Source organism: Brevibacterium antiquum, from assembly GCF_016107655.1.
Taxonomy (GTDB): Bacteria; Actinomycetota; Actinomycetes; order Actinomycetales; family Brevibacteriaceae; genus Brevibacterium; species Brevibacterium antiquum.
This window is the reverse complement of record NZ_JABASX010000003.1, coordinates 230,687-288,357: the sequence shown is the minus strand read 5'-3', so window position 1 is coordinate 288,357 and position 57,671 is coordinate 230,687. Positions and strand designations below refer to the sequence as shown.

General features: G+C 62.4%; 51 protein-coding genes and 4 tRNA genes (1 of these 55 cut by a window edge). 46 read left to right on the top strand and 9 right to left on the bottom strand.

The annotated features are described in order from the left end of the window. Positions 1-18: 18 nt before the first annotated feature. From rpsT to JFC13_RS06790, 3 genes are all read right to left on the bottom strand, one after another. Entirely contained in the window at positions 19-279 is a 261-nt protein-coding gene (rpsT, locus tag JFC13_RS06800) for a 30S ribosomal protein S20 (protein ID WP_101618535.1), read from the bottom strand. Between the two features lie 207 nt (positions 280-486). Further along, a complete protein-coding gene (locus JFC13_RS06795; protein WP_198396330.1) occupies positions 487-1,065 on the bottom strand; it encodes a type II toxin-antitoxin system PemK/MazF family toxin in 579 nt (192 codons plus the stop codon). 11 nt (positions 1,066-1,076) lie between these two features. Further along, a complete protein-coding gene (locus tag JFC13_RS06790; RefSeq protein ID WP_198396329.1) occupies positions 1,077-1,844 on the bottom strand; it encodes an endonuclease/exonuclease/phosphatase family protein in 768 nt (255 codons plus the stop codon). Positions 1,845-2,017: 173 nt separating this feature from the next. Between JFC13_RS06790 and lepA the strand changes: the two genes are divergently transcribed. Together lepA and hemW are read left to right on the top strand one after the other, a co-directional pair. Further along, positions 2,018-3,889: a translation elongation factor 4 gene (gene lepA, locus JFC13_RS06785; protein ID WP_232488278.1), complete on the top strand. Its 1,872-nt coding sequence runs from the start codon at positions 2,018-2,020 to the stop codon at positions 3,887-3,889. Further along, a complete protein-coding gene (gene hemW, locus JFC13_RS06780; RefSeq protein ID WP_198396328.1) occupies positions 3,890-5,122 on the top strand; it encodes a radical SAM family heme chaperone HemW in 1,233 nt (410 codons plus the stop codon). It abuts the gene before it with no gap. Positions 5,123-5,299: 177 nt separating this feature from the next. Here the strand turns inward: hemW and JFC13_RS06775 are convergent, their stop codons facing one another. After that, a complete protein-coding gene (locus JFC13_RS06775; RefSeq protein ID WP_198396327.1) occupies positions 5,300-6,160 on the bottom strand; it encodes a DUF4870 domain-containing protein in 861 nt (286 codons plus the stop codon). A gap of 130 nt (positions 6,161-6,290) precedes the next feature. Continuing rightward, on the bottom strand, positions 6,291-7,154 hold the full coding sequence (locus JFC13_RS06770; protein WP_198396326.1) for a DUF3097 domain-containing protein: 864 nt from the start codon (positions 7,152-7,154) through the stop codon (positions 6,291-6,293). A 141-nt stretch (positions 7,155-7,295) separates the two neighbouring features. Between JFC13_RS06770 and hrcA the strand changes: the two genes are divergently transcribed. From hrcA to zapE, 8 genes are all read left to right on the top strand, one after another. Further along, positions 7,296-8,366 (top strand): heat-inducible transcriptional repressor HrcA, encoded by a 1,071-nt coding sequence (gene hrcA, locus JFC13_RS06765; RefSeq protein ID WP_198396325.1) that lies wholly within the window; start codon positions 7,296-7,298, stop codon positions 8,364-8,366. 121 nt (positions 8,367-8,487) lie between these two features. Further along, positions 8,488-9,603, top strand: coding sequence for a molecular chaperone DnaJ (gene dnaJ / locus JFC13_RS06760; protein WP_198396324.1), 1,116 nt, complete (start codon positions 8,488-8,490; stop codon positions 9,601-9,603). Then, positions 9,600-10,382, top strand: coding sequence for a 16S rRNA (uracil(1498)-N(3))-methyltransferase (locus tag JFC13_RS06755; RefSeq protein ID WP_198396323.1), 783 nt, complete (start codon positions 9,600-9,602; stop codon positions 10,380-10,382). Before dnaJ ends, JFC13_RS06755 begins: the two co-directional genes overlap by 4 nt. A gap of 28 nt (positions 10,383-10,410) precedes the next feature. Further along, on the top strand, positions 10,411-11,463 hold the full coding sequence (locus JFC13_RS06750; RefSeq protein ID WP_198396322.1) for a PhoH family protein: 1,053 nt from the start codon (positions 10,411-10,413) through the stop codon (positions 11,461-11,463). Then, positions 11,460-11,948 carry an rRNA maturation RNase YbeY gene (ybeY, locus tag JFC13_RS06745; RefSeq protein ID WP_198396321.1) on the top strand — a complete coding sequence of 163 codons (489 nt, stop codon included), beginning with the start codon at positions 11,460-11,462 and terminating at the stop codon, positions 11,946-11,948. Before JFC13_RS06750 ends, ybeY begins: the two co-directional genes overlap by 4 nt. 3 nt (positions 11,949-11,951) lie before the next feature. Next, on the top strand, positions 11,952-13,205 hold the full coding sequence (locus JFC13_RS06740; RefSeq protein WP_198396320.1) for a hemolysin family protein: 1,254 nt from the start codon (positions 11,952-11,954) through the stop codon (positions 13,203-13,205). Between the two features lies 1 nt (position 13,206). Further along, positions 13,207-14,142 (top strand): GTPase Era, encoded by a 936-nt coding sequence (gene era / locus JFC13_RS06735; RefSeq protein ID WP_198396319.1) that lies wholly within the window; start codon positions 13,207-13,209, stop codon positions 14,140-14,142. Between the two features lie 127 nt (positions 14,143-14,269). Then, entirely contained in the window at positions 14,270-15,280 is a 1,011-nt protein-coding gene (gene zapE, locus JFC13_RS06730) for a cell division protein ZapE (RefSeq protein WP_198396318.1), read from the top strand. A 90-nt stretch (positions 15,281-15,370) separates the two neighbouring features. Here zapE and JFC13_RS06725 read toward each other — a convergent pair whose 3' ends face one another. Continuing rightward, a complete protein-coding gene (locus JFC13_RS06725; protein WP_235351493.1) occupies positions 15,371-15,847 on the bottom strand; it encodes a TIGR02611 family protein in 477 nt (158 codons plus the stop codon). Between the two features lie 136 nt (positions 15,848-15,983). Here JFC13_RS06725 and JFC13_RS06720 point away from each other — a divergent pair. The 18 genes from JFC13_RS06720 to JFC13_RS06635 all read left to right on the top strand — a co-directional run bounded on the left by JFC13_RS06720 (position 15,984) and on the right by JFC13_RS06635 (position 35,580). Next, positions 15,984-16,056, top strand: a tRNA-Gly gene (locus JFC13_RS06720). A 26-nt stretch (positions 16,057-16,082) separates the two neighbouring features. Next, a tRNA-Cys gene (locus JFC13_RS06715) sits at positions 16,083-16,153 on the top strand. Positions 16,154-16,187: 34 nt separating this feature from the next. Then, positions 16,188-16,259, top strand: a tRNA-Val gene (locus JFC13_RS06710). Between the two features lie 36 nt (positions 16,260-16,295). Next, positions 16,296-16,367: transfer RNA gene (locus JFC13_RS06705), tRNA-Val, on the top strand. A gap of 184 nt (positions 16,368-16,551) precedes the next feature. After that, a complete protein-coding gene (locus tag JFC13_RS06700) occupies positions 16,552-17,904 on the top strand; it encodes a DUF4190 domain-containing protein (RefSeq protein WP_232488277.1) in 1,353 nt (450 codons plus the stop codon). A gap of 185 nt (positions 17,905-18,089) precedes the next feature. Beyond that, positions 18,090-20,096 carry a threonine--tRNA ligase gene (gene thrS / locus JFC13_RS06695; protein WP_198396316.1) on the top strand — a complete coding sequence of 669 codons (2,007 nt, stop codon included), beginning with the start codon at positions 18,090-18,092 and terminating at the stop codon, positions 20,094-20,096. After that, a complete protein-coding gene (locus JFC13_RS06690; protein ID WP_198396315.1) occupies positions 20,093-20,692 on the top strand; it encodes an HIT family protein in 600 nt (199 codons plus the stop codon). Before thrS ends, JFC13_RS06690 begins: the two co-directional genes overlap by 4 nt. Then, positions 20,689-22,710 (top strand): alpha/beta hydrolase family protein, encoded by a 2,022-nt coding sequence (locus JFC13_RS06685; RefSeq protein WP_198396314.1) that lies wholly within the window; start codon positions 20,689-20,691, stop codon positions 22,708-22,710. Before JFC13_RS06690 ends, JFC13_RS06685 begins: the two co-directional genes overlap by 4 nt. 224 nt (positions 22,711-22,934) lie before the next feature. Next, positions 22,935-23,414, top strand: coding sequence for an NUDIX hydrolase (locus tag JFC13_RS06680; protein ID WP_232488276.1), 480 nt, complete (start codon positions 22,935-22,937; stop codon positions 23,412-23,414). A 149-nt stretch (positions 23,415-23,563) separates the two neighbouring features. Then, the gene (locus tag JFC13_RS06675; protein ID WP_198396313.1) at positions 23,564-24,316 is read left to right on the top strand and encodes a YebC/PmpR family DNA-binding transcriptional regulator; all 753 of its coding nucleotides are present in this window, start codon (positions 23,564-23,566) and stop codon (positions 24,314-24,316) included. A 21-nt stretch (positions 24,317-24,337) separates the two neighbouring features. After that, a complete protein-coding gene (gene ruvC / locus JFC13_RS06670) occupies positions 24,338-24,934 on the top strand; it encodes a crossover junction endodeoxyribonuclease RuvC (protein ID WP_198396312.1) in 597 nt (198 codons plus the stop codon). Between the two features lie 271 nt (positions 24,935-25,205). After that, positions 25,206-27,332, top strand: coding sequence for an HNH endonuclease signature motif containing protein (locus tag JFC13_RS06665; protein ID WP_232488275.1), 2,127 nt, complete (start codon positions 25,206-25,208; stop codon positions 27,330-27,332). A gap of 131 nt (positions 27,333-27,463) precedes the next feature. Next, the gene (ruvA, locus tag JFC13_RS06660; protein ID WP_235351498.1) at positions 27,464-28,060 is read left to right on the top strand and encodes a Holliday junction branch migration protein RuvA; all 597 of its coding nucleotides are present in this window, start codon (positions 27,464-27,466) and stop codon (positions 28,058-28,060) included. A 56-nt stretch (positions 28,061-28,116) separates the two neighbouring features. After that, entirely contained in the window at positions 28,117-29,160 is a 1,044-nt protein-coding gene (gene ruvB / locus JFC13_RS06655; RefSeq protein ID WP_198396481.1) for a Holliday junction branch migration DNA helicase RuvB, read from the top strand. Positions 29,161-29,241: 81 nt separating this feature from the next. Continuing rightward, positions 29,242-29,850 (top strand): preprotein translocase subunit YajC, encoded by a 609-nt coding sequence (locus JFC13_RS06650; protein ID WP_332839354.1) that lies wholly within the window; start codon positions 29,242-29,244, stop codon positions 29,848-29,850. A 33-nt stretch (positions 29,851-29,883) separates the two neighbouring features. Further along, positions 29,884-32,253, top strand: coding sequence for a protein translocase subunit SecD (gene secD / locus JFC13_RS06645; RefSeq protein ID WP_332839353.1), 2,370 nt, complete (start codon positions 29,884-29,886; stop codon positions 32,251-32,253). Next, entirely contained in the window at positions 32,250-33,266 is a 1,017-nt protein-coding gene (secF, locus tag JFC13_RS06640) for a protein translocase subunit SecF (protein ID WP_198396310.1), read from the top strand. Before secD ends, secF begins: the two co-directional genes overlap by 4 nt. Before the next feature lie 16 nt (positions 33,267-33,282). Beyond that, a complete protein-coding gene (locus JFC13_RS06635; RefSeq protein ID WP_198396309.1) occupies positions 33,283-35,580 on the top strand; it encodes a RelA/SpoT family protein in 2,298 nt (765 codons plus the stop codon). 48 nt (positions 35,581-35,628) lie between these two features. Here JFC13_RS06635 and JFC13_RS06630 read toward each other — a convergent pair whose 3' ends face one another. Next, positions 35,629-36,189 carry a hypothetical protein gene (locus tag JFC13_RS06630; protein WP_232488273.1) on the bottom strand — a complete coding sequence of 187 codons (561 nt, stop codon included), beginning with the start codon at positions 36,187-36,189 and terminating at the stop codon, positions 35,629-35,631. A 96-nt stretch (positions 36,190-36,285) separates the two neighbouring features. Next, positions 36,286-37,638 (bottom strand): DUF349 domain-containing protein, encoded by a 1,353-nt coding sequence (locus tag JFC13_RS06625; protein ID WP_198396308.1) that lies wholly within the window; start codon positions 37,636-37,638, stop codon positions 36,286-36,288. 119 nt (positions 37,639-37,757) lie between these two features. On the opposite strand from JFC13_RS06625, the gene JFC13_RS06620 reads away from it, so the two are divergent. Together JFC13_RS06620 and hisS are read left to right on the top strand one after the other, a co-directional pair. Then, positions 37,758-38,402 carry an MBL fold metallo-hydrolase gene (locus JFC13_RS06620; protein WP_198396307.1) on the top strand — a complete coding sequence of 215 codons (645 nt, stop codon included), beginning with the start codon at positions 37,758-37,760 and terminating at the stop codon, positions 38,400-38,402. 109 nt (positions 38,403-38,511) lie between these two features. Further along, complete coding sequence (hisS, locus tag JFC13_RS06615; protein WP_198396306.1) at positions 38,512-39,846, top strand: histidine--tRNA ligase; 1,335 nt, start codon at positions 38,512-38,514, stop codon at positions 39,844-39,846. A 54-nt stretch (positions 39,847-39,900) separates the two neighbouring features. Here the strand turns inward: hisS and JFC13_RS06610 are convergent, their stop codons facing one another. Continuing rightward, positions 39,901-40,275, bottom strand: coding sequence for an ArsR/SmtB family transcription factor (locus tag JFC13_RS06610; protein WP_198396477.1), 375 nt, complete (start codon positions 40,273-40,275; stop codon positions 39,901-39,903). Between the two features lie 119 nt (positions 40,276-40,394). Between JFC13_RS06610 and aspS the strand changes: the two genes are divergently transcribed. The 16 genes from aspS to JFC13_RS06530 form a co-directional block, all read left to right on the top strand. Further along, a complete protein-coding gene (aspS, locus tag JFC13_RS06605; RefSeq protein ID WP_198396305.1) occupies positions 40,395-42,179 on the top strand; it encodes an aspartate--tRNA ligase in 1,785 nt (594 codons plus the stop codon). Next, entirely contained in the window at positions 42,179-43,696 is a 1,518-nt protein-coding gene (locus JFC13_RS06600) for a replication-associated recombination protein A (protein WP_198396304.1), read from the top strand. The genes aspS and JFC13_RS06600 overlap by 1 nt, the downstream gene beginning before the upstream one ends. Before the next feature lie 138 nt (positions 43,697-43,834). After that, entirely contained in the window at positions 43,835-45,448 is a 1,614-nt protein-coding gene (locus JFC13_RS19825; RefSeq protein WP_332839352.1) for a cation:proton antiporter family protein, read from the top strand. A 198-nt stretch (positions 45,449-45,646) separates the two neighbouring features. Then, positions 45,647-46,288: a 30S ribosomal protein S4 gene (rpsD, locus tag JFC13_RS06590; RefSeq protein ID WP_143921804.1), complete on the top strand. Its 642-nt coding sequence runs from the start codon at positions 45,647-45,649 to the stop codon at positions 46,286-46,288. Between the two features lie 175 nt (positions 46,289-46,463). Continuing rightward, entirely contained in the window at positions 46,464-49,118 is a 2,655-nt protein-coding gene (gene alaS / locus JFC13_RS06585; protein WP_198396303.1) for an alanine--tRNA ligase, read from the top strand. Continuing rightward, a complete protein-coding gene (gene ruvX, locus JFC13_RS06580; protein WP_198396302.1) occupies positions 49,115-49,591 on the top strand; it encodes a Holliday junction resolvase RuvX in 477 nt (158 codons plus the stop codon). The genes alaS and ruvX overlap by 4 nt, the downstream gene beginning before the upstream one ends. Then, entirely contained in the window at positions 49,588-50,730 is a 1,143-nt protein-coding gene (gene mltG, locus JFC13_RS06575) for an endolytic transglycosylase MltG (RefSeq protein WP_198396301.1), read from the top strand. The genes ruvX and mltG overlap by 4 nt, the downstream gene beginning before the upstream one ends. Next, the gene (locus JFC13_RS06570; RefSeq protein WP_198396300.1) at positions 50,727-51,707 is read left to right on the top strand and encodes a shikimate dehydrogenase; all 981 of its coding nucleotides are present in this window, start codon (positions 50,727-50,729) and stop codon (positions 51,705-51,707) included. Before mltG ends, JFC13_RS06570 begins: the two co-directional genes overlap by 4 nt. A gap of 27 nt (positions 51,708-51,734) precedes the next feature. Next, positions 51,735-52,523, top strand: a complete 789-nt coding sequence (locus tag JFC13_RS06565; protein WP_198396299.1) for an A24 family peptidase — start codon at positions 51,735-51,737, stop codon at positions 52,521-52,523. Between the two features lie 10 nt (positions 52,524-52,533). Then, a complete protein-coding gene (aroC, locus tag JFC13_RS06560; protein ID WP_198396298.1) occupies positions 52,534-53,739 on the top strand; it encodes a chorismate synthase in 1,206 nt (401 codons plus the stop codon). Beyond that, positions 53,736-54,359, top strand: a complete 624-nt coding sequence (locus tag JFC13_RS06555) for a shikimate kinase (protein ID WP_198396297.1) — start codon at positions 53,736-53,738, stop codon at positions 54,357-54,359. Before aroC ends, JFC13_RS06555 begins: the two co-directional genes overlap by 4 nt. An 80-nt stretch (positions 54,360-54,439) precedes the next feature. Beyond that, a complete protein-coding gene (gene aroB, locus JFC13_RS06550; RefSeq protein ID WP_198396296.1) occupies positions 54,440-55,555 on the top strand; it encodes a 3-dehydroquinate synthase in 1,116 nt (371 codons plus the stop codon). Between the two features lie 115 nt (positions 55,556-55,670). Then, entirely contained in the window at positions 55,671-56,231 is a 561-nt protein-coding gene (efp, locus tag JFC13_RS06545; protein WP_143921795.1) for an elongation factor P, read from the top strand. Then, complete coding sequence (nusB, locus tag JFC13_RS06540) at positions 56,232-56,639, top strand: transcription antitermination factor NusB (protein ID WP_198396295.1); 408 nt, start codon at positions 56,232-56,234, stop codon at positions 56,637-56,639. Between the two features lie 110 nt (positions 56,640-56,749). Next, entirely contained in the window at positions 56,750-57,301 is a 552-nt protein-coding gene (gene pyrR / locus JFC13_RS06535; protein WP_198396294.1) for a bifunctional pyr operon transcriptional regulator/uracil phosphoribosyltransferase PyrR, read from the top strand. Continuing rightward, a protein-coding gene (locus JFC13_RS06530) for an aspartate carbamoyltransferase catalytic subunit (RefSeq protein WP_198396293.1) crosses the window boundary here: on the top strand, positions 57,298-57,671 show its start. Its footprint extends 607 nt past the window's final position; only the first 374 of its 981 coding nucleotides appear in the window; the start codon lies at positions 57,298-57,300; its stop codon lies off the right edge, out of view. The genes pyrR and JFC13_RS06530 overlap by 4 nt, the downstream gene beginning before the upstream one ends.

Here is a 57,671-nt window from a genome sequence, read left to right as displayed (position 1 = left end):
ATAGCCTCAGTGATCGACTCAGAGAGCGTTGATCTGCGTGGCCATGCGCGACTTGCGGTTCGCAGCGTTGTTCTTGTGCAGAACACCCTTCGAAACAGCCTTGTCGAGCTTACGGGCGGCAACAGCATAAGCCTGCTGTGCTTCGTCCTTGTTGCCGGCAGCAATGTTCTCGCGGACGACGCGGACATGTGACCGAACCTCGGACCGCACAGCCTTGTTGCGCTGGCGAGCCTTCTCGTTGGTTTCAATCCGCTTGATCTGTGACTTGATATTAGCCAATTTCAACACTCTTTCGTGTTAGTGGAACATGGTCGTGAGGGCACATCTGACCGACATACTCATCTCCGCGGGGAAACACATCGATGATATCGAGCCTGATGGCATCTTCACCCGACCTCAGCGAGACACACGCCTTTGATGAAGATACTCTCTCAACGATACAGGCTGATCCCGTCAGGTTGAAATTGTCGGTGCCCTGATTTCGGCTCAGCCGGCGTTGACGTTCTTCGCGACCTGTTCGAAGATCTCGCGAGGCATGATCGAGCCTTCGCGGCGGATGGTCTCCGGATCGAGGCGGATCACTCGGTCGAGTCGGATCTCGGAGGGCCTGCCCTGAGAATCCCAATCCCCGCTGCCGATGTTCATCCACCGGGCGTGGCGGTCTTCGCGGACCTCGCCGACTACGCCTGGGATGTGATCCTTGCTGGTGAGCATGAGTGAAAGCACCCAGCGACCGTCCTTGCCGATGACGAGGGAGGGACGGTCCTTGCCCTGGGAGTGGTCCTCTTCGAAGGGAACCCAGCCCCACACGACCTCTCCGGGATCGGCATCGCCGTCGAGGTCGGGGGCATAGGAGACATTGACCGCGCCGCGGTAGTCACCCGGATATTCACCGTCCTTCGCCGAGGCGGATCCCGACGACCGTCCATCGCTCTGAGAGGGACCGCTCGGGCGGGAGCCCGAATCCTGCGAGCCTGCCTTATTCCTCTGTGAATCTTTGTAGTATTTGAAGCCTTCTTTGACGCCGATCCTGACGACGCGACTGACCAGTGATTTCCAACTCATGTGCACTGATCCTAATCGACGTAGCGCAGAACCGCTTCGACCGGGAAATGGTCGGACGGGTACTCACCGTCGAGGTTGTATGTATTGATCCGCGTGGAGACTGTTCGCAGTCGCGGTGTCGTCAGGATCCAATCGATGCGAGGGTCGCCGTCCTGAGGGCCCCGGTAACGGTGGAATGTTCCGATGTCCTCACCTGGAACAATCGCAGCGGTGTCTGCGAGTCCCAGCTCAGTGCAGAAATAGTCGTAGACGGGGGAACCGGTGGCGACGTTGAAGTCTCCTGTGACCACGGACGGACCGGTCGCCTCGGCGAGATGGCCGGCCATGATCTTCCCTGATTCCAGACGAGCTTCCTCAGACTTGTGATCGAAGTGAGTGTTGAGCAGGCGCAGCGACTGCCCGGCGATACGATCCCGAAAGTCGACGACTGTCAGCGTCCGGGCGTGGGAGACACCCCAGGATTCGGACGCGACCGTCTCCGGCTGTTCGGACAGCCAGCTGATATCGACGGTATCGACGTCGAATCGCGATGAGTCGTAGATGACCGCGGTGAACTCACCCGAATTGCCGCCCGAATGCCCCTCACCCAACCAGATGTACTCATCGGGAAGCAGGCTGATGAGTGTCTCGAGCTGATCGAGCTCACCCTCCTGTGTGCCGATGATATGAGGGTGAGCCTGGGTGATGAGCTCGGCGGCGATGGGCAGGCGCTTGGCCACGGGATGGCCGTCCATCGCCGGATACCTGAGGTTGAAGCTCATGATCGAGAAATCGCTCATCGCTCAATCTTCGCCGATCGCCGCCGAAAGTGCAGGATCGGCACAGGGATTCTCAGCGAGTTCGAGCCGGTGACAAGAAGTTCTGCCCGCATGCGCCGGGGTGAGGAGGATTCCAGTCTGGTGCGCAACCCATGGAACAATGGAAGTTCTGGTCTGTCGAAGGAAGGGCGTTCATGTCACCTCAGGTGAAGCCGCAAGCACTCGAACGGATTTCGCCGTCCGCTACATCACCCGAGTTGATCCGCAATTTCTGCATCATTGCTCATATCGACCATGGAAAATCGACCCTGGCCGACAGGATGCTCCAGGTCACAGGGGCGGTTCAGCCGCGCGATATGCGAGCTCAGTACCTCGACCGGATGGACATCGAACGCGAACGCGGAATCACGATCAAGTCCCAGGCCGTGCGCATGGCCTGGGAGAACGAGGGCACTCCCTTCGCTCTCAACATGATCGACACTCCGGGTCACGTCGACTTCAGCTATGAGGTCTCCAGATCCCTGGCCGCCTGTGAAGGTGCGCTCCTTCTCGTCGATGCGGCACAGGGCATCGAAGCCCAGACTCTGGCCAACCTCTACATGGCCATGGAGAACGATCTCGCGATCATTCCCGTCCTCAACAAGATCGACCTCCCCGCCGCACAGCCCGAGAAGTACGCGGAAGAGCTGGCCAACCTCATCGGCTGCGAACCCGAAGACTGCCTGCTGGTGTCGGGCAAGACCGGCGAAGGCGTCGACGCGGTCCTCGATCGCATCATCTCGGACATTCCTGCCCCTGTCGGCGACGCCGATGCGCCGGCGCGAGCCATGATCTTCGACTCCGTCTACGACACGTACCGAGGCGTCGTGACCTACGTGCGCCTCATTGACGGTTCGCTGCATCCGCGCGAGAAGCTGACGATGATGTCGACAGGCAGCACCCACGAACTCCTCGAGATCGGCGTCTCCTCACCGGAGCCGAAGGCCACGAAGGGCCTGGGCGTCGGCGAGGTCGGATATCTCATCACCGGCGTCAAAGACGTGCGCCTGTCCAAGGTTGGCGACACGGTCACACTGAACTCTGCACCGGCCACGAAGGCGCTCGAGGGCTACAAGGAACCTAAGCCCATGGTGTACTCCGGGCTGTTTCCGATCGATGGATCGGATTACCCGGTCCTGCGCGATGCCCTTGACAAGCTCAAACTCAACGATGCCTCGCTGGCCTACGAGCCAGAGACCTCGACTGCGCTGGGCTTCGGCTTCCGCTGCGGGTTCCTCGGACTGCTCCACCTCGAAGTCCTGCGCGATCGCCTCGAACGCGAATACGACCTCGATCTCATCTCCACCGCACCCAGCGTGATCTACGACGTCACGATGGAAGACGGATCGGAGATGGAGGTCACGAACCCGAGCGAGTATCCGACGGGCAAGATCAAAGAGGTCCGCGAACCCATGGTCCGCGCCACCATCCTCACCCCGAGCGACTACATCGGTGCGGTGATGGAACTGTGCCAGACGCGTCGCGGCAGTCTTCAGGGAATGGACTATCTGTCCTCGGACCGGGTCGAGATCCGTTACCGACTGCCCCTGGCCGAGATCGTCTTCGACTTCTTCGACCAGCTGAAGTCGAAGACCAAGGGCTACGCGACCCTCGACTACTCCGATGACGGCGAAGACGCAGCGGACCTGGTCAAGGTCGACATCCTGCTCCACGGCGATCAGGTCGACGCCTTCTCCGCGATCGTCCACCGCGACAACTCCTACTCCTACGGTGTGCTCATGGCCGGCAAGCTGCGCAAGCTGATCCCGCGCCAGCAGTTCGAAGTGCCGATCCAGGCTGCCATCGGTTCGCGCATCATCGCTCGTGAGACCATCCGCGCCATCCGCAAGGATGTGCTGAGCAAGTGCTACGGCGGCGACATCAGCCGTAAGCGCAAGCTGCTGGAGAAGCAGAAGGAAGGCAAGAAGCGGATGAAGGTCGTCGGCAATGTCGAGGTCCCTCAGGAGGCCTTCATCGCCGCCCTGTCCTCGGACGATCCGGAGCCCAAGAAGGAACCCAAGAAGTAAGTGCCCGCACAACCGACTGGTGAGACTCCACCGCTTGACGGTTCGCTGCCGGCCTCGGCCGGGGTCGGCGCGGCCTCTCGCGGGCTGAGCCTGTACGTTCACGTCCCTTACTGTCGGGTCCGCTGCGGCTACTGCGACTTCAACACCTACACCGCAGAGGATCTGGGGCCCGGCGCCTCCCGCGACGACTACCGCAGCAATCTTGCCCGCGAGCTTGATCTGTCGACTCGTGTCCTCGCCGAGGCGGGGGCCGCCGACCGTGCGGTGACGACGATCTTCTTCGGTGGAGGTACCCCGACGATGTTGGCCGCCGAGGTGCTGGCCGGGGTGATGGATGATATTCGCGACCGCTTCCGGTTGGCACCGGATGTCGAGGTCACGACCGAAGCGAACCCCGACACATTGGACCCGAGCTACATTGCGACCCTGGCTGCCGCCGGGTTCACGAGGATCTCCTTGGGTATGCAGTCGGCTGTGCCCCATGTGCTCGCGACCCTGGACCGCACACACGACCCAGAGAAGATCCCAGATGTGGCGAGATGGATCAAAGAAGCCGGCCTGGAGCTGAGCCTCGACCTCATCTACGGCACACCGGGGGAGTCCATCGACGATTGGCGCAGGTCACTTCAGGTGGCCCTGAGCAACGACGTCGATCACGTCTCCGCCTATTCGCTCATCGTCGAACCCGGCACGAAGATGGGAGCCATGGTTCGCCGAGGTGAACTGCCGATGCCCGACGACGATGACCTGGCCGACAAATACGAGATCGCCGACGCCGCCATGGAGGCGGCTGGTCTGCACTGGTACGAGGTCAGCAACTGGTCGACGTCTGCGGAGACCCGCTGCGACCACAACATGGCCTACTGGCGCAATGCCGATTGGTGGGGCTTCGGACCCGGAGCCCATTCGCACATCGGCGGCGTGCGGTTCTGGAACGCCAAACATCCCCGGGCCTGGTCCGACCGGCTGCTCGCAGGTGAGTCGCCTGCCATCGGACGTGAGGTGCTGGAAGCATCGACCCAGGAGATCGAACGGATCATGCTCGCGGCTCGCATCGACTCGGAGCTGCCTCTGGACTCACTGGGGACAGGCAGTGACAGGGCGATCAGGGGATTCGTCAAGCAGGGACTTCTCGATGGTGACGCCGTGGAGGAAGGCCGCTTCGAACCTACGCTGCAGGGCCGGCTGATGGCTGACTACATGGTTCGCATCCTCACGGACTACGTGAGCTGAGCCGGAGCTGACTCCTCCGGAGCTCGCTCGACCGGTCAATCTCGCCAGCCGCTGCAGGGAAGTGACCCGCGAGATTCAATGTGAATGGCAGATGATCCTGGTACCGATGGGGTATCAAGAGCCTCTGTGCAATCAGGTGGCGATCTGATCAGATCAGTTCGGTTCAGATCAGTTCGGTCACTTGATCCAGTTCGGCGTCAGAGGAATCTTGTATCCCTCACCGCGGTTGGCTGCGACGCCGGCAATGATTTCGATGATGATCATGTAGATAGTGACCACCGGAAGTAGGAGAAGCAGGATCAGTCCGATGCCGATGATCGACAGCAGACCACCGACAATGCCGATTCCGAAGCAGGTGATGACACCGACGATGAGCAGGTTGAGTGACTGCGCACCGTGATGACGGATGAATGGCGACTTGTCCTTGTTGATGAGGAAGAGGATCAGCGTGACGATCCAGCCGACGCCTATGACGTAGGTGGCCGCATGGGCTAAATGCGACCACAGTGCAGTCGATCGTTCCGTCTGGTCGGCAGTCCAGAATCCGACCGAACCTGACCCATAAGCGGCGTCGGGAAGCGGGGCCCCCATCGGTATCGTGGCGGCATGTGACGTGGCTGAGGCCATCCCGGGGCCGAATGCCGCACCGCCATAGCTCTGAGCACCATAAGGTTGCTGCTGCGAACCATAAGGTTGCTGGGCGCTGTAGGGCTGCTGCGAACCATACGGTTGCTGGGTGAAGGGTTGCTGACCGCCGTACGGCTGCTGCTGCGAACCATAAGGTTGCTGGACGTAGGACTGGTTCGGCTGACCATCGAAATTCTGACCCTGCTGGGATCCGTACTGCTGCGATCCGTCTGGCGTTGGGTTTGGCTGCTGGGAGCCAAAAGCCTGCTGGCTCTGATCCGGCTGCTGTGAAGCCGGGTTCTGATTCTGCTGGGCATAGGGTTGCTGGGGTCCGGAGGCCTGAGAATAGTTCGGCGGCATAGGACGAGATTCGTCAGGGCCGTAGTTCGGCTGCTGGGCATTGTCAGACATGCGGGATCCTTTCAGAGCTTCGTGGCCTTCACCCTATCGTCAAACGTGTGGTCGCCGGATGGGGGTTTGCCTCAAAGCTGTACCAAGTTGATCACATCTCATCCTGCTCTTGACGAGATGCGATCGAGCTTCAGCCGACGGTGACGAAGTCGATGAGCTCTTCGACTCGGCCAGAGAGCGTGGGCTCGACATCGGCTATGGTGCTGACCTTGCCCAGGATGCGCACCCAGCCCCGTGCCACATCCCTGTGGTCGGCGTGCGGCCAACCGATACGTCTTAGGATTCCCGTCTTCCAATCCTCACCACGGGGGACCACCGGCCATTCCCTGATGCCGACGACATGAGGTTTGACCGCCTGCCAGATGTCGACATAGGGATGACCGATGATGTGGACGACGTCGCGGTAGCGGGGATCGGCACGCACCGCCTCGGCGATCTTGGATTCCTTGGTGCCGGACACGAGGTGGTCGGCGAGGACTCCGACGCGGTGATCCTTGTCAGGACCGAACGCCGCGAGCTTGTCGGCGACATCGTCGAGTCCACCCAGCGGTTCGACGACGACTCCCTCGATGCGCAGATCGTCGCCCCAGATCTTCTCGACGAGCTCGGCATCGTGTTTTCCTTCGACCCAGATGCGGGAACCGCGAGCCACCCGGGCGCGAGCATTGCCGACCGCACGTGAGCCCGAAGCCGTGCGACCGGGAGCCGACTTCTTCTTGGCCGGCAGTTTGATGTCGACGGGTTTGCCCTCAAGCAGGAAGCCAGGACCCAGGGGGAATGCGCGGACCTTGCCTGCACGGTCCTCAAGATTGACGACGATTCCGGCGGTGGTCTTCTCAGCGCCGACGACGGCGCCGACGTATCCGCTCATCGCGTCTTCGAGGACCATTCCGAGACCCAGCTCAACAGGTGTGGACTTCTTGGGCCGGTGCGAGGAAGGTGAGGAGCCAGCCAGCACATCGGGTCCGTAGCGATCAAAGGTATTCACGGTCAACCACCCTAATCAAGGACGTGATGCGATGGGTGCAGACCCGCTGGGGCAGGCCGGAAAGTGAATTCGGAATGCAAGAGGCGTAGAATTGGCACTCACAGCAGATGAGTGCCAAATGCGGTGCCGGACGAAGGAAGGGGACGAATGAACGACAGCAGGCGAGCACAGGTTCTGCGAGCGATCGTCGAAGACTTCGTCGCCACCAATGAACCCGTCGGGTCGAAGGCCATCGTTCAGCGCCACACGCTCGGTGTCTCTCCGGCCACGATCCGCAATGACATGGCCCACCTGGAGCAGGAGGGCTACATTGCGCAGCCTCATACCTCCGCCGGTCGAATTCCGACGGATCTCGGATATCGGATGTTCGTTGATCGCATCGACGACTTCAAACCGCTCACACACGCTGAGCGGCGTGCGATCTTCCAGCTCATCGATGGCAACGGGGACCTCGACGACATGCTCGACCGCACGGTGCGGGTCCTCTCGGGTCTGACCCACCAAGTGGCGCTGATCCAGTACCCGACCGTCTCACGTGCCACGATCAAGCACATCGAGGTAGTGGGCCTGGGCCCCAACCGCATCCTCGTCGTCCTCATCACCGATGCAGGGCAGGTCGAGCAGAAGATCGTGATCACGCCGGGCGTCGTTGACGATGAGTCGCTGCGCGGAATCCGCGATGAGGTCAACGCCGAATTCTCCGGCCAGAAGCTGTCGCGAGTCGTGAGCACGGCCACACCTCGTGCTTCGGTTCAGAACGATGACGGCACCCAGGCAGAACCTGTCGTGGGAGCCGGCGCTGTCGGAACGGACGTAGCCGCAGCACTGGCACAGGTCCGCTCCGCCGTCACTGATCTCGTCATTGCCACGCGTGAAGAGCGCATCATCATGGCAGGCACAGCAAACCTGGCTCGCTCCGGTAGGGAGTTCGGTGAGAAGATGGCACCGATCCTCGAAGCTTTCGAAGAGCAGGTCGTACTGCTCAAGCTGCTGACGTCGATGGCTGAGGACCAAGAGGAGATCAGCGTTCGGATCGGTCGTGAGAATACTCACGAGTCGTTCAGCTCGACATCCCTCGTGGCCGCCGAATATGGTCATGACGCGGGGTCCACCGCGCGATTGGCAGTGCTCGGGCCGACCCGGATGGATTATCCTACGACGATCACAGCTGTCCGGGCCGTGGCGAAATACGTCTCCTCTGTCCTCGACCAGGGTTAGATGCACCGACACCAGAGCACACAGCACAGCGCGAACAAGCAGCACAGCGTGACCAAGCACCACACTGCGAACAGGCACGATAACGCGAACAACGCACACCACCAGGGAGAGAGAAGTTTCTGTGGCCGATCACTATGAAACACTCGGAGTGTCCAAAGACGCTTCGGCGGCTGAAATCAAATCGTCGTACCGAAAGCTGGCCCGGAAGTATCACCCCGATGTGAACCCCGGACACGAGGACGAATTCAAAGCCATTTCCCTCGCCTACGATGTCCTCTCCGATTCGGAGAAGCGCCGGAACTACGACATGGGCGGCGGCGAGAACGGACAGGGCTTCCCAGCCGGAGGCGGCTTCGGCGGCTTCGGCGACATCTTCGAGACCTTCTTCGGCGGGGGAGCCGGCTCGGCCGGCGGTCCGATGCCGCGCACACAGCGCGGCAAGGACGCACTCGTCGGAGTCAACATCGATCTCGAGACCGCCGCGTTCGGCGGCAACATCGACCTCGATGTCACCACTGCCGTCGTCTGCGACACATGTTCAGGTGCCGGAACCCAGCAGGGCACATCCGTTGAGACATGCTCCCTGTGCCACGGTGCCGGCAGCGTTCAGCGCATGACCCGGACGCTCCTGGGCCAGATGGTGACGAACCAGACGTGCAACTCCTGCCACGGCTTCGGCACCGTCATCCCCAACCCCTGCCTCAACTGCCAGGGTGACGGTCGCGTTCGCAAGCAGCGGACCATGAAGATCCGCATCCCCGCCGGAGTCTCCGACGGAACTCGCATCCAGCTCTCATCGCAGGGCGAAGTGGGACCCGGCGGCGGTCCTGCCGGTGACCTCTTCGTCGAGGTCATGGTCGCCCGCCACGAAGTCTTCCAGCGCGACGGTGACAACCTGCGCGCCTCCGTCTCCGTGCCGATGACCGCAGCCGCTCTGGGCGCTTCGATCCCCTTCGACACCTTCGACGGCTCGCAAGAACTCTCGATCGAAGCCGGCATCCAGTCGGGCACCGTCATCAAGCTTCCAGGACTCGGTGCCACCCGGCTGCGTTCGGAGACCCGAGGCGACCTGCTCGTCACGGTCGACGTGCTGACGCCGGACAAGCTTGACGATGAGCAGAAGGATCTGCTGTCACAGCTGGCGACTCTGCGCGAGGAAGAGACCCCACGCGCTCAGATCACCACCCAGAACCGCGGCATGTTCTCCCGCATGCGCGAGAAGTTCGCCGGTCGGTGAGTCTTCCCGTCTTCTTCTCGACCCAGGTCGCCGAGGCGGCCGCCGGCCAGGTGCTCACCTTCGGTGAGGACGTGGCCGGGCACGCGGTCCGAGTCCGCAGACTCGGGCCCGGGGACGAGCTCGAAGTCGTCGACGGATCCGGCACCCGCGTATGCGGAACGGTCTCGGCCGCCTCGGCGAACGAACTGGGGCTGCACGTCGCCTCGGTGACTCACACCGACGAGGACCAGCCACGGTTGGTCCTCGTGCAGGCTCTGGCCAAGGGCGACCGCGATCTGCAGGCGATCGAAGCCGCCACAGAGATCGGAGTCGACGAGGTGGTCCCCTGGGCCGCCGAGCGCTCGATCGCCGACTGGCCCGCGAAGAAGCGCGACAAGCTCGCAGCCAAGTGGGACAACGTTCTGCGGGCGGCATCCCTGCAGGCCAGACGCTCCCGCTTCCCTCTGCGCCACGAACTTGTCCGCGGCACCGGCCTGGCATCGATTCTGACCGAGAGCGACACCGTCTACGTCCTCCACGAAGCCGCCGAGCAGAAACTGTCGCAGGCTCTGAGAGATGCCGGACCAGCGAATACCTCAGCCGTCGAAGAAGCCTCGGGCACAGATTCTGGACGCATCGTCCTCGTCGTCGGTCCTGAAGGCGGGATCAGCGACGCTGAGCTCGATGCACTCGCAGCCATCGGTGCGAAAGCCGTGCTCCTGGGACCCACGGTTCTGCGGTCGTCCTCGGCCGGAGCGGCCGGACTCGTCATGGCTCAGAATTCATTGGGCCGTTGGTGACGAAGGCGACTACGATGGAAGCACACAATTGCAGTACTCCCACAAGTACGAACAGTCACGAAGGATCATTCTGGACACCTCCACTCAGCCCACGAACTCTGTGAACAACACACCTGCCGAAGAAGCTGCATCGGACACAGTGCGTCTCGTGATTCCCGACTCCATCGATCTGGTCGAGTTCTTCGGGCCGGGGGAGTCGAACCTGCGGAAGCTCGAGCGAGTATTCCCCGAGCTTGACCTGCACGTGCGCGCCAACCAGGTCCAGGCCAGCGGCGAACCGACGCGCGTGGCAGCCTTCGTCTCCGTGATCGGGGAGCTCAAAAAGCTGCACGGTTCCGGCCACCGCATCAACGAGGAGACGATCGACCGGGTGGCGTCGTTCTCCTCGGAGGGCAAGGCCGCCTCGGCGGTGATGGGAACGAACATCCTGTCTACCCGCGGAAAGTCCATCCGTCCCAAGACGATGGGCCAGCACGATTATGTCAATGCGATCCGCAACCACACGATCACCTTCGGCATCGGTCCAGCAGGTACGGGCAAGACGTACCTGGCGATGGCCATGGCCATCAACGCCCTGCAGCACAAAGAAGTCTCACGCATCATCCTCACCCGCCCAGCGGTTGAGGCGGGGGAGAGCCTGGGTTATCTGCCGGGAACGCTGAACGAGAAGATCGACCCCTACGTGCGGCCCCTCTACGACGCTCTGCACGACATGGTTGATCCCGAGTCGATTCCGCTGCTCATCGAAACGGGGACCATCGAGGTCGCACCGTTGGCATACATGCGCGGCCGAACCCTCAACGATGCGTTCATCATCCTCGATGAAGCGCAGAACACGACCGGCGAGCAGATGAAGATGTTCCTCACCCGGCTGGGCTTCGGCGCGCGGATGGTCGTCACCGGAGACGTCTCCCAGATCGACCTGCCCGGCAAGACCCGCAGCGGTCTCAACCTTGTCCAGGACATTCTGACCGGAATCGACGACATGGAATTCTGCCACCTTGGCAGCAAGGATGTCGTCCGCCATCAGCTGGTGACGAAGATCGTCGACGCCTATGACCTGTGGGGAAGCACCGAGTGAATACCGAGATCTCAAACGAGACAGACGAAGCTATCGACCTCGACGAGGTCGTGGCTCTGACCGAATACCTGGGTCAGGCTCTGCACATGCACGCCGGCGCGGAACTCGCAGTCACGATGGTCGATGCGAAGGCGATGGAGGAACTCCACATCACCTGGATGGACCTCGACGGTCCCACCGATGTGATGTCGTTCCCGATGGACCAGCTCACACAGGGACAGGCCGGAGCTCCCACCGAGGGCCAGATGGGCGACATCATCATCTGCCCCGAGGTGGCCGCCGCCCAGGCTTCGTCCTCGGGACATTCGACCATGGACGAGGTGCTCCTGCTGACCGTCCACGGGTTCCTGCACCTGCTCGGATACGACCACGGCGAGCCTGAGGAGAAGGAAGAGATGTTCGCCCTGCAGCGGCATCTGCTGCTCACCTTCTTCGCCGCCCGCTACGATGGTCGCACCGACATCCCTTCCCCCACCGAGGTCTGAGCCGTGCTCTGGCTGTTCCTCGGTGCCGCACTGTGTCTGGTCGTTTCGGCGACTCTGTCTGCTGTCGATGCCGCTCTGCTCAGCGTGTCCCATCAGGCGATCCAGGATGCGAAGGACGAAGGCAAGAAGGCCGCGTTTCGGGCTGAGAAGATCATCATCGATCTGCCCACCAACATCAACGTCATCATCTTCGTCCGAAACTTCATGGAGGCATTGGCCACGGTCTTCATTGCTCTGGCCTATAACTCGATCTACTCCGTGGGACCGCTCATGGTCGTGCTCACAGTGCTCACCGCCTCGATCGCTGTCTTCGTCGTTGCCGGCGTGTCCCCACGGACCATCGGTCGACGCCGTTCTCTGGCCGTCTGCCTCAACCTCAGCTGGGTCGTGGGCGCAGCGCTGGTCGTGCTCAAGCCGCTGACGAAGATCCTCGTCCTCCTCGGCAACCTGCTGACGCCGGACCGCGTGTACAAGGACGGCCCGTTCGTCACCTCCGACCAGCTGCGCGACCTCGTGGAGCGTGCCAGCGAGTCCGACATCATCGAAGACGGCGAACGGGAGATGATCCAATCCGTCTTCAACCTTTCGGACACCTCGGCGAATGAGGTCATGGTTCCGCGCACCGACCTCGTGACGGTCAACTCCGGCACACCGCTGACCAAGGTCATGAACCTCTTCCTCCGCTCGGGATTCTCACGGATCCCCGTCAGCGGAGAGGATCTCGACGACATTCGCGGCGTTGCCTACCTCAAGGATGTCGCCCGACGACTCCACCTCCACCCGGAGGACGCAGAGCGATCGGTCGACATTCTGGCACGGGGAGTTCTGTTCGTCCCTGAGACCAAACCTGCCGATGAACTGCTGGAGCAGATGCAGCTCGATTCGACGCATCTGGCGATCCTCGTCGATGAATACGGCGGCACCGCCGGACTCGTCACCATCGAAGACATCGTGGAGGAGATCGTCGGCGAGATCGAAGACGAATACGACACCAGTGATGATGAACTCGTCGAGGTCGACGACGGGTCATTCGTCATCAGCACCCGCATGTCGATCTCCGATTTCGCCGATTACTTCGATGTGAAGATCGACGAGGACGACGTCAACAGCGTCGGCGGTCTGCTCACGAAGCTCATCGGCCGCGTTCCCATCGACGGCTCGCAAGCAGCGATCGAAGGTCTCAACATCGAAGCCATGGAGGGGCAGGGCCGCCGCCACCGCATCACCCACGTCAGGGTCACGAAGGAAGAGAACTGAAATGGAATTTCGTACGGATTACCCCGAGAACTACCGGGCCGGCTTCGCCTGCTTCGTGGGCCGACCGAACACCGGTAAGTCAACGCTGACGAACGCGCTGGTGGGGGAGAAGGTCGCGATCACCTCGGCGAAGCCCCAGACCACCCGGCACACGATCCGCGGCATCGTCCACAAAGACGATCACCAGTTGATCCTCGTCGACACCCCGGGGCTCCACAAGCCGCGGACCCTGCTGGGCAGCCGCCTCAACGATCTTGTGGCTTCGACACTGAGCGAAGTCGACGTCATCGGCTTCTGCCTGCCCGCTGACGAACCCATCGGGCCCGGGGACAAATACATCGCGTCCCAACTGGAGCTCCTCGACGGCCGCACCCCGATCGTGGCTCTGGTGACGAAGACCGACAAGGTCTCCCAGGAGAAGGTCGCCGAGGCTCTGCTGGCCGTGGGCGCCCTCGCCGACTTCGCCGACGTGGTCCCGGTCTCGGCTGTCGACGGGTTCCAGATCGACACGGTCGATTCCGTACTGACCGGTCACCTGCCGGTCTCACCGCCGCTCTACCCCGAGGGTGAGCTGACGGATGAGCCGGAGGAGATGATGATCGCCGAGCTCGTCCGTGAGGCTGCGCTCGAAGGCGTCCGCGACGAGCTTCCGCACTCTCTGGCCGCTCAGGTTGAGGAGATGTACCCCCGCGAGGGACGCAGCGAGGACAACCCGCTGTGGAACGTCCACGTCAACCTCTACGTCGAACGCTCCAGCCAGAAGGCGATCATCATCGGCAAGGGCGGCAGCCGACTCAAGGCGATCGGAAGCGAATCCAGGCGCGGAATCGAAGCACTGCTCGGGACCAAGGTGTATCTCGACCTGCATGTGAAGATCGCCAAGGACTGGCAGAGAGACCCGAAGCAGCTGGGGCGCTTGGGCTTCGACTTCAGCTGAGACGACTTCTGCTGAAACGACCTCGGCGGAGACGACCTCAGCGGGGAGTGCTCGCACGCAGGCTGAGAGCACTCTCACGTCAGAGGCAGTTGATCGACCACGCGTGGCCTGCAATAGACTAGGCCGAGTGAATGCCGAGCAGACTCTGGTCGCACTGAGCGACCGTTCCCCCCAAGTCGCACCCGACGAACTGATTGCGGGCCTCGTCCCGCCACCGCAGTTCCACGACGTGTCCTTCGCCAGCTACCGCACCGATGACTCGGAGCCCTCGCAGGCCCAGGCACGCAACAAACTTGAGGAGTTCGTGGCATCGTCGACGTCCAAGGGCTTTCTGGGCAAGCTGTTCTCCAAGGGCAAGGACGGACCGAAGGGCGTCTACCTCGACGGCGGCTACGGCGTGGGCAAGACACACCTGCTGGCTTCGGCCTGGCATGCGAATGAGAAGCCTGCGACCTTCGGCACCTTCGTCGAATACACGAACCTCGTCGGCGCGCTCGGATTCATCCGTGCCCGTGACGATCTCTCACAGATGAAGCTCGTCTGCGTCGACGAGTTCGAACTCGACGATCCCGGCGACACGGTGCTCATGTCACGCCTCATGCGCGAACTCACTGACGCCGGCGTGAAGATCATCGCCACCTCGAACACACTGCCCGGATCCTTGGGGGAGGGCCGCTTCGCCGCACAGGACTTCATCCGTGAGATCCAGGCGCTGGCCGACCAATTCGACATCTACCGCATCGAAGGCAAGGACTACCGTCACCGTGGGCTGAGCGAGCCGGCCGATCCGGTTCCTGCCGAGAACCTCGATGCCGCGACCTCCGAGTTGGCCGGCACAGTCGCCCGCGACGACTTCCCGACACTTCTGCGCCATCTCTCCACCGTTCATCCTTCCAAGTACGGTCGCATGGTCGATGGGCTGGACGCGGCCGTGTGGGAAGACGTGACGACGATCGACAACGAGGGTGTCGCGCTGCGCTTCGTTGCCCTCGTCGACAGGCTCTATGACCGCAACGTCAAGATCATCAACTCGGGACAGGCGTTGAACAAGGTCTTCACCGAAGAGTCATTGGCCGGAGGGTACCGGAAGAAGTACATGCGCTGCCTTTCGCGCCTGACAGCGCTCTCCTCGCAGTAATCTGCTCTCCTGGCAGTATCAGGCCTTCCTCGCAGTAACAGGCGTTGGCTCTACTGACAGCAGCAGGCCCTGTGGGCAGGCGCGTCAGCGCTACTGCAGCTCGAGGTATTTGAGGACCTCGAGTTCGGGCACCCAGTCGGGGAGTCCGATGATCCTGAACGCGGCCCAGACGATGACGGCAACGAATACCGCTGTGACCGCAGCGAGCGTCCAGCGCACCCAGACCGGCTGCGCCATGACCCAGTGCGTCCATTTCTCCACATTGAGGCGGACGAAGCGCAGAATCCGCTGCGCCCAACGGAACTCGCTGGAGATGACGAACAGTCCGATGATGACGATGAGCCACCCCGGGCCCGGAAACGGCACGAGCACCAGACCGATGAGCACGATGAGGCTGCCCACTCCGCCGACGATGGTCCGATAGAGCCGTGCCGTGTGCGGGTTGGCCATGACGGTTCTGCGCCAGCGCAGGAAGCTCAGACGCGTTTTGCGCCAGGGGCGCACGCCTTGTTTGTGATGGCGTGACAGCCACCCTGTGGGGCGCTTGTCCTGGGGATCGTCGTTCACTCTTCCAATATAAGTCGATGAGTCTGAAAGCTCGATTTGCGTGTGTGACCACGATCACTCGGATCTGATTTTGCATGGACCGCCACCTGCGTATAGAGTTGTATCTCGTTGCCAGGGAAACCGGGCAGCGAGAAATGCGGATGTGGCTCAGCTGGTAGAGCATCACCTTGCCAAGGTGAGGGTCGCGGGTTCGAATCCCGTCATCCGCTCGAAGGCGTCATGGCACTGCCTTGATGGTGGCGTGGCCGAGAGGCGAGGCAGCGGCCTGCAAAGCCGTATACACGGGTTCGAATCCCGTCGCCACCTCGGATTCGTCCAACGGTTCGCTGTTGGTGAGTCGGCGCGATTGGCGCAGCGGTAGCGCGCTTCCTTCACACGGAAGAGGTCACTGGTTCGATCCCAGTATCGCGCACGGGGACCTTGTGTTCCGGTGCAACAAATGAATAAGGCGCGATTGGCGCAGCGGTAGCGCGCTTCCCTGACACGGAAGAGGTCACTGGTTCGATCCCAGTATCGCGCACAGAAGAAGCCCCGAGTGACTCACTCGGGGCTTCGTGCATTCATCATCCGCGTCTTCAGCGCGATGAGCTCGGCCCCGATGTGTCGGGCGTGTGTCAGGACTGCCACGTGAATGCCATGGGGAAAGCGATACATTAACTAGTACGCTAGTGACGGTAACCATCGACGAAGACTTCGGAGCACTCATGTCTACTCCTCAGAACCCGTACGAACCGAATAACGGTTCTGGAAATCAGAACCCGAACGGTCAGGGCCCCGACAACCAGCCGCCCAACGCTCCTGGTTATTCGGGTGATCAGAACAACGGCGAGCAGCCACCGCAGTACGGTTCGCAGCCACCGCAGTACGGTTCGCAGAGCAACGGACAGCAGGCACCACAATACGGCTCGCAGAACGATCCGAATCAGCAGCCCCAGTACGGCTCGCAACCCCAGTACGGGTCGCAGCCCCAGTACGGCCAGCCGAACAACACGGGTGCTCCAAGCTACGATCAGAGCCAGGGCGGCTACGACCCCAACGCTCAGGGTTACAACCCCAATGCGCAGGGTTACAACCAGGATCCCTACAGCCAGGATCCCTACAGCCAGAACCAGGGCGGCTACGGTCAGGGCTACGACCCCAACGTGCAGGGCTATGACGCGAACCAGTACGGCCAGCAGCCCGCTTACGTCGGTGCGGACGGTTCTTCTGACCAGTTCATCCCAGCCAACCCCAATGCGAGCTACGGTTCGTATTCGGCAGGTTCGGGGAACAACAAGTCGAAGAACATCTGGGGAATCCTCGCGTTGGTCGGTGGTATTGCCGGCATCGTCCTGTCCATCTTCTTCGGCATCGGATTCATCTTCGGCGTTGCCGGCGTGATCTTCGCCTTCGTCGGTCTGTCCGCGATCAAGAAGGGGTTGGCCAACAACAAGGGCATGACCATCACCGGCATGATCCTCAGCTTCGTCGCCATCCTCTTCTCGATCATCTCGGTCATCGTCACCTTGATCTTCGGCGGTATGTTCCTCACCGCTGTAGGCGAGGCCGCTGACGAGCAGTCCTCATCCGCAGCTCCGGTTCAGGGCCCCTCTGGTCCTGCCCAGGACCCCAGCCAGGGCGCAGGCTCGTCTGACGGCAGTGAAGCGGCGGCTCCTCCGGTCGAGAGCGGCGGCGTCGAGGTCGGCACCGACGTGACGGCTGCAGTCGCCGTGAAATCGGGTACTGCGTCCGAGTATGCCGCAGGTGCCGAAAGCAGCAATGGCGAGATCGCGATCGTGACCGTGACCGCCAAGAACAGTGGAAGCTCCGACGTTGATCTTTCGCTTGCACGGTTCACCGCCGACAATGGTGCGGGCAAGGAATATGAGGATGTGTTCGACGCCTCCAAATACAAGGGCGCCTACCCCTTCTCTGACCCAATCCCGGCTGGAGGCGAAGAGACCGTCGAACTCGCATTCGCAGTTCCGTCGGCCGAGGTCGACAAGGTCCACCTGAAGCTCTCCATGAGCGAAGATCTGGGCAAGGGCAAGGACTTCGAGTTCAGCAAGGCCGCGTGATACGGCTCGGGACGACGCTCCGATCCCGACTGACGTAGGCGCGAACCGCGCGGACATCGAAAACTGCATATGATTCACCAGTTGGGTGGCGGTCTCATGACTGCCACCCAACTGATTTCGCACCGCCGATTTGGTATTAGACTCGAGTGGCGAGACACCCTAGAACAGACGAACGGAGAAGATCAGTGGCAGACAGCATTGACTGCGCGGGAGAGACCATTCCTTGGAAACAGGGACTGACCGGCACGGAGATCTTCTCCACGGACCGCACGGTCGTTGCAATGTGGCTCGACGGGCAGCCTGTCGACCTCAGCCGCGAACTTTCCGCTGGTGACAAGGTCGCTCCGATTGCCATCGATTCCCCCGCAGGTCTCGACATCCTGCGCCACTCGGCCGCACACGTCACCGCCCAGGCCGTCCAGGACCTGTTCCCAGACGCGAAGCTCGGCATCGGGCCCTACATCACAGACGGCTACTACTTCGACTTCGATGTCGCAGAGCCCTTCACCCCGGAAGATCTCAAGGCGATCCAGAAGAAGGCCGCCCAGATCGTGAAGTCCGGTCAGACCTTCAATCGTGTCGTCGTCGACGAGTCGGAAGCACGCGAGCGCATGGCGAATGAGCCCTACAAACTCGAACTCATCTCTGACAAGGGCGCAGGCTCCGACGACTCGGCCTCCGTCGAGGTCGGCGCAGGTGAACTCACCGTCTACGAGAACCGTGACCGCAAGGGCGAAATCGTGTGGCAGGATCTCTGCCGCGGACCGCACCTGCCCACTACCAAACTGATCGGCAACGGGTTCGCGGTCACCCGCTCCTCGGCGGCCTATTGGCGCGGAGACCAGGCCAATGCGAGCCTGCAGCGCGTCTACGGCACCGCCTGGGCCTCGAAGGAGGATCTCAAGGCCCACCAGGATCGCCTCGCCGAGGCAGAACGGCGTGACCACCGCAAGCTCGGTGCCGAACTCGACCTGTTCTCGTTCCCCGAGGAGCTCGGCTCCGGTCTGCCCGTCTTCCATTCCAAGGGCGGAGTCATCAAGCGCGAGATGGAGGACTACGTCCGCGCCCGCCACATCGAAGAGGGCTTCGAATACGTCGGCACCCCGCACATCTCGAAGGAAGCCCTCTACTACACCTCCGGGCACCTGCCGTACTACGGCGAGAACATGTTCCCGCCGATCTCCGTCGACGAGGTCCGCGACGAATCCGGGGAGATCGTCAAGGAGGGCACCCCCTACCGTCTCAAGGCGATGAACTGCCCGATGCACAACCTCATCTTCCGTTCGCGTGGACGCTCCTATCGCGAGCTTCCCCTGCGTCTCTTCGAATTCGGCACGGTGTACCGTGACGAGGCCTCCGGCGTCGTCCACGGCCTCACCCGTGTGCGCGCACTGACACAGGACGATTCGCACTCCTATGTGGCTCAGGAGGACGCAGCGAAGGAGATCCGTCACCTGCTCGAATTCGTCCTCAGCCTGCTGCGTGATTTCGGACTCGACGACTTCTACCTCGAACTCTCCACACGCGACGAAGACGGGAAGAAGAAGGACAAGTTCATCGGTTCGGATGAGCAGTGGGCAGAAGCCACTCAGGTCCTCGAGGAGGTTGCACGGGAGACCGGGCTCGAGCTGGTCCCCGATCCCGGCGGAGCCGCGTTCTACGGTCCGAAGGTCTCCGTCCAGGCCCGCGATGCCATCGGCCGGACCTGGCAGATGTCGACCGTGCAGCTCGACTTCAACCAGCCGGAGCGCTTCGGCCTGGAATACCAGGCCGCCGACGGCACCCGCAAGCAGCCGGTGATGATCCACTCGGCGAAGTTCGGGTCCATCGAACGGTTCATGGGTGTGCTCATCGAACACTATGCGGGCGCGTTCCCCGTCTGGCTGGCACCGGTCCAGGTCACTTGCATCCCCGTGGCCGAGGAGTTCAACGACTACCTCGCCGAGGTGGCCGCACAGCTGCGGGCAGCCGGTGTTCGCGTCGAGATCGATGACAGCGACGATCGGTTCCCGAAGAAGATCCGCAACGCCTCGAAGTCGAAGGTGCCCTTCGTGCTCATCGCCGGTGGGGAGGATCGCGACGCGAACGCCGTGTCGTTCCGTTTCCGCAACGGTGAGCAGGACAACGGCGTATCCGTCGCCGAGGCGGTCACCCGGATCGTCGAATCCATCGAAACCAAGGCCCAGGTATGACAGAGGACCCACACAACCGCCTCGGCGAGGGCAGGCCCGATCCTTGTGAAGGCATACCCGAACCCGAGGCGGCTGCGGGCTTCCCGGGGGAGCCCGATGGCTTCCAGCGGCTGTGGACTCCGCACCGGATGGTCTACATCGGAGGACAGGACAAACCCAAGCACTCCGGAGTCTCCGAGTGCCCGTTCTGCAGCGCACCGACGAAGTCCGATGAACAGGGCCTGATCGTGGCCCGCGGCGACGAAGTGTACGCAGTGCTGAATCTGTACCCGTACAACCCGGGCCACCTCCTCATCTGCCCTTATCGTCACGTCGCGGACTACACGGAGCTGACCGAGTCGGAGACGGCGGAACTCGCCCGATTCTCGCAGAAGGCCATGACTGTGATTCGCGCCGTATCATCCCCGGACGGCTTCAACCTGGGAATGAACCAAGGCCCCGTGGCAGGTGCCGGAATCGCCGCACACCTCCACCAGCACATTGTGCCCAGATGGGGCGGGGACTCGAACTTCCTGCCCGTCGTGGCACAGACCAAGGCTCTGCCGCAGGTGCACGCCGACGTGCAGGCAGCGCTGTCAAAGGAATGGAACAGATGAACCCCGAAGATCTCGACTCTCTCGCCGAGTACTCATCCCCACTGCTGCGCGGCAGCGAAGCCGTCATCACGATCACCCGCCCCGACCTTGAGTCGAACAGCTACCTCTCGCAGCTCTTCGCTCTGTCGGGGGAGACCTCGAGACGGCTGACCCACAACTGGCGAGACTTCGCCCCCGAAGTTCGCAGCACTTGGTCCGGATATCTGAGTGCGGCCAAGAAGGAATCAGCCCAGCTGTTCGTCGGCTCCAGCCTCGAGACGGCACATCGGATCACGGACAACCACCTCGGCGTCTCCGAGTTCGCGCTCGACGATGAGGGCGCACGGGCACTCTACGTCGCGCGGGTGGCTGAACCTGGACGCTACGGCCAGGACGACGACATCCCCGCCGGCGAGGAAGCGCCACGGCGAATCACCTCGGCGGCCTACCTGAGCAATGGGCTGGGCTACACGAACGACCGTCCGGCGCGGGCCTTTCTGGTTGATCTCGTCGAGCCGGGACTGGGGAAGTCCGGCATCGCCGGCGGCGCCGAAGTCCCGTTGTCCACACTCCTGGAGTCCCCGGAGTCAGATCTCCACGATCCGCAGTTCTCACCGAGCGGCACCCGAGCCAGCGTGGTTTCCTCGGTGGCACCCGACCATGGCGAGCCCGACCTGCGAACGACGGTGTGGCTGCTTGGTGGAGACCATCCGGAGCCGCTGACGCTGCCGCGGATGAGTGTGAACCTGCACCGTTGGATCGACGATGAGACTGTGCTGCTCGTCGGCAACGAGCTGACCCGAGACGAACTCGACTTCGTCGGGCAGATGCCCGGGCTCTTCGTCCACGATCTGACCACCGGCTCGACACGACGCCTGACCGACCCGGAGACCGTCTCGGTCGCGTCAACGCGGCCACAGGTCGTCGATACCGCCGGAAACGCCTCAGATGCGGCCAAGGCTTCTGTCATCGCTGTCGTGGACACGGACGGAGCCTCACGGATCATCTCGATCGATGTGGATGCCGAGAAGCGGACGCTGGACGAACTGGATTTCCTCACGGATGACACAGCAGTGGTCAACGGCTTCGACGTTGACGGAGACAGTCTCGTCTGGACAGGGGAGACGCCCACGAACCCTGCTGTTCTCAACCGTGTGCGACTCTCCAGGTCCGGCGGAACATCCGCTGGCGACGGCGAGGCCCTCAGAGCACATCCTGCGCCCGCGAATTCCGTCCTCCCGCAGGTTCTTCGAGTCGACGGTGAGGGCGGGGCCATCACAGGGTGGCTGGCGAAGCCCAGCGGACCAGGCCCATTCCCCGTCATTCTCAACATCCACGGTGGACCGTTCGCGCAGTACACCCACGGGTGGTTCGACGAAACCCAGGTGCTCACCTCGGCAGGCTTTGCCGTGGTCTACGCGAACCCGCGCGGCTCCGGCGGACGCACCCGCGCATGGGGGACAGCTGTGCAGGGGAACATGGCGGCCCCGGCGATGGCAGACGTCCTTGCGGTCCTTGACCTCGCGTTGGCCGAGCATGCAGAACTCGACTCCACCCGCCTCGGCGTCCAGGGCGGTTCCTACGGCGGCTATCTCACCGCGATGATCACCGCTGCCGATCATCGCTTCCAGGCAGCCATCGTCGAACGCGGCTACCTGGACCCCGAGAGCTTCGTCGGCACCTCCGACATCGGACGGTTCTTCACCGAGGAGTACACCACCCGTGATCGGGAGGCCATTGCACGGCAGTCGCCTTTGGCGCACGCCTCGCAGGTGCGCACGCCCAGCCTGGTGATGCATTCGGAACTCGACTTCCGCTGTCCGCTCGAACAGGCTCAGCAGTACTATGCCGCGCTGCAACGGGCCGGTGTGGACACCGAAATGCTCATCTTCCCCGGAGAGAACCACGAACTCTCACGTTCGGGCCAGCCCCGCCACCGTCGGCAGCGCTTCGAAGCGATGCTCGACTGGTGGGACCAGCATCTGGGCGGAGCCGTCGATGCGGATCTCGACGGCCAGACCGCCTCGGCGATCAACTGAGCCGATGATCAACTCGACCGCCTCTGAGGCGATGCCCCAACCCCTCTTGCACCCGGCCAGAACACGTCCCAAGTCGGTGATTTCTCACATTGAACGTCACCAGCTTGGTCGTCTGGCCACTACCCGATATCGTTCTGTCGGTTACGATTGCGGTCTTGCCGGTTGCTTGCCGCTTCACTATTCTGCACACACTGCGTCCGTCCATCGTCAACTCCTGGAGAACCATGAAACCTCGTAAAGCCTCACGGGTCGTATTACTCAATGAGCGCGACGAGGTTCTCCTGATTCGAGCTCAGGACCTGCTCACGCCCACCCACCAGTGGTGGATGACCTGCGGCGGCGGTTCCGAACTCGGGGAGTCCGCGGCTCAGACAGCGGCCCGCGAACTCGCTGAGGAGACCGGGATCGAATGTGAACCCGGTGAGCTCATCGGACCCTTGGCGACCCGCGACGGAGTCTTCAAATTCACCGAACGGTCGCTGCATCAGCATGAGACCTACTTCGCATTCCGCACGAGCGAGGACATCGAACTCGAAGACGCTGTCTGGACGGACGTCGAGAAGCGCAGTCTGCTCGAATTCCGGTGGTGGTCGCGCGAAGAGCTGATGACTACGGCGGAGACGATCTACCCGAAGAATCTTCTCAGCCTCATGGATCTCGTCACGGCGGGCTCTGTGCCCGAGGTTCCCCTCGTCATCGACTGAGTGGGCCATCGTCTTCGGCTGAGTGGCCGCTCGTCGTCAGCTGAGGGAACGTACCGCATGAGCGGGGAGCTGCTACGTGCGGCACAGCGCACATAACGGTGTGCTGAGCGTATAGACTCTAGGGGCTGTATCTATAGGAAGGAACACCAGTGTCAGGTCATTCCAAGTGGGCAACGACTAAGCACAAAAAAGCTGCCATCGACTCCAAGAGAGCCAAGCTCTTTGCCAAGCTGATCAAGAACATCGAGGTTGCTGCTCGCAACGGTGGGCCTGATCTCGAAGGCAACCCGACGCTGTTCGACGCGGTTCAGAAGGCGAAGAAGAACTCGGTTCCTGCCGACAACATCACCCGCGCGGTCAAGCGCGGCGGTGGTCTCGACGGCTCTGCCGTGAACTACGAGAACATTCTGTACGAAGGATACGCCGCCGGCGGTGTCGCCCTCCTCATCGAATGCCTGACCGACAACCGCAACCGTGCGGCCTCCGAAGTCCGCGTGGCAGTCACGCGCAACGGCGGCACCATGGCAGACCCAGGATCGGTCACCTACAACTTCGACCGCAAGGGCGTCATCATCGTTCCTGCTGAGGGCACCGACGAGGACTCGATCGTCCTGGCCACCCTCGACGCCGGCGCCGAAGAGGTCAAGGACGAAGGCGAGAACTTCGAGATCATCTGCGAGGCCACCGACCTCGTCGCTGTGCGCACAGCGCTTGTCGATGCAGGAATCGACTATGACTCGGCCGAGGCATCCTTCGTGCCCGGGATCGAAGTCAGCTTGGACGCGGACACCGCCAGCAAGGTCTTCAACCTCATCGATGCGCTCGAAGACAGTGACGAAGTTCAGAACGTCTATTCCAATGCTGATGTCAGCGACGAGGTTCTTGCCGAACTTGATTCCTGATGAGACCGGATATGGTTACTGATGAGAATCCTCGGCGTTGATCCTGGTCTGACCCGGTGCGGGCTGGGTGTCATCGACACCCTGCCCGCCCGTAAGGCCACTATGGTTTCCGTCGATGTGCTGCGCACGCCGTCCGCGGACTCCGTGGATCTGCGTCTGGGCGCCCTCGCCGAGGCATTCGACAGCTGGTTGGACACGTACCGTCCCGATGTCGTGGCCATTGAGCGTGTGTTTGCCCGCAATGATGTCTCCACGATTATGGGAACTGCCCAGGTGTCAGGCCTGACTATGGGCCTTGCCGCCAGGCGCGGACTGCCCGTTGCGATGCACACGCCCTCCGAGGTCAAAGCCGCCATCACCGGGTCCGGACGGGCTGATAAGAAGCAAGTCACGAACATGGTGACCCGGATACTTCAACTTGATGCGCCCCCGAAACCCGCCGATGCCGCGGATGCTCTCGCGATCGCGATCTGCCACTCATGGCGTGGAGCTCTCAGCGGGCAATCGACTCCTGGAGCGAACAAGGACCTGAACGAGCGCAAGAGCGCCGGACGTCAGGGCACGGGCCTGACGAAAGCTCAGGAGCAGTGGGCCAAGGCCCTTCGCAAAGCGAAGTAGCTGCGTAGCGAAGTGGCGTGACGGCTCAGCAGCGTTGCAGCGGTTGTGAGTGTCGCTGTCGGTCTGTTTGGCAGCCACTGAAGTCCGGTCGCTTCGCAGTTGTCATCGTTCCTTGGCCGCGTCCGGAAGTCTGCGAAACACAAGAGAGCAGAATCGAAGTGATGCTAAATATTCGGAAGGTAATCGAATATGCATCTATGAAATAACGGTTAGAGCGTATATAATCAGAATATACACGCAACACTGTTGTTGACGAATGGATGCTCAGACGATGACTCTCACTCCCGACCGGATGCCAGGAAAGAGCGGTAAGCGCTCACCTGGCACTGCCGCGAGTGAGTCGGCAAGAGGCCCGCAGGCATCTGGCGCGATTGCAGGGGAGTCCGCTGCAGGCCAGGATGGATCGTTGCCGGTGCCGGAGCCGGCAACGTTTCGTGAGCAGCTCGAGGCCGCCGGAATGGATCTGACGGGCAATCCTTTGGCAGAGAAGCTCGATTCGATTGCGGCAGTTCCAGCGACGCCCATTGAAAACCACGACGGTGACGATTCTGACCGGCACGGTGACGAGGGCGCCCATTGTGATGAGCAGGTTCTTCTCGGTGATTCCGAAGCAGATGCTCGGATGTCTGGGGCTCTCGTCGACGCGGAGCCATCCAACTCCGATGCTGGAACGCATAGTGATGGCGGTGGCACCGACCAGCCCTCGACCGCGGACGACGGTGATTCGACTGTCGTCGTGCCGCATCCACTTCTGTCGGATCTCGAATGGCGCGACCTCGACCGACTTGCCCCTGAGCTGACCCGCAGCATCGGTGAACTCAGCGTCCTCAAAGACGAACTGGCGAGATTCGAACGCCCCCTTGGACCTGATCACGCTATGACGGTCGTCAACGGGATCGAAACCGCCACTCGCATTCTCGAAGCGATGTCTGCTGTTGCTCTGTCAGTCTATGAAAGGTGCGGGACGCCTACCGACTACGGGGCGAAGACGACGAAGGCGCTGGTCCAGAACCGGTTGAACCTGACCGGCTATGAGGCCAACCGACGTGCCGAGCTTGCCAAGAACCTTGGCGGCCGCGTCTACATGACGGGACAGGCCAGAGAGCCCGTCAACCCGATCGTTGCCGAGGCTTTGCACTCGGGAGTGCTCTCGGCTGGTCAGGCCACGGCGATCAATGACTGTCTCTCCAAGCTGCCGATTTGGGTTTCCTCCACTGTTCGCGACAAAGTCGAAGCGGACCTCGTGGAGAAGGCACCACGTGTCCGAGTCGCAGACTTGAAAACGATCTTCGGTTCGATTCTGGACCGGATTGATCCCGACGGAGAAGAACCGAAGCTTCCACGGGATCGCTCGCGCTGTTACGTGAATGTGCGAGCCCGGGATGACGGCGACTGGGATCTCAGAGGCCTCCTGGACTCAGTCTCAGGAGGAATCCTCAACGGACTGCTGGCCTCGCGTATTCTGCCGGGTGGCAACTCGGAAAACGCGCAGAGCGCAAAGGGTTCGACGGAAACTCTGCAAACTCATGATGGCACCCGCACCACAGGTGGCACGCACTCGACTGTGAAAGACGAAGAGCCTGCCGAGCCTGAGTTCGACATCTTTCGAGCGGTTCTGGCCGGGGATGTCTCGGACGCGCCGTTGCCCCATGATCTGTCAGAGGACCGCCCTAATCTGCCAGAGGACCGCCCGGACTGGATTGACGATACAGGCGCTTCCGATTCGGCCGCTTCTGGGTTCTCGAGCTTCGGTGTCAGTGAAGACGGAACGCTGGTCGACACGAGTGCGAGTCAAGGAACAGTGCGCAATCGAATCTACGAACGATTCGCAACAATGATCTCCCGCGTCGAGATGGAGCGAATAGGACGCGGTTCACCATTCGCCTTGGTCGTCACCGCGAAGGCCGAAGACATCGCGACCGGAAAGGGACGCTCGATCACAGGGTGCGAAGCCGAATTTCCGATATCAACGGCGGCCAGCGAAGGTTTGAACGGATCAGTCTTCTTCCACCTCATGTCGGACAAAGCCAAAACGATGGAAATCGCCACCGAGGCTCGGTATGCCACGAACAGACAGGTGGCAGTTCTCGCAGCCAGAGACCAAGGCTGCACATTCCCCGGATGTGATGCACCGCCTGGATGGTGCGATGCGCACCACATTGTGCCGTGGGCTGACGAGGGCAGGACCGACATCAACAATCTCACGTTGGCATGCGGACTGCATCACCACCTGATCGACAAATCGGACTGGTATGCCCGAATGCTTCACGACGGTCGACCTGCATGGATCCCGCCACCGAGCATTGATGTCGAACGGCGCCCGATCCTGCACTCCAGGTTCGTCGCACAGGAGATCATCGACGGGCTGTCCGACGGGACAGAAATTCCACCGCAATGATGCGCTGGTGATGTCTTCCGGGCTGTCCGCAACTGGCCGGAGCCTTGGTATCGTCGGTATGTCGAGTCAGGTACTCGGAGACTAACTGATAGCCTGGATTCGTACATGTGTTCCCACTCGAAAGGCAGGCCGTGATCAGTTTCCTCAGCGGTACGGTCCATCGCATCGCAGCTGACCACCTCGTCATTCTCACCTATGGTGTCGGACGCAGAGTCAACGTCACGCCGGATACCCTTTCAAGCACACGGCATGGTGCAGATATCGAACTCGTGACCACCCTGGTTGTGCGTGAAGACTCCATGACTCTCTTCGGCTTCGGAACAGAAGACGAGAACCACACGTTCGAAGTGCTGCTGTCGATCTCCGGAATCGGTCCCCGCCTGGCCATGGCGATCCTGTCGGTGATGGGACCGGGCGAACTGGCAGCCGCGATCTCGAATCAGGACGCCAACGCGCTGACTCGCGTACCAGGAATCGGCAAAAAAGGCGCCTCCCGAATCATCCTCGAACTCGAGAACAAACTGCCGAAGCTCTCCGCATCGGAGCCAGGGCCACAACTGTCGTTCGGCGGTGCGAATCAGCAGGTCGTTGACGCCCTGGTCGGTCTTGGCTGGAAAGAAGCACAGGCCGCAGACGTCGTGCAGGAAGTGGTCAATGATCTCGGCCAGAATGCGGGCACCTCGGCGCTTCTGAAGGCCTCACTCAAGGTTCTGGGTGCAAGGAAGTGACCAGCTCCTACGACAGTGGTGAGACCTCCTACGACGGTGGAACCAGCTCCTACGAAATGGAATTCGGTGATCAGGAGCTGACCGGCGCAGAAGAGGAGCGTTTGGTCTCGGGGCGCGCGGAGACCGCCGAACGCGATGCGGAAGCAGCGCTTCGTCCCAAAGGACTGCAGGACTTCATCGGCCAACCTCAGGTCCGTGAACAGCTGTCCCTCGTGCTCGATGCTGCGAAAGCACGGAACAGGGCCCCCGACCACGTGCTGCTCTCGGGGCCTCCCGGCCTGGGGAAGACGACGCTGGCGATGATCATCGCGCATGAGATGCAGACGAGTCTGCGCGTCACCTCCGGGCCGGCAGTTCAGCATGCAGGAGATCTCGCGGCGATCCTCTCATCCTTGGAGGAAGGCGAAGTCCTCTTCATCGACGAAATCCATCGGATGGCTCGCGCCGCAGAAGAGATGCTCTATGTCGCGATGGAAGACTTCCGTGTCGATGTCATCGTCGGCAAAGGCCCCGGCGCCACAGCGATTCCGCTCGACCTGCCCCAGTTCACGATGGTCGGGGCTACGACTCGTTCCGGTCTGCTGCCCGCACCTCTGCGCGATCGGTTCGGATTCACCGGACTCCTGGACTTCTACTCAAGCGATGATCTCCTGACCGTGCTGAAGCGGTCAGCCCACATGCTCGGAATCGAAGCAGACCTTGCAGGTCTGAAGGAGATCTCAACCCGGTCTCGCGGCACTCCTCGAGTTGCCAACCGCCTCCTGCGAAGAGTCAGAGACTGGGCGCAAGTACGCGGAACCGGCATCATCGATGAGGCCGCAGCGCTCACAGCACTCAAGGTCTACGAAGTCGACGAACTCGGACTGGATCGTCTTGACCGTTCGGTGCTGCAGGTTCTGTGCAGACGTTTCGCCGGGGGGCCGGTCGGCCTTGGAACCATCGCTGTTTCGGTCGGAGAAGAGGCCGACACCGTTGAAACCGTATCGGAACCCTACCTTGTGCGAGAAGGACTCATCAGCCGCACTCCGCGCGGTCGAGTTGCGACGTCAGCAGCGTGGAAGCACCTTGGGATGCAGATCCCAGCAAACTATGAGTTCTGATCCCGGCAATTGAGTTCGCCTTGAGTACTGAGTACGAACTAAGGTAGTGGACTGGTTCGTTCTTATGAAAGGTAGATACCTGTGGATTTATTGATCCCTCTCGCGCTTGCAGCGTTGCTTATTTTTTTCCTATTCAATTCTCGGCGTAAGCAGAAGGCGCGTGCAGAGCAGATCAAGACGGGACTCGTCCCCGGGGCTACCGTGATGACGACGTTCGGCGTCTTCGGCACGGTCCTGTCCATCGACGATGAAAACAACCAGGTCACCCTCGAGTCGGGCCCCGGCACCGTACTGCGCGTTCACCGTCAGGCAATCGGTCAGATCAATAACCCTGAAACCGAAGGTGCTGCCACCGGCGGTGCTGTTGCAGGATCTGCCGACGTTGCCGAAGACGCTGAGAGCACGGATACCCCGGCGATCACCGACGCAGAACTCGACGCTATGAATGAGCGTAAGCGGGCCGAGAACACCGATAAGGATGCGGACCTTCCAGCAGACGACGTGGTTGACTCCGACACCGGACTGAACACGGATGCTGATCAGCCCAAGGCCGACGATGCAGACTCCGTCATCGGCGACGATGCTCCCGGGTCTGAGCGTGCCGACGACGTCGTGGATGGTTCCGGTGACACCGATGCTGGCACATCAGGCACCGATTCTTCCGATCCTGAGAACAACAAGAAGAACTGACTTCGCTCACTGCACTCAATCGAAAGCTGAAACGTGTCCGATATTGAAGAAAAGCCACGTCCTGGTTTGCGCTTCGTGTGGCTGTCGATCATCGCTGCACTGCTCCTCGGCATCATTGCCGGCGGTGTCGTATGGTCAGATGCCACGACCACCCCGAAGCTCGCACTCGACCTCGAGGGCGGAACCTCGATCATCCTGGAGCCCCAGGTTTCAGAGGACACGGACATCAGCAAGGAGCAGCTTGACCAAGCTGTGTCGATCATTCGACAGCGTGTAGACTCGACCGGTGTCTCTGAAGCCGAGATCACGACCCAAGGCGATCGCAACATCATTGTGAACCTGCCGGGCAACCCGGACGAGGAGACACGCAACCTGGTCCGTTCTTCCGCGCAGCTCGTCTTCCGTCGAGTCGCACTCGTCGGTGATCCTCGTTCCCAGGAGGATATCCAGAAGGAACAGGAGAAGAGCGGCGGGGGAGAGCAGCAGGACCCCTCCGAAGGACTCACCGACGAGGAGAAGAAGCGGCTCGAAGATCTCACCGGTGCCGGTGCACAGGCGGATGCCGGTGCACAGGGCGACGGCAGCGGCCAGGGCGGCGCTGGAGCACAGGGCCAGGACAGCGGGGATGCGCCTGCAGGTGGCGGCGAAGTTGCCAAGACCGGTGGCGGCGATGTTGCCAAGGCCGGCGGCGGCGATGTCGCCAACGCCGGTGGCAACGTTCCCGGACCGGCAGGCAAGGACGCTGAGAAATCCGGAGACAAGAGCGGCCAAAAGGCGACCGAAGCGAGCGGGTCCGGCAAGGGCGACGACACGAAGGTCACTGATTCGACGCCGCGACCGCTCTTCGACCCTGAGAAGGACGTCGACAAGTGGCAGACCGAGTCCATCATCAAGAAGTACTCGGAGCTCGACTGCACCGATCCGAAGAATCGGACCGGTGGACAGCAGCAGCCCGCCGATGAACCGGTTGTCGCCTGTGGCAAGGATGGAGAGGCCAAGTACATTCTGGGCCCCGTTGAACTCTCGGGCGAACACCTCGCGGATGCCAACTTCGGCTACGCTGCGGGCGCCAACGGAGTGCAGACCAACCAGCCTGCGGTGAACCTCAAGTTCGACAGCGTCGGGCGTGAGATCTTCAAGCAGATCACCTCGGACATCACCGGTAAGCAGCAGCCGTACAACCAGTTCGCCATCGCTCTTGACGGGAACGTGCTTTCGGCCCCGACATCGAACGCAGCGATCACTGACGGCAACGCCGAGATCTCGGGCAATTTCACTCTTGACGAGGCACAGACCCTGGCCGACCAGCTCAAGAACGGCTCCCTGCCGTTGAGCTTCCAGGTCCAGAGCGAGGACCAGATTTCGCCGACATTGGGGTCCAACTACCTCAACATCGGCCTTCTCACCGGCCTCGTCGGACTCATCCTCGTCGTCATCTATTCGCTCCTGCAGTACCGAGTGCTCGGCCTCGTCACGGTCTCGAGTCTTGTTGTCGCCGGCGTGCTGACTTATCTCCTGCTACTTCTGGCTTCGTGGAGATACGGTTATCGACTGTCTCTGGCAGGTGTCGCCGGTATCATCATCGGCATCGGCATGGCGGCGGACTCGTTCATCGTCTACTTCGAACGAGTCAGAGACGAATTGCGCAGCGGCAGAAATCTGCTCTCGGCGGTCGAAGTCGGTTGGGATCGTGCCAAACGCACCATCTGGGCGTCCAAGGCAGTGAATATGCTCGCCGCGGTCATCCTCTACATCCTGGCTGTCGGGTCCGTGCGCGGGTTCGCCTTCACCCTGGGCCTGACGGTGATCATCGACGTTCTCATCGTCTTCCTGTTCACGCACCCCATGTTGGAAGTGCTCGCACGCACCAAGTTCTTCGGTCAGGGCCATCCGATGTCCGGTATGGATCCGAGGCTGTTGGGTGTCAAGCCCGCTGCCTACCGTGGCGCTCTGAACCTCAGCATCGACGACGACGAGAAGTCGCCGGAGGCACGCAGACGGGAGAAGGCTCGAAACCGGAAGGCAGGAATGTCCTCCGACGCCGAGGCGGATTCGGTCGAGGAGTCGACTCTCGAGTCGACATCCTCGTCGTCTGAATCCTCGTCTGCATCGTCGAGGTCGAAGTCCGGTACCGGATCCGAATCATCCAGCCAGTCTCGTGGCACGACGACGACCAAACGGTCGAAGAAGTCTCGGTCCACCGATTCTGAGGAGGTATCTGATTCCGACGAAGGCTCTGACTCCACAGGGCCAGCCGATGAAACCACCGAGAAGAAGGCGAAGAAGAAGACCACGTCTGCGACGAACTCGGCACGAACTGGTGGCACGATCGCAGAGCGGAAGGCGGCTGCGAAGAAGGCCGCCGAAGATTCTGCCGACAATGGCAAGGAGGCAGACAAGTGAAACGGTTCTTTGCCTGGGGCAACCGGCTCCACAACGGTGAGTCATCAATTCCCTTCGTCGGGAAGGCCAAACTCTGGCTGCTGATCACCGGCGCTCTGGTTCTACTGTCATTGCTCGTCCCATTGATCGCAGGATTCAACTTCGGTATTGCCTTCAAGGGCGGATCGCAGTTCCAGGTCGACCACGTCTCGGACACCGCGCCGGCCAAGGGCGAAGACATCGTCGCTGGGGTCGTGGACAAATCCGAACCACGTCTGACTCCTACGAGCGATACAGCTGTGAAGATCGAGACGAACCAGCTCAGCGATGACGAGATGCAGGACGTCCGTGACGCTCTTGTGAGCGGATACGACGTCAAGGCAGAAGACGTCACATCTACGTTTGTCGGCCCCGAGTGGGGCCAGGATGTGACAGAGAAGATGATCCGCGCTCTTGTCATCTTCGTCGGCATCGCAATGATCGTCATGGCGCTGTACTTCCGGACGTGGAAGATGTCTCTGGCCGCAATCGTCGGGCTGTTTGTCGTCATGATCATCACGACGGGCATCTATTCCGCGACAGGATTCGAAATCACTCCGGAGGCTGTGATCGGATTCCTGACGGTCTTGAGCTTTTCGCTCTACGACACTGTGGTGGTCTTCGATAAGATCAGAGAGAATACGACTCGGTTCAAGGATAAACGCAATCTGAAATTCTCCGAGCTGGTCAACCTCGGCGTCAATCAGACAACGGTTCGTTCGATCAATACCTCTGTCGTGTCGGTGCTCCCGATCGCATCGATTCTGTTCATCGGTGTCTTCCTGCTCGGCGCGGGAACTCTGGTCGACATCTCACTGTCGCTGTTCATCGGTACGATTGTGGCAGCAGCTTCGACGTTGTTCGTCGCCAGCCCCCTTTATGCCCTCCTGCGGGCAAATGAACCCGCGGTCAAGGAACAGGAAGAGGCAGTGCGTGAACTACGCTTGAAGAATGGAGCAGAAGATGTTCCACCGGTGATTCACGCCGAGGTCTGAGCAGAAAGGGGATGTCATGGCTTCTTCCGCCGATTCGCGCCGTCCGCGAGGCATCTCCCGCTTAGCTTGGTGGGCGGCCAGGGCCCAGAACAACCCTGGCTACCCACGTGTTCTCGGTCCGATGATCAGGGCTCTGCAGTCCAATCACCCGAAGGCCGACATCGACCTCGTGGTGCGGGCCTATCAGGTCGCAGAGCAGGCTCACCGAGGTCAGACCCGCAGGTCGGGTGATGACTACATCACGCACCCCGTGGCCGTGGCCACGATCTTGGCTGAGATCGGCATGCTGCCGGTCACCCTCGCCGCCGCGCTGCTCCACGACACCGTCGAAGACACCTCGTACTCCCTGAAGGAACTCACCGAGGAGTTCGGTCCAGAAGTCTCCGCGATGGTCGACGGAGTGACGAAGCTCGACAAACTTACGTACGGCCAGGCCGCGCAGTCGGAGACCGTGCGGAAGATGATCGTGGCCATGGCCAAGGACATCCGTGTCCTCGTCATCAAACTTGCAGACCGTCTTCACAACGCCCGCACCTGGCGTTTCGTACCCGCGTCATCGAGTACGAAGAAGGCTCGTGAGACGCTCGAGATCTACGCCCCATTGGCTCACCGCCTCGGCATGAACACGATCAAGTGGGAACTTGAGGACCTGTCTTTCCAGGTTCTCCACCCGAAGGTCTATGACGAAGTGGTGCGACTCGTCGCCGATCGGGCACCCCAACGGGAGAAGTACCTGGCCACGGTCTCCAACGAACTCCAGTCGGAGCTCGTGCAGTCAAACATCGAAGCCGCGATCACGGGGCGACCGAAGCACTACTACTCGATCTATCAGAAGATGGTCGTCCGCGGTCATGAGTTCGCCGACATCTACGACCTCGTCGGGGTTCGTGTTCTCGTCGAGACCGTTCGCGAGTGCTACGCCACGCTGGGCATAGTCCATGCCCGATGGAATCCTGTCCCTGGTCGGTTCAAAGACTACATCGCGATGCCGAAGTACAACATGTACCAGAGCCTGCATACGACGGTGATCGGACCGAACGGGAAACCGGTGGAGATCCAGATCCGAACCCATGAAATGGACCGGCGCGCAGAATTCGGAGTCGCCGCCCACTGGAAGTACAAGGATCGCCGCAACGCATCTAAGGCCGCGACGTCGAATACCGCACGGTCGGTCAAAGTCTCGGATGCTGGCGAAGTTGATGACGCAGCATGGCTGCGGCAGCTGCTGGAATGGCAGCGAGAGGTCAGCGACCCCGATGAGTTCCTCGACAACCTCCGCTATGAGGTGAATTCGAAGGAGGTCTACGTCTTCACCCCCAAGGGTGACGTGATGAGCCTGCCGGCCGGGGCAACGCCCGTCGACTTCTCGTATGCGGTTCACACCGAGGTCGGTCACAAGACCATGGGTGCCAGGGTCAACGGCCGTCTCGTCGCGCTCGACACCGAGCTGAAGAACGGTGACTCGGTCGAAGTCTTCACCTCGAAAGATGAGAACGCGGGCCCTAGCCGTGACTGGTTGGGCTTCGTCAAGAGCCCTCGCGCACGCAGCAAGATCCGCCAATGGTTCTCCAAGGAACGCCGCGAAGAAGCGATCGAAAACGGTCGCGAGCAGCTGGCTCGGGCAATGCGTCGTCACACGCTCTCCGCCTCGGCGCTGATGAGTCAGGAAGCGCTGCAGGTTGTGGCCACAGAGCTGCGCCTGCCCGATGTCACCGCACTCTACGCCGCGATCGGCAACGGCGTGAGCTCGGCCGCCCACGTCGTTGATCTGCTGGCAAAAGAGGTTGGAGACGACGACGAAGAGACGGTTCTGCCGCCGTCGCCGCGCAATCGCACTGGTCAGTCCTCGGGCCATCATTCCTCGTCCGGGGGAGTCACGGTCAAAGGCGTCGACGACGTCCTGGTGAAACTCGCCCGCTGCTGCACGCCGGTGCCCGGTGATGAGATCCTCGGATTCGTGACCCGCGGTTCGGGAGTCTCTGTTCACCGCGTGGACTGTCCCAACATCGCGTCCCTTGAGCGGGAGCCTGAGCGGATGGTCGATGTCTCCTGGGGCGAGACAACCAGCGGAATCTACCTTGTTCAGATCCAGGTCGAGGCCTTGGACCGTTCGGGTCTTCTCTCGGACATCACGAAGGTCCTCACCGAGACCCACGTCAACATCCTGTCCGCCTCGGTCGCTACTTCCCGAGCACGTGTGGCTCAGTCGAAGTTCGTCTTCGAGATGAGCGACGCCAGCCATCTCGATACCGTGCTCTCGGCAGTTCGCAAGGTCGAAGGGGTCTTCGACGTCTACCGCATCGCCGGGGGCTGAACAGCGAGCGGGGGCTGACAGTGACCGGGTTCATAATGTCGCAGTGGGTCAGCGTCTATCGCGGTCGGATGCGGCACAGGTCCGCTCGAAGACTGTTCGCATGTGGGCGACATAGGGCCTGCGGGACATCTCCGCCAGATACATGCGGAACCGTTGTCTGGCTCTTCCAGGAAGTTCGTCGATGAGGTTCTTCACGACCTGGGCCGAACGTTCATCGGGGCTGCGCAGGTGGGGGAGCAGCAGGTCGTAGAGCGTTCTGTCCTCCGTGGTGATGGGCAGATCGCTGATCAGTTCCCATTCGTCTGGCGCAATGGTGAGCTCATGAACGATGACGTCGCAGCCGTCGACGTAGCGCCGCCTCGGATAAGTGATGAACGTCAGCGGACTCGGAGCTCTGCCGAGGCCGGTGTGAACCCACCACGCGATGTCATGGGAGAGCACAAGGCGAGGTGGGATCTGCGCACGCAGTGCCGCCATGCGGTCCTCTGCGCTGAGCACAGCGCCCTTGCGGACCCATGTGGACTCGGTCAGTCGCGTCAGCAGCCCGTCCAGCGTCAATTCGGTGAGGTGCTCATAGCTGTAGTCGCGCAGATGAAACATCGCCTCCATACAGCCACTATTGCGCTGTATGGAGGCGTGTTCAAGACCGAGGACCCGATCTGTGGATAAACCGCGACTCATGGTCGCCAGGCTGTGGAAGCCCAATCAGCCCAATTCGGCAGCTGTCTGAGCCAACTGGTCTCGCCAGGCCCGACGTGCGTCGAGTGCCGACTGTGCTTCAGCGACGGCCTTCTCATCGCCGCCGGCCTTCGCCTTCTCGTACTTCTGCTCCAGCTCGGCGATCGAATCGTCGAGCTGGCTCAGCGCACCGGACGTGCGTGCCTTGGTCTCCGGATTGCTGCGCTTCCATTCGGCGCTTTCGGCATCGGAGAGGGCGCGTTCGACATCACGCAGCCCGTTCTCCATGCGGGACACATCAGCCCGAGGCACCTTGCCGGCAGCCTCCCACTCGTCCTGAATAACGCGCAGCTCCTTCTTCGCCACGGCAATATCACCGATCGGCAGCAGACCCTGCGCCCTGGCCAAGATCTCCTCTTTGGCCTCAAGGTTGCCCTTGTACTCCTCGTCGACGGCAGCATTCTCGGCATCCCGAGCCGCGAAGAAGACATCCTGGGCGGCACGGAAGCGCGCCCAGAGAGCATCATCGTCCTTGCGCGAGGCACGTGGAGCCTTCTTCCACTGGTTCATGAGGTCTTTGTACTTCTGCGACACATTGCGGAAGTCGGTCGAGTCTGACAGTGACTCCGCCTCGACAACGATCTTCTCCTTGATCCGCTTGCCTTCGGAGTTCTGCTTGTCGAGCTCTGCGAAGAATTCCTTGCGCTTGTGCTCGAACGTGTTCCGAGCCTGCGAGAAGCGGCTCCACAGCTCCTGGTCCACGGCACGCGGCAGTCTGGGACCGCTGCGCTGCATGTCCTTCCACTGGGCGAAGAGCTCACGCAGACGTGCCCCGGACTGCTTCCACTGGATCTTCGCGGGATCGCGCTTGGCCAGCGATTCAGCCTCGGCGACGATCTCTTCGCGTTCCTGTGCAGCCTCGAGCTTGGCCGCTTCCGCACGGGCAGCCTGCTTCGATTCGGTGGCCTGCGCATCCGAGATCAGGGTGTCCAAGGTGGCAGACAGGCCTTTGAGATCGCCGACGACATTGGCCTCCGGCAGGGTTTCCTGCAGGGTCTTCGCCGCCGAAGACACTTCGCGGCCGGGGGCACCGGCGGAGAGACGATTGCGGAGCAGTGCTGCGTTCTCCACCAGGTCGACGTACTTCTTGGCGAAGTACTCCAAGGCTTCCTCAGCGCTGGCATCGGGATACTGTCCGACCGCACGCTCGCCGTCGGCGGTGACGACGAAGACATTGCCCTCCTGGTCAGCGCGACCGTGCTCGATTGCGCGCCGGACTTCCGCATCATGATCAACGGTAGTCCCGGTCACGGTCTGAGCCGCCTGTGGACGGGGCAGAGAGGACGGGCGCGGGACCGGCTTCGGGGTCGGGGTCGACATGATTCTCACCTTGTTTCCATCGGTCGAACCTGCGGGACTCTGTGCCTGCAGATCACTCGATTTCCTGATTGACGTTATCCCAGCATAACCAAGCTCCATGCTCTGGATAGACTTTGAGCATGGATGTATTTGTGACCCGCGCCGAATTTCTCGAAGTCAACTGCTACGCCGTGCGTGCCGAAGGCCATGACGATGCCATCTTCGTCGACTCAGGATTCGACTGTGCCCCCGGTCTCGGCGACATCGTCGACGAGGAGAATCTGGTGCCTCGGGCCATCTTCCTCACCCACGGTCACCCCGACCACATCCTCGGGCTGACCAACGTCCTGGCCCGCTGGAATGTGCCCGTCTACCTGGGGGACACCGACCATTACCGCTTGGACAAGCCCGCCGAGACTCTCAGTCCTCAGTTCGCCCAGATGCTCGAACCGCTCGTCAAGGATTGGTCAGCACCCGAGGTCAACGCTCTCATCGACGCGCAGACGGTGGAGGTCGCAGGGCTGACGATCACTGCTGTGGCCGCACCCGGACACACGGAAGGTTCGACCCTCCTGCGGGTGCAGGCCGACGGTGAGGAGATCATCTTCACCGGCGATGTGGTCTTCGCCGGAGCGATCGGACGCGTCGACCTCCCAGGGGGAGACGCCTCGGCGATGGCAGAATCACTGCGGGCGTTCGCGACGCTGCCCGACGTTCCCATCTATCCTGGACACGGTCCAGGCTCCCGAGTCGGCCACGAGCTGGCGACGAACCCGTTCTTCTAGAGACGAATCGGTTCCGCATGAGGCGAATCGCTTCTGCTCGAGACGAACCAGACCAGTGCCCACCAGCTACGACAACACCCATCAGAGACGAAGAGCACCAAGGAGAACAATGGCGAAGTCAGCCCGACTGTCCGGTTTCCCGGAACGACTTCCAGCAGAGCGCGTGATTGAGAGGTCGATCATCGACGTCCTCGAACACACCTTCGCGCTGCATGGATACTCGGCACTCAACCACCGTGCAGTCGAGCCGATCAGCCAGCTCGCCAAGGACGGAGAGATCGACAAAGAGATCTTCGCTGTCAGCCGCCTGCACTCCGAGGGCACCGAGCGCAATCCGCTGGGGCTGCACTTCGACCTCACTGTGCCCCTGGCACGGTTCATCGCCGACAACGCAAACGAACTCTCCTTCCCGTTCAAAGCCGCCCGAATCCAGCCGGTGTGGCGCGGCGAACGCCCCCAGCAGGGCCGGTACCGCGAGTTCATCCAAGCCGATATCGACGTCATCGCCGAGGCGGAGCTGCCCGGACACTTCGAAGTTGAGATACCGCTCGCAGTCGCCGATGCCTTCAACCGGTTGGCCCCGCTGGGCGTGCCCGGGGTCAAGATCGTGGTCAACGATCGCAGGCTCCTCGAAGGGTTCGCGCGCGGCATCGGACTCACCAACATCCAGGCAGTCCTGCGCTGCCTCGACAAGTACGACAAGATCGGTCCCGCCGAGGTGGGCAAACTGTTGGCCGCGGAGGCCGAGGCCGACGAGGAGCAGCAGCGACTGTGCCTCGCACTGGCCGCGATCGAATCGGATTCGCCGGACTTCGCAGACGACGTGCGTGCACTCGGAGTCGAGCACCCCCTGCTCGACGAGGGTCTCGACTCTCTGACCACGATGCTTCGCGCCGCCGATGAGCGAGCACCCGGCGTAGTTGTAGCGCAGTTGAAGATCGCGCGGGGGCTCGACTACTACACAGGAGCCGTCTACGAGACGCAGCTGATCGGACACGAAGAACTCGGATCCGTGGCTTCGGGAGGTCGCTACGATTCGCTCGTGACTGTGGGGAAGAAGAGCTACCCCGGTGTCGGGATGTCGATCGGCGTCTCGCGGCTCATGGCCTTCGTCCTCGATGCTGACAGCGGCATCAAGGCCACGCGTGGAACACCCTCGGCTGTGGTCGTCGCCGTCACGGATGAGGACAAGCGCGGTGAGGCCGATGCGGTCGCCACCGCTCTGCGTGCCCGTGACATCGCCTGTGAGGTCTCACCGAGCGCTGCGAAGTTCGGAAAGCAGATTCGCTACGCCGAACGTCGGGAGATCCCCTTCGTATGGTTCACCGATGGTGAGAGTGGTCACGAAATCAAGGACATCCGCACCGGTGAGCAGGCTCCGGCGGACCCTCAGACATGGGAGCCTGTCGCCGCCGATCGTCAGCCACGGGTGTATCGGGACTGAGATCGTTCGGACCGAATTCCTGCCTGGGCCGAGGTGTGAAGCCTCTGCCTAATGTCAGGAGCCGCTCGCGGGCGGGTCGGGCGCCAAGGATCCGTCGGGGGCGATGTGATCGAAGATCTCGCGCACCATTGTGACCACGTGCGGATCATCGACGGTGTAGAAGATCCGACGCCCGTCCCGGCGAGACGAGATCAGGCCCGCCAATCTCATCTTCGCCAGATGCTGACTCACGGTGGGGACGGCCGCACCGATCGCCTCGGCGAGGGAAGAGACATCGAGTTCCTGGTTGACCAACGTCCAGACCAAACGGAGGCGAGTCCCGGAGGCGAGCATGCGAAAGGTCTCCGCAGCCACCTCGACCTGCGCCGAGGTGGGGTCTGTTCCCGCATCCCAGCCGAGATCCTCCGTGCCCGTGCCACCTGTGCTCATGTGATCCTCTTCCTCGTCGCCCGCGGCAGATGACCTGCTGTGGGCCATGCCGGTAATCGAGTGGCGAGCGACTATCATTGTTCACGCGCTGCCACATAAACATCGTAAAGGAGCCCTAGGTGCTGCGAAGCCACAAAACCGGAAGCCTGCGAGCCTCACACGCAGGACAGACCGTCACTCTGACCGGGTGGGTCGACCGTCGTCGCGATCACGGAGGTGTCGCCTTCATCGATCTGCGTGACGCTTCGGGCATCGTCCAGGTCGTCGTCCGTGAGGACGATGCGCACGCGCTGCGCAACGAATCCGTCGTCAAGGTCACCGGCACCGTGTCCCTGCGTCCCGAGGGCAACACCAACGCCAACCTGCCGACCGGCGACATCGAGGTCATCGACACGAACGTCGAGATCCTCAGCCTCGCCGAGGCGCTGCCCTTCCAGGTCTCCGACCACGCCGAAGACGCCGGCACCGTCGGCGAGGAGACCCGCCTGCGCTACCGGTACCTCGACCTGCGTCGGTCAGGTCCGGCCTCCACCATGCGTCTGCGCTCGGCCGCGAACAAGGCGGCCCGCACGGTCCTCGACGAGCAGGAATTCCTCGAGATCGAGACCCCGACCCTGACCCGGTCGACCCCTGAGGGCGCACGCGACTTCCTCGTCCCCGCTCGCCTGCAGCCCGGTTCCTGGTACGCACTGCCGCAGTCGCCGCAGCTGTTCAAGCAGCTTCTGCAGGTCGCGGGTATGGAACGCTACTACCAGCTGGCACGCTGCTACCGCGACGAGGACTTCCGCGCCGACCGGCAGCCAGAATTCACCCAGCTCGACATCGAGGCCTCCTTCGTCGAGCAGGAAGACATCATCGAGCTTGCCGAGAAGATCCTCGTGGCTCTGTGGAAGCTCATCGGACACGAGATCACCACGCCGATCCCGCACATCACCTACGCCGAGGCGATGGAGAAGTACGGCAGCGACAAGCCCGATCTGCGCTTCGAACTCGAACTGCACAACCTCACCGAATTCTTCCAGGACACCCCGTTCCGGGTCTTCCAGTCCGACTACGTCGGCTCCGTCGTCTACCCCGGCGGCGGCTCCCTGCCCCGTCGTCAGCTCGACGCCTGGCAGGACTGGGCCAAGCAGCGCGGCGCCAAGGGCCTGGCCTACGTGCTCGTGGCCGAAGACGGCACCCTGAGTGGTCCTGTGGCCAAGAACATCTCCGAGCAGGAGAAGGCAGGCCTCGTCGAAGCCGCAGGAGCAGCTCCCGGTGACGCGATCTTCTTCGCCGCCGGTGATCCTGCGAGCTCGCGGGCTCTCCTGGGCGCGGCCCGCAATGAGATCGCCGAACGCACAGGACTCATCAAGGAAGGCGACTGGGCCTTCGTGTGGGTCGTCGACGCACCGCTCTTCGAATCGGCAGCCGCGGCTCAGGCCGCAGGCGACGTGGCCGTCGGTGAAGGAACATGGACCGCTGTCCACCACGCCTTCACCGCTCCGAAGCCCGAATTCCTTGACACTCTGGAGTCCGATCCGGGTGCCGCCCTGGCCTACGCCTACGACATCGTGTGCAACGGCAACGAGATCGGCGGCGGTTCGATCCGCATCCATCGCAAGGACGTCCAGGAACGCGTGTTCAAGATCATGGGCATCTCCGAGGAGGACGCACAGGAGAAGTTCGGCTTCCTCCTCGAAGCCTTCAAGTTCGGCGCACCCCCGCACGGAGGCATCGCCTTCGGCTGGGACCGCATCGTGTCCCTGCTCGCCGGGGTCGACTCGATCCGCGAAGTCATCGCCTTCCCGAAGACGGGCGCCGGATACGATCCGCTCACCCAGGCTCCCGCACCGATCACCGACGCACAGCGTGCCGAGGCCGGCGTGGACTTCGAACCGGAAGACGACGACGCCGAGGCCTGATGACCAACGGTCCTGACCTCTTCTCCTCCGATGGCCCGGACCAGGGATCTCCTGGTCCGGGCGCCGGCGGTTCAGCTGCCGGTTCGGGTCGAGCTCTCGATCCGCTGGCGGTGCGGATGCGTCCGCGCACCATCGCCGAGGTGGTCGGCCAAGACCATCTGACGTTCCCCGGCTCACCCCTCGTCCAACTCGTCGAGGCCAGCGGGGGAGACCGGGCAGGAGCCTCCTCGGTGATCCTGTGGGGTCCTCCCGGGGTCGGCAAGACCACCCTGGCCCACGTCATCTCCCACGCCCCGGGACGCACCTTCGTCGAACTCTCGGCCATCACCGCCGGTGTGAAGGACGTGCGCCAGGTGATCGAGAACGCGCGTCGTGAACGCGACATGTACCAGCGCACGACAGTGCTCTTCCTCGACGAGATCCACCGCTTCTCGAAGGCACAGCAGGACGCTCTGCTGCCAGCGGTGGAGAACCGCCTCGTCGTGCTCGTGGCCGCGACGACCGAGAACCCATCGTTCTCCGTCATCTCCCCGCTCCTGTCCCGCTCGCTTCTGCTCACGCTGCGTCCGCTCGACGATGCCGCCATCGCCGATCTCCTCGACCGTGCAGTCGCCAGCGAACGAGGTTTGGCCGGCCAATTCGAACTCCAGCCGGCAGCGAAGGACTTCATCGTCCGCATCGCCGGTGCCGACGCCAGGCGCTCCCTGACCATCCTCGAAGCCGCCGCCGGAATCGCTGCCGCACAGGCAGAGTTCGCCGAGGCAGGCGCCGGCGATTCAGCAGATGACCCAGCTGACGAGGACGCCGAAACCGAACCCGAAGCCCGCACGGACGCTGATGCCGACGCCGAGGGCTCTTCTGATTCGGAAACTGATCGCCGCGCGATCCTCATCACCGAGGCCGCCTGTGCCGAGGCCAGCTCCGAAACTGTGCTGCGCTACGACAAGAACGGTGACCAGCACTACGACGTCGTCTCCGCATTCATCAAGTCGATTCGCGGCTCAGACGTCGACGCCGCGCTGCACTACCTGGCCAGGATGATCGTTGCCGGCGAGGATCCCCGCTTCATCGCGCGCCGCGTCGTGATATCGGCTGCCGAGGACATCGGCATGGCCGATCCGCAGGCCCTGCCGATCGCGGTGGCGGCATCAACAGCCGTGCAGAACATCGGCATGCCGGAAGGCCGCATCCCGCTGGCCGAGGCGGTCACCTACCTGGCCATGGCGCCGAAGTCGAACGCGAGCTACCGTGCCCTCGACGCTGCCATCGCCGACGTCAAGAACGGGTTCTCCGGACAGGTGCCCACACATCTGCGCGATGCGCACTATCCCGGCGCCAAGGAGCTCGGCCACGGCGAGGGCTACAAATACTCGCACGATCATCCTCATGGGGTCGCCGCCCAGGAATACCTGCCCGAGACATTGCGCGGGAAGCGCTACTATGAGCCGACAGGCAACGGCATGGAGCGTTCCTTAGGTGAGCGCCTCGAGATGCTGCAGAGGCTCCTGCGACCCTGAGATCGGCACTCGCCTGCCCATATTCGCCCCAGATTCCCTCCCTCTGACTCCTGAGACACGGTAGTTTTGTGCACAGGATGAAAGAACGCCGCAGCCAGAGTCGGTGAGCCGGCGCAGGAGAGACCGAGGAGGGTCGACGTGCAGGACATCATCGTCACCATCGCGGCCGCTCTCGCTCTGGGATTGGTGGCGCGTGAACTGCACATTCCTCCGCTGGTGGGCTTCCTCGGCGCCGGATTCCTGCTTCACTTCCTCGGCTTCTCCGCATTCGACGGTCTCGAACAGGTCTCCGACCTCGGCGTGGTGCTGCTCCTCTTCACCATCGGACTGAAGTTCGATCTGCGCTCCCTCCTCCAGCCCGAGGCCTACGGTACGGCCGCGCTCCACATGATCTCCAGCGTCCTCGTCGGAGCCGGCACCATCGGGTTGGCCGCGGTCATCGGCGTCGTATCGCTCGACGGTGGACTGGGCACGATCGGTCTGCTCGGATTCGCACTGTCGTTCTCCTCAACGGTGCTCGTGGTCAAGGTCCTCGAAGATCGCTCCGACGACGGTTCGTACTACGGTCAGATCGCCATTGCGATCCTCGTCATCCAAGACATCGCCGCAGTCGCGTTCATCACCATCGCGGGGGACGAGCCGCCGAGCCCATGGGCCTTCGCGCTCGTTCTCCTGGTTCCCGCAGCATGGGTGCTCCGCCGCCTTCTCGACCGAGTGGGACGAGGCGAGCTGCTGGTGCTCTTCGGTGTGGTCATGGCGCTTGGCCCGGGATATGTGGCCTTCGAGTCCGTGGGCATCCATGGTGACCTGGGTGCCTTGGTGATGGGTCTGCTCTTCGCCAGCCATCCCCGATCCACCGAGTTGTCGAAGTCCCTGTTCAGCGTCAAGGAGCTCTTCCTCGTCGCCTTCTTCGTCGTCATCGGACTGCAGGCGATCCCGACCTGGGCCGACCTGGTCATGGCACTCATCCTGTGCGTGATTCTCATCCCCTTCAATTTCCTCAGCTTCTATCTGATGGGCCGACTCTTCGGCCTGCGCAACCGGACCAGCATCCGCACCAGCCTCGCGTTGAGCAACTTCTCCGAATTCGCCCTCATCGTGGTGGCGGTCGGGGCGGCCAACGGAGTGTTCGAAGACAGCTGGCTGACAGTGACTGCTCTGGCCGTCGCGATCTCAATGATCATCTCCTCGCTGGCCAACGCCTACAGTCTGCAGATCGTGGGCAGACTCGATGAGATCCTGCCCGATGAGAATGAGGCCAAACTGCGACCACCGGATCGTCCGATCGACACAGGTGCCGCCGAGGTGGTGGTGCTGGGCATGGGCCGCATCGGCCGCGGTGCATATGAACGATTGGTCGACCGAGGGGGTCTGTCCGTCATCGGTGTCGACAACGATCATCTGGTGGTGGAGGATCTCAAAGGCGAGAAGTTCAATGTCCTGGAAGGCGACGCCACAGACCATGAGTTCTGGCATCGCCTGGTCGTCGGTGGAACCGCCCGGACCGTGATTCTGGCTATGGCGATTCATGACTCGAACACCTTCGCGCTCGAGCAGCTGAGAATAGCCGGGTTCGACGGTGCCATCGCCGCAGTGGTCCAGCGTCAGGACCAGGCCGACGCTCTCACCGCGGCAGGAGTTCACACCGTCGTCAACATCTATGGTGGTTCGGGAGCCGAAGTTGCCGATGCGGCGATGCGGCTGTCCACCAAGCGAAGGCCCGACGGCGGCGCCGACCTCACCGACGCCTGAGCATCAGATCGCTCGAGTCCCCGTTCTGTCGCTTTGCGCCGGGGGAGTGGAATCCGCTAAGATTGGTTGCTGTTGTGCCTGCACCCTAAAGGCGGTCGGTGCGAGCGGATCTCGACGCTCAATCCCTCTTTCCCATCCAGGGAAACAACCGTGTCGACTAGGGCGAGAACCTATGGCCGGTCGAGACACACCATATTGATGAAAGGTAATACTGTGCCAGCACCAGCACGTAACCGCCGGATGACGCGCGTCTCGCGCGCCCTCGGCATGCCGCTGACTCCGAAAGCGGAGAAGTACTTCGAGCGTCGCCCGTATCCTCCAGGCGAGCACGGCCGTGCTCGTCGTCGCAATGACAGCGACTACTCGGTCCGTCTCAAGGAGAAGCAGCGTCTTCGCGCCCAGTACGGCATTCGCGAAGCTCAGATGCTCAAGATCTACAAGGAATCCAGCCGCCTCTCCGGTCTGACCGGTGAGACCATGGTCGAGCTCCTCGAAATGCGTCTCGACGCTCTGGTGCTGCGTTCGGGCTTCGCCCGGACCATCGCCCAGGCGCGTCAGTTCGTCGTGCACCGTCACATCACCGTTGACGGCCAGCGCGTCGATCGTCCTTCATTCCGCGTGAAGGAAGGCCAGACCATCCAGGTTCACGAACGCAGCGCATCGATGGATCCGTTCCAGGTCGCCGCAGCCGGTGGACACAAGGATGTTCTCCCTGCAGTTCCCGGCTACCTCAATGTCAACCTCGAAGGTCTGCAGACCACCCTGCTTCGTCGCCCCAAGCGCGAAGAGGTTCCTGTGACCGTTGATGTTCAGCTGGTCGTCGAGCACTACTCGCGCTGATCACCCCAGAGGGATCGCACGGCATCAACTGCCCGGAACGTCGAGTTCCGGGCAGTTGTGCATTCATACGCAAGTCGACGGCGCGCAGCGTCGGCACCTCGCATAATGCGGATGAGCAACTAAACTAATCACTGATGAGTGCAAGAGTGCACACGCAACATGTGAAAGGCCTTGGATGAAGACGGCAGAGATCAAACAGCGCTGGTTGGACTACTTCGAAGCGAATGGGCACACAGTCGTCCCCTCAGCGTCGGTGATCAGCTCGGATCCATCGATCCTGTTCAACATCGCGGGCATGGTTCAGTTCATCCCATATCTCTCCGGTCGGGAGCCTGCCCCATTCAATCGCGCCACGAGCGTGCAGAAATGCGTGCGCACCGGCGACATCGAAGAGGTCGGAAAGACCACCCGTCACGGCACCTTCTTCCAGATGAATGGGAACTTCTCCTTCGGCGACTACTTCAAGCGCGAAGCCATCCGCTTCGCCTGGGGACTGCTGACGAGCTCCGTGGACGACGGCGGTCTCGGCTTCGACAAGAACCGCCTGTGGGCAACAGTCCATGAGGACGATATCGAGACCATCGACCTGTGGCTCGAGGAGACATCGGTCCCACGAGAGCGCATCCAGCCGCGCGACAACGAGGACAATTTCTGGCACACCGGTCAGCCCGGCCCCGGCGGCTACTGCTCCGAGATCTACTTCGACCGTGGTCCGGACTACGGTGTCGAAGGCGGTCCCGTGGCCGATGAAGATCGGTACATCGAGATCTGGAACCTCGTGTTCATGGAATTCGAACTCAGCGAGGTCCGGTCGAAGGTCGATTTCGACATCGCCGGAGATCTCCCCGCGAAGAACATCGACACCGGCATGGGCCTCGAGCGTGTCGCCTTCCTGCTCCAGGGCGTCGAGAACATGTACGAAATCGACGAAGTCTTCCCCGTCATCGAGGCTGCCAGCCGCCTCTCCGGACACCGCTACGGTGTCGATCACGAGGCCGACGTGCAGATGCGCGTCGTGGCCGACCACGTCCGTTCCTCCCTGATCATCATCGGCGACGGTGTCCGCCCCGGCAACGAAGGCCGCGGCTACATCCTGCGCCGTCTCCTCCGCCGTGCCGTGCGTGCGATGCGCCTCCTCGGCGTGACCAGCGAGGTCCTGCCGGAACTGCTGCCGGTGTCCATGGAATCGATGAAACTCTCCTACCCTGAGCTGGAGACGGATTTCGATCGCATCTCCCGCATCGCCTACGCCGAGGAGAAAGCCTTCCTGCGGACCCTGGAGTCGGGCACCCAGCTGTTCCAGAACGCTGCGGCCTCCCTGCCCGAGTCGGACAAGACCATCAGCGGCGACGTCGCGTTCGCCCTGCACGACACCCACGGATTCCCCATCGACCTGACGCTTGAAATGGCTTCCGAACAGGGCGTCCACGTCGACGAAGAGGGTTTCCGCGCACTCATGAGCGAACAGCGGACCCGAGCAAAGGCCGACGCGAAGGCGAAGAAGGGCGGCGGACATGCCGACCTCTCCGCCTACTCTGCGCTGCTCGAGGACGGTGCCTCCGAGTTCGTCGGCTACGACCGCCTCGAAGCCGACTCCCGGGTGCGCGGAATCGTCGTCGACGGCCTCGCCCAGGAAGTTCTGACACCGGGACAGTCCGCCGACCTCATCCTCGATCTGACTCCGTTCTACGCCGAGGCAGGCGGACAGCGCGCCGATATCGGCCTCATCAGAGGCCATGGCTTCACCGCCCGCGTCCTCGACGTGCAGAATCCCATCAAGGGGCTCCCCGCGCACAGGGTCGAAGTCATCGACGGCGAGATCCACGTCGGGGCCGAGGTCCTGGCCGTCGTCGACCGCGACCACCGGTTCCAGGGCTCACAGGCGCACACCGCCACCCACCTCGTCCACGCCGCGCTGCGCGAGATCCTCGGCACTCACGCTGTCCAGGCCGGCTCGATGAACCAGCCAGGCTACATGCGCTTCGACTACTCATTCCCCGAAGCCCCGAGTCAGCAGATGCGCGCGGAGATCGAAGACGTCGCCAACCTCGCCGTCCGCTCGAACTATGAGGTCGGGACCGAATTCCTGCCGTTCGAGGACGCCAGGAAGTCCGGTGCGATGGCGCTCTTCGGCGAGAAGTACCCGAACATCGTGCGCGTCGTCGATATCGGCGGACCATTCTCCCGCGAACTCTGCGGAGGCACCCACGTCGGTGCCTCGTCCGAGGTCGGGCCGATCTCCGTACTCTCCGAAGCCTCGGTGGGCTCAGGGGTACGCCGCATCGAAGCCGCCGTCGGCATGGACGCCTTCCGCTCACTGGCCGCCGAACGCAGCATCGTCTCCTCACTGTCCGACATGCTCAAGGTGCCAGGAACCGATGTGCGCGAACGCGTCGGAGATCTGATGACCAAGCTCAAGGATGCGGAGAAGGAGATCGCCCGCCTGAACTCCCAGCAGCTCCTGGCCTCAGCCGGAAGATTCCTCGACAACGCCGAAACCGTGGGGTCAACACTGTTCGTCGTCGCCGATCTCGGCGAAGTCTCGAACGCAGGAGACATCCGCACCGTCGTCACCGACCTGCGCGGTCGCGTCTCCGAACGCTCCGCCGTGGTCCTGGGCATCGGAACGAGCAACGGAAAACCCGTTGTCGTGGTCGCCACGACTGCCACTTCACGCGAAGAGGGACAGCAGGCTGGCAAGCTCGTGTCCTTGGCCTGTGGTGAACTCGGCGGCGGCGGAGGAGGCAAACCCGACCTCGCTCAGGGCGGCGGCAGCGATGTCTCCGCGATCCCCTCTGCCATCACAGCGGTCAAGGCAGCTCTCCAGTGAGTTTCCGCCGGGGCCGCCGTCTGGGCCTCGACATCGGTTCGGTGCGCATCGGGGTCGCCAGCAGCGACCCTGACGGCATCCTCGCTACGCCGCTGACAGTGGTGCGCAGGACCGACGAGCCCGCTGCGCTGAGAGCGCTGCGGGAGATCATCGACGAATACGAACCGATCGAACTGCTCATCGGCGACCCGAAGTCCCTCGATGGAGCGGCACGGGCGGCGGCGGCGACTGCACTTGAGTTCGCCAGGCGAATCAGTCTCGCCACGTCGACGCCCATCCGCCTCGTCGATGAGCGCTTCACCACGGTCGAGGCTCACCACGCCCTTGCCGCGGCAGGGAAGAACTCGCGTCAGCGTCGTGAGATCGTCGACGCCCAGGCCGCCGTGATCATTTTGCAGAATGCCCTCGAATTCGAACACAACACCGGTGAGCCAGCCGGTCGAGCAATGCCCGACGAGGAGAGTGAGCTATGAGCCCGTTCCCAGGTGAGTTCTCGGAAGACGAAGGGCTGACCAGGTCCGATCTCAGAGCAAAGAAGCGCCGCCGGATGCTGCGCAGGCGGCGGACGACGGCCATCGTCGTCGTCTGCGTGCTCGTGTTCGGCATCGGGGGATTCTTTGGTGTCAGAGCCGCGGGCGGAGTCTTCGATGACCTGTTCGGTCCCAAAGGCGACTACGAGGGCGCCGGCACCAGTGAGGTCACAATCGAGATCCCGCCGGGAGCCTCTGCCCGCTCCGTGGCCAATCAGCTCGTCGAGGCCGGGGTGATCATGAACTCCGAGCCGTTCCTCGACGAAGTCGAGCGCCGCGACATTACGATCCAGGCCGGACCGATCATTCTGCGCGAGAAGATGAGTTCCAAATCAGCAGTGGAAGCGATCGTCAATCCGATCAAACCTCCCAAGATCACGATCGCCGAGGGCCGCAAGATCGACCAGATCAAATCAACGATGGTCGAGTCGGGGATGAAGGCCGAAGCCGTCGACAAAGCCATCGATGACAAGACTCCGAAGGACTACGGCCTCGACGTCGACGCTCCCAGCCTGGAAGGGTACCTGTACCCGGCAACCTACGAGCTGAACCAGGACAGAACGGCCGAGGACATCGTGTCCGAGATGGTCAAGAAGACGAAGCGTGAGATCGAGAACGCTGACATCGATCTCGACGATGCGAATCGGATCATGACCCTGGCGAGCCTCGTCGAAATCGAATCACCCGGTGACGAAGAGGTGCGGAAGAAGGTGGCGCAGGTCTTCCTCAACCGCATATCTGAGGACTCGAAGACCGGAGAACTGCTCCAGTCCGATGCGACGGTGGCCTATATCCACGGTGCCCGCAGCGATCTGACGACGACGAAGGAGGAGCGCGAGTCCGACAGCCCGTACAACACGTACAAGAAGAAGGGGCTGCCACCGGGACCGATCAATTCGCCCAGCGCCGGAGCAGTCGATGCCGCGCTCAATCCCACCGACGGCGATTGGCAGTTCTTCGTGGCCACGAACCCGGACACCGGGGAGACCAAGTTCGCCGAGACCTACGACGAACATCGGAAGAATGTCGAGATCTATCGGAAATGGCTCAAGGAGCACGGAGAGGCCAACGGCGACAAATGACGATCTCGGCTGCGGTGCTCGGTCGCCCGATCGCCCATTCCAAATCGCCCCTGCTTCATCGTGCGGCATTTCAGGCCCTGGGCCTCGACAGCGGCGAATACGCCAGCTTCGACCTCGGTGCGGAGGATCTCGAATCCTTCCTGGCTGCTCACGGAAGTCAGATCGGATTCTCGCTGACGATGCCGTTGAAGGAACGGCTCGTCGAACTCGCGCTGACCCATGGGTGGGGCCTCGATGACACGGCCAGGCTGACCGGAGTGGCGAACACACTGGTTCGCCGAGGTGGGGCGACGTCGGTTGCCAACACCGACGTGCAGGGCATCGTGCGCGCGCTGACTCCGGGGCTCAACTCCTGTCGGGAAGCAGCTGTCACGGCCGCGATATCGGCCACGGCCGCAGGCCTCGGCGCAACTGCAGGCGTGAGTACTGCCGACAGCGACGGTGCTGACAGGGCGACCATCCTGGGTGCGGGGGCGACCGCGGCTTCGGCGCTGCTGGCCTGCAGCGAACTGGGCATCACCACGGTCGAATTCCTCGTCAGAAACCCTGATCGGGCCGCCCGGGTCCTCCACCTGGGCAAACAGCTCGGAGTGTCGGCGTCCACCACGACGCTGAAGCAGATCGAACCCTCCGCCGTGGTCATCTCTACCCTCCCCGCCGAGGCCGTCCCCGAACTGCAGTGGTCTCCCCGCTTCCGCGGCGGAGTCGCCCTCGACGTCGCCTATGCCGCAGAATCCGGGTTCCTTCGCGCAGCGCAATCCCACGGGCTCATCCCGGTAGAGGGCACGGTGATGCTCGTCGAGCAGGCCGTTGCACAGTCGGAGATGTTCATCGCTGCAGCCGAAGCATCGGCCGCCGAGCCCGGCTTCACGCAGGGCTCCACACAGAGCGCCACGCACAACGCTGAGCGGCGTGCCGTGATCGCAGCAGCCATGTACAGCGCACTCGACGACCAACCTGGGCCGGCAGGCGACTGACCAGAAGGACGGAAAGGGCGGGCGAGGGTGGACATCGGAGTTCTCCACGGGTGGCCGATCGGAGTCAGCGCCGTCATCAGTGCTGGTCTCGGCATTCTCCTGGCCCGCAGCGCCTCGTGGTGGCTGGCCGATGACGACCACGCTGCCGTGCTGGTGAAGACTCGTCTGTACCGCCCTCTGCCCTTAGCGATCCTCGGCATCGTCTTGGCTGTTGCAGCCGCGCTGCTCTTCCCCGCCGCCGCAGCCGGCTCCGGCACGATGTCTGATGCCGGCTCGATGTCCGAGGCCGGCTCAATGTCAGGCGCCGCTCATCTTGCCGACATCGGGTCCGTTGACGGGCTTCTGCTGGCTCTGAGCCTGAGTGCAGCGGCCGCTGCCACCCCGTTCCTCGCTGTCGTCGACATCGTCGTGCATCGGCTGCCGGATCGGATCGTGTATCCGCTCATCGGAATCGAACTTCTCACCTTCGTTCTCGGGCAGCTGCTGGGGGAGTCCGCAATCTGGGGCCTCGGTCTCATCGCTGGTGGCGCAGGGGTCCTGCTCTTCGGCGTCCTCTACCTGAGCGGACGGGTGATGCACGCGCGCACGATGGGCCTCGGCGACGTCAAACTCGCGTTTCTCGTCTTCGGTATGCCCGCGCTGTTCTCTCCGTGGGCACCGGCGCTCGTCTTCATCATCATGATGCTCATCGCCGGCGTCGCAGCGCTGCTGGCAGCCGCTGCGAAACGCAGCCTGAAGGCGACGACGATCGCATTCGGACCGGCAATGCTATCCGGAATGTGGGTCGGGTCGGTGCTTGCGCCGATCCTTTTGTAGAATCGGTTGAATGTTGAGATGGCTGACTGCAGGCGAATCCCACGGCGAAGCGCTGACTGGGATCATTGAGGGGCTTCCCGCCCACGTTCCTATCACCAGGGAAGACATCCGCGCGAGCTTAGCTCGACGCAGATTGGGCTACGGCCGTGGAGCCCGGATGAAATTCGAAGCCGACGAGGTTCGCCTCCTCGGCGGAGTGCGACACGGGCAGACGCTGGGATCACCGGTGGCCGTTGAGGTCGGGAACACGGAATGGCCCAAATGGGAGACCGTGATGAGCCCCGACCCGATCGACGAGGACGAACTCGCCGGTCAGGCGCGGAACGCCCCGCTGACCCGACCGCGGCCCGGTCATGCCGATATCGTCGGCATGCAGAAGTACGGATTCGACGAGGCTCGACCGATCCTCGAACGTGCCTCGGCTCGTGAAACGGCAATGCGTGTGGCGTTGGGCACCATTGCAGCGAACTTCCTCCGGGAACTCGGCATCACGCTCGTCTCCCACACCGTGGCAATCGGCACGGCTGCGGAATCCACAGAGACCGCGACCGAACCGGCATTGCCATCGGCAACGGACGTCGACGCACTCGACGCCGATCCCGTGCGCTGCTTCGACCCGGAACTCTCCGCTCGCATGGTTGAGCAGATCGATGCTGCGAAGAAGGCCGGTGACACCCTCGGCGGAGTCGTCGAGGTCCTCGCCTACGACCTGCCGCCCGGTCTGGGCTCGCACGTCCACTGGGACCGTCGGCTCGACTCCCGACTTGCCGGGGCCCTGATGGGCATCCAGGCGATCAAGGGCGTCGAGGTCGGCGACGGCTTCCTCACGACCAGGCGCCCCGGGTCCGCAGCCCACGATGAACTCGCCGTTGGTGACGAGGGTATCCGACGCGTCAGCAACCGCGCAGGCGGCACCGAAGGCGGAATGTCGACAGGTGGACCGCTGCGAGTCCGGGCAGGTATGAAGCCCATCGCCACGGTCCCACGCGCTCTGGCCACCGTCGACGTCGTCACCGGTGAACCTGCCAAGGCCAACCACCAGCGCTCCGACGTGTGCGCGGTTCCGGCCTCCGGTGTCGTGGCCGAAGCGATGGTGGCTCTCGTCCTCGCCGAGGCAGTGGTGGAGAAGTTCGGCGGCGACTCCGTGGCCGAGACCAAACGGAACCTGGATGCCTACGTGGCGGCCATTCCGGAGAACCTCCGCATCGGCCGATGACTCAACGCCCGCACCCGAAACCGGTTCCACCGCTGGAACCGGTCCCGGCCTCGCAGTCGCGCATCGTCCTGACCGGACCGCCTGCAGCCGGCAAATCCACAATCGGCCGGCTCCTGGCTGATCGACTCGATCTGCCGCTCATCGACACGGATGCGAACATCGTCGACAAGTACGGCGTCATTGCAGAGATCTTCGTCGAGCGCGGTGAGGACCATTTCCGGCGGATCGAACGCGAGGTCGTTCGGCGTGCCCTGCGTCGTCTGCTCGACCGCCCAGGCATCGTGTCCCTGGGCGGGGGAGCGATCCTCAACCCGGGCACCCGGGCCCAGTTGGGCCATCCCGCTATCAAGGTCGTGCACATCGACATCGATGTCGACACCGTCGTGACTCGGCTGAACTCCCCGCACCGACCGCTGCTGCGCGGTGCGGGGACTCCGGTGGAGAACTGGTTGGCGCTCGTGAACGAGCGTGAACCTCTCTACGATCAGGTCGCCACCTTCCGCGTCCACGCCTCGAATTCGCATCCCTCGACCATCGTCAACCGCGTCGTCGACGTCCTCACCGGTCTGCAGCGTGCGGAGGAGTATGCCAAGTACTCGGGCCGCGAGCCGGAGAGTTAGGCTTGAGGTCGCAACCGGTTCGTAAGTTCAGCCACCGCGGTCATGTCATGCCCGGAGGCAGCAAAGGGGAAAGTGCACGAATGAGTCTCACACGCATCAATGTCGAAGCCGGCGGGAACTATCCGGTTCTCGTGGGCCAAGGTCTCCTGGGTGAACTTCCCGAGCTCCTCGGCCCCCGCGTCGAGAAGGTGCTCGTGATCCATCCGCGGGCTCTGCGGACAACAGGGGAGACGGTCCGTGATGACCTGCGCGCAACCGGTCTCGATGCGATTGTGGCCGAGATCCCCGACGCGGAGGAAGCCAAACATGTGCAGGTCGCCGCGTTCTGCTGGCAGGTCCTCGGCCAGAGCGACTTCACCCGCACCGATGCCATCATCACTGTCGGCGGAGGAGCCGTCTCCGACCTCGGCGGCTTCGTCGCAGCAACCTGGCTGCGCGGAATCTCCGTCATCCACATTCCCACCACAGTCCTCGGAATGGTCGATGCGGCCATCGGCGGCAAGACCGGAATCAACACCGCTGAAGGCAAGAACCTCGTCGGTTCCTTCCACGCGCCCTCGGGCGTCCTCGTGGACCTCGACACCCTGCAGACGCTGCCGGAGAACGAGCTCTTCACCGGCCTCGCCGAGGTGGTCAAGACCGGCTTCATCGCCGATCCCGCGATCCTCGATCTGGTGAGCAGGTATTCGAAGGCTGAGATCGCCGAGGTGGATGGACCTGTCCTGCGCGAGCTCATCGAACGCGCCATCGCGGTCAAGGCCGAGGTCGTCGCCGATGACTTCAAGGAATCCGGACGCCGCGAGATCCTCAACTACGGCCACACCCTTGCCCATGCCATCGAGCACAAAGAGCGCTATCAGTGGCGCCACGGCGCCGCGGTGTCCGTGGGCATGGTCTTCGCAGCCGAGGTGGCGGCGATGGTCAAGAGCCTCTCGCCGGAGACCGTCGACCTCCATCGTGAGCTGCTGACCAAGCTGGGTCTGCCCATCGCCTACCGTGCCGATGTCTGGCCGCAGCTGTTGGACACGATGAAGCGAGACAAGAAGGCGCGCGGCTCGATGCTGCGCATGGTGCTGCTGAGCGAGGTGGGCGCACCCGCGACGGTGGAGATCCCGGACGTCTCAATTCTCCACACGGCCTACCAGGAGATCGGCGAGGACTCGCCCCGCGTCATGCTCGGCACTGATCTGGGCTGAGAGGCCCAAGATGGCAGCTCCTACAGGAGCTTGCTAGAATTGCTGTTTGGCGAAACTGCCAGATACATCAAATCACCTCGCGGTGGCCAAGACTGACACGAAGAAGGACGGATTAGTGGCTTCAACCAACGACCTGAAGAACGGCCTTGTGCTCAATATCGATAAGCAGCTGTGGCAGGTGCTGGAGTTCCAGCACGTCAAGCCCGGCAAGGGTCCGGCTTTCGTCCGCACCAAGCTCAAGAACGTCATCTCCGGCAAGATCATCGACAAGACCTTCAATGCCGGGACCAAGGTCGAGACAGCCAATGTCGACCGTCGCGATATGCAGTACCTCTACCATGACGGCACCGACTACGTCTTCATGGACGCCGAGGACTACGACCAGGTCAGCGTCTCTCCCGACCTCGTCGGCGATGCCGCCAACTACATGCTCGAGAACCAGAACCTGCAGATCTCCTTCCACGAGGGCACCGCGCTCTCCGTGGAGCTGCCGCCTTCGGTCGAGCTGCTGATCACCCACACGGAACCGGGACTGCAGGGCGACCGCTCGACCGGTGGCTCCAAGCCTGCAACGCTGGAGACCGGCTACGACATCCAGGTGCCCCTGTTCCTCGAAGAGGGCACCAAGGTCAAGGTGGACACCCGCAACGGCGACTACCTGGGTCGCGTCAAGTAAGTGTCAGCACGAACGCGGGCCCGCCGTCGGGCCTTGGAACTCATGTTCGAGGCAGGACAGCGTCGCCTCGACACCGATCAGATCGTGACCATGCGGTCCAACGACCCCGACTATCCGATGAAGGCCTATGCGGTGGAGATCGTCGAAGGAGTCACGAGCCATCGTGACGAGATCGACGAGATCATCGCCACCTATGCGGAAGGCTGGACCCTGGAGCGGATGCCGGCCGTCGACCTGGCTCTGCTCCAGATCGGTACCTGGGAGATCCTCTTCAACGATGAGGTGCCTGACAAGGCGGCCATCGACGAAGCCGTCTCGCTGGCCAAGCAGTTCTCAACGGATGACTCACCAGGCTTCATCTCGGGACTGCTCTCACGCGTCCTGGACGTCAAGCCCACCCTGATCTGAGTCCGCGGGTCCGGAATCCGGACCCGCGCACCGACCTCACTCATCCGAGGTCTACAATCGAATCGAACCACTCCTTTAACCACCGTCCGGAGAGGCGGAGAAGGGGAAGCATGACACAGCGAACAGTGCTCGATGCCCCAGATATGAAACGGGCAATGACCCGTATCGCCCACGAGATCATCGAGTCCAACAAAGGCAGCGACGACCTCGTTCTGCTCGGCATCCCACGCCGCGGGGTGCCCTTGGCCACTCGACTGGCCGAACAGATCGCCTCGATCTCCGGGCGTCCGGAGATGGCGAGCGAACTCGTCGGAAGCCTCGACATCACGATGTACCGTGACGATCTGCGCAGCGGCGCCTACCGCGCCCCGGAACCCACCACCATCCCTGCCGAGGGCATCGATGCCAAGACCGTCGTCCTCGTCGACGATGTGCTCTTCTCCGGCCGCACGATCAGAGCCGCACTCGATGCGCTCTCCGATCTGGGTCGTCCGTCCAAGGTCCGGCTCGCCGTTCTCGTCGACCGGGGCCACCGTGACCTGCCGATCCGGGCCGACCACGTCGGCAAGAACCTGCCCACCTCAAGCAGCGAACGCGTCAACGTCTCCCTGGCGGAGATCGACGGCGACGACGGCGTCACGATCTCGGGAGGTCGCGAATGAAGCACCTCCTCGACACCGTCTCGCTGAGCCGCGAAGACGCCATCTCGATCCTCGACATCGCCGAGGAGATGACTCAGGTCTCCGAACGCGAGGTCAAGAAGCTGCCTGTGCTGCGTGGGCGCACCGTGGTCAATCTGTTCTTCGAGGATTCGACGCGCACCCGACTGTCGTTCGAAGCCGCGGCCAAAAGACTCTCGGCCGACGTCCTCAACTTCTCCGCCAAAGGCTCGTCCGTGTCCAAGGGCGAAAGCCTGCAGGACACCATCCAGACCATTTCGGCCATGGGCGCCGATGCGCTTGTCGTTCGGCATCCCGGATCGGGCACCCCGCATCGCCTGGCCCACACCGGCTGGATCGACGTCCCCGTCGT

Bases quoted from the DNA above. Each gene is read 5' to 3' on its own strand.
- JFC13_RS06795 (WP_198396330.1), bottom strand. From the start codon at position 1,065: ATGAGTTGGAAATCACTGGTCAGTCGCGTCGTCAGGATCGGCGTCAAA.
- JFC13_RS06790 (WP_198396329.1), bottom strand. From the start codon at position 1,844: ATGAGCGATTTCTCGATCATGAGCTTCAACCTCAGGTATCCGGCGATG.
- lepA (WP_232488278.1), top strand. From the start codon at position 2,018: ATGTCACCTCAGGTGAAGCCGCAAGCACTCGAACGGATTTCGCCGTCC.
- JFC13_RS06775 (WP_198396327.1), bottom strand. From the start codon at position 6,160: ATGTCTGACAATGCCCAGCAGCCGAACTACGGCCCTGACGAATCTCGT.
- hrcA (WP_198396325.1), top strand. From the start codon at position 7,296: ATGAACGACAGCAGGCGAGCACAGGTTCTGCGAGCGATCGTCGAAGAC.
- era (WP_198396319.1), top strand. From the start codon at position 13,207: ATGGAATTTCGTACGGATTACCCCGAGAACTACCGGGCCGGCTTCGCC.
- JFC13_RS06700 (WP_232488277.1), top strand. From the start codon at position 16,552: ATGTCTACTCCTCAGAACCCGTACGAACCGAATAACGGTTCTGGAAAT.
- JFC13_RS06690 (WP_198396315.1), top strand. From the start codon at position 20,093: ATGACAGAGGACCCACACAACCGCCTCGGCGAGGGCAGGCCCGATCCT.
- JFC13_RS06685 (WP_198396314.1), top strand. From the start codon at position 20,689: ATGAACCCCGAAGATCTCGACTCTCTCGCCGAGTACTCATCCCCACTG.
- JFC13_RS06680 (WP_232488276.1), top strand. From the start codon at position 22,935: ATGAAACCTCGTAAAGCCTCACGGGTCGTATTACTCAATGAGCGCGAC.
- ruvC (WP_198396312.1), top strand. From the start codon at position 24,338: ATGAGAATCCTCGGCGTTGATCCTGGTCTGACCCGGTGCGGGCTGGGT.
- JFC13_RS06665 (WP_232488275.1), top strand. From the start codon at position 25,206: ATGACTCTCACTCCCGACCGGATGCCAGGAAAGAGCGGTAAGCGCTCA.
- ruvB (WP_198396481.1), top strand. From the start codon at position 28,117: ATGGAATTCGGTGATCAGGAGCTGACCGGCGCAGAAGAGGAGCGTTTG.
- JFC13_RS06635 (WP_198396309.1), top strand. From the start codon at position 33,283: ATGGCTTCTTCCGCCGATTCGCGCCGTCCGCGAGGCATCTCCCGCTTA.
- JFC13_RS06630 (WP_232488273.1), bottom strand. From the start codon at position 36,189: ATGGAGGCGATGTTTCATCTGCGCGACTACAGCTATGAGCACCTCACC.
- JFC13_RS06625 (WP_198396308.1), bottom strand. From the start codon at position 37,638: ATGTCGACCCCGACCCCGAAGCCGGTCCCGCGCCCGTCCTCTCTGCCC.
- JFC13_RS06620 (WP_198396307.1), top strand. From the start codon at position 37,758: ATGGATGTATTTGTGACCCGCGCCGAATTTCTCGAAGTCAACTGCTAC.
- hisS (WP_198396306.1), top strand. From the start codon at position 38,512: ATGGCGAAGTCAGCCCGACTGTCCGGTTTCCCGGAACGACTTCCAGCA.
- JFC13_RS06610 (WP_198396477.1), bottom strand. From the start codon at position 40,275: ATGAGCACAGGTGGCACGGGCACGGAGGATCTCGGCTGGGATGCGGGA.
- JFC13_RS06600 (WP_198396304.1), top strand. From the start codon at position 42,179: ATGACCAACGGTCCTGACCTCTTCTCCTCCGATGGCCCGGACCAGGGA.
- rpsD (WP_143921804.1), top strand. From the start codon at position 45,647: ATGAAAGGTAATACTGTGCCAGCACCAGCACGTAACCGCCGGATGACG.
- alaS (WP_198396303.1), top strand. From the start codon at position 46,464: ATGAAGACGGCAGAGATCAAACAGCGCTGGTTGGACTACTTCGAAGCG.
- mltG (WP_198396301.1), top strand. From the start codon at position 49,588: ATGAGCCCGTTCCCAGGTGAGTTCTCGGAAGACGAAGGGCTGACCAGG.
- JFC13_RS06570 (WP_198396300.1), top strand. From the start codon at position 50,727: ATGACGATCTCGGCTGCGGTGCTCGGTCGCCCGATCGCCCATTCCAAA.
- aroC (WP_198396298.1), top strand. From the start codon at position 52,534: ATGTTGAGATGGCTGACTGCAGGCGAATCCCACGGCGAAGCGCTGACT.
- JFC13_RS06555 (WP_198396297.1), top strand. From the start codon at position 53,736: ATGACTCAACGCCCGCACCCGAAACCGGTTCCACCGCTGGAACCGGTC.
- aroB (WP_198396296.1), top strand. From the start codon at position 54,440: ATGAGTCTCACACGCATCAATGTCGAAGCCGGCGGGAACTATCCGGTT.
- pyrR (WP_198396294.1), top strand. From the start codon at position 56,750: ATGACACAGCGAACAGTGCTCGATGCCCCAGATATGAAACGGGCAATG.